53 protein-coding genes, 1 tRNA gene and 1 pseudogene (3 of these 55 cut by a window edge) are annotated in these 57,671 nt (G+C 52.1%); 37 read left to right on the top strand and 18 right to left on the bottom strand.

Annotated elements, in window-relative coordinates; genetic code table 11:
* Positions 1-822 carry the 5' portion of a helicase HerA-like C-terminal domain-containing protein gene (locus HYQ67_RS03450; RefSeq protein WP_202301490.1) on the bottom strand. It extends 681 nt beyond the left edge of the window, so only the first 822 of its 1,503 coding nucleotides appear in the window; the start codon lies at positions 820-822; the stop codon falls past the left edge of the window.
* A gap of 134 nt (positions 823-956) precedes the next feature.
* On the opposite strand from HYQ67_RS03450, the gene HYQ67_RS03445 reads away from it, so the two are divergent.
* Entirely contained in the window at positions 957-2,591 is a 1,635-nt protein-coding gene (locus HYQ67_RS03445) for a dihydroxyacetone kinase subunit DhaK (RefSeq protein ID WP_202301488.1), read from the top strand.
* 228 nt (positions 2,592-2,819) lie between these two features.
* On the opposite strand, the gene ahr is transcribed toward HYQ67_RS03445, so the two are convergent.
* The 3 genes and pseudogenes from ahr to HYQ67_RS03430 form a co-directional block, all read right to left on the bottom strand.
* On the bottom strand, positions 2,820-3,839 hold the full coding sequence (ahr, locus tag HYQ67_RS03440; protein ID WP_202301487.1) for an NADPH-dependent aldehyde reductase Ahr: 1,020 nt from the start codon (positions 3,837-3,839) through the stop codon (positions 2,820-2,822).
* A gap of 214 nt (positions 3,840-4,053) precedes the next feature.
* The gene (locus HYQ67_RS03435) at positions 4,054-4,641 is read right to left on the bottom strand and encodes a class I SAM-dependent methyltransferase (RefSeq protein ID WP_202301486.1); all 588 of its coding nucleotides are present in this window, start codon (positions 4,639-4,641) and stop codon (positions 4,054-4,056) included.
* Positions 4,641-5,663: pseudogene (locus tag HYQ67_RS03430) on the bottom strand (HNH endonuclease family protein). Before HYQ67_RS03430 ends, HYQ67_RS03435 begins: the two are co-directional and overlap by 1 nt.
* A 272-nt stretch (positions 5,664-5,935) precedes the next feature.
* Between HYQ67_RS03430 and HYQ67_RS03425 the strand changes: the two are divergent.
* Positions 5,936-6,020, top strand: a tRNA-Leu gene (locus tag HYQ67_RS03425).
* Positions 6,021-6,175: 155 nt separating this feature from the next.
* On the top strand, positions 6,176-6,445 hold the full coding sequence (locus HYQ67_RS24175) for an integrase arm-type DNA-binding domain-containing protein (protein WP_202301524.1): 270 nt from the start codon (positions 6,176-6,178) through the stop codon (positions 6,443-6,445).
* Positions 6,446-6,548: 103 nt separating this feature from the next.
* Here HYQ67_RS24175 and HYQ67_RS03415 read toward each other — a convergent pair whose 3' ends face one another.
* From HYQ67_RS03415 to HYQ67_RS03405, 3 genes are read right to left on the bottom strand one after another with little or no spacing between them, the layout of a single operon-like run.
* Positions 6,549-8,582, bottom strand: coding sequence for a hypothetical protein (locus HYQ67_RS03415; protein WP_202301485.1), 2,034 nt, complete (start codon positions 8,580-8,582; stop codon positions 6,549-6,551).
* Positions 8,579-9,043, bottom strand: a complete 465-nt coding sequence (locus HYQ67_RS03410) for a hypothetical protein (protein ID WP_202301484.1) — start codon at positions 9,041-9,043, stop codon at positions 8,579-8,581. The genes HYQ67_RS03415 and HYQ67_RS03410 overlap by 4 nt, the downstream gene beginning before the upstream one ends.
* Positions 9,044-9,045: 2 nt before the next feature.
* A complete protein-coding gene (locus HYQ67_RS03405) occupies positions 9,046-9,948 on the bottom strand; it encodes a hypothetical protein (RefSeq protein ID WP_202301483.1) in 903 nt (300 codons plus the stop codon).
* A 285-nt stretch (positions 9,949-10,233) separates the two neighbouring features.
* Here HYQ67_RS03405 and HYQ67_RS03400 point away from each other — a divergent pair, with 285 nt between their 5' ends.
* Positions 10,234-10,752 carry a hypothetical protein gene (locus HYQ67_RS03400; RefSeq protein WP_202301482.1) on the top strand — a complete coding sequence of 173 codons (519 nt, stop codon included), beginning with the start codon at positions 10,234-10,236 and terminating at the stop codon, positions 10,750-10,752.
* Between the two features lie 539 nt (positions 10,753-11,291).
* Here HYQ67_RS03400 and HYQ67_RS03395 read toward each other — a convergent pair.
* Entirely contained in the window at positions 11,292-12,170 is an 879-nt protein-coding gene (locus HYQ67_RS03395) for a DUF2971 domain-containing protein (protein ID WP_202301481.1), read from the bottom strand.
* Positions 12,171-12,428: 258 nt separating this feature from the next.
* On the opposite strand from HYQ67_RS03395, the gene HYQ67_RS03390 reads away from it, so the two are divergent.
* Together HYQ67_RS03390 and HYQ67_RS03385 are read left to right on the top strand one after the other, a co-directional pair.
* A complete protein-coding gene (locus HYQ67_RS03390; RefSeq protein WP_431355426.1) occupies positions 12,429-12,563 on the top strand; it encodes an AlpA family phage regulatory protein in 135 nt (44 codons plus the stop codon).
* 99 nt (positions 12,564-12,662) lie between these two features.
* The gene (locus HYQ67_RS03385) at positions 12,663-14,099 is read left to right on the top strand and encodes a DNA cytosine methyltransferase (RefSeq protein WP_202301479.1); all 1,437 of its coding nucleotides are present in this window, start codon (positions 12,663-12,665) and stop codon (positions 14,097-14,099) included.
* Between the two features lie 78 nt (positions 14,100-14,177).
* Here HYQ67_RS03385 and HYQ67_RS03380 read toward each other — a convergent pair whose 3' ends face one another.
* Positions 14,178-14,567: a type II restriction endonuclease gene (locus tag HYQ67_RS03380; RefSeq protein WP_202301477.1), complete on the bottom strand. Its 390-nt coding sequence runs from the start codon at positions 14,565-14,567 to the stop codon at positions 14,178-14,180.
* 781 nt (positions 14,568-15,348) lie between these two features.
* Here HYQ67_RS03380 and HYQ67_RS03375 point away from each other — a divergent pair.
* Positions 15,349-18,864 (top strand): AAA domain-containing protein, encoded by a 3,516-nt coding sequence (locus HYQ67_RS03375; protein ID WP_202301475.1) that lies wholly within the window; start codon positions 15,349-15,351, stop codon positions 18,862-18,864.
* A gap of 91 nt (positions 18,865-18,955) precedes the next feature.
* Here the strand turns inward: HYQ67_RS03375 and HYQ67_RS03370 are convergent, their stop codons facing one another.
* Entirely contained in the window at positions 18,956-19,225 is a 270-nt protein-coding gene (locus HYQ67_RS03370) for a helix-turn-helix domain-containing protein (RefSeq protein WP_202301473.1), read from the bottom strand.
* Positions 19,226-19,435: 210 nt separating this feature from the next.
* Here HYQ67_RS03370 and HYQ67_RS03365 point away from each other — a divergent pair, with 210 nt between their 5' ends.
* From HYQ67_RS03365 to HYQ67_RS03345, 5 genes are all read left to right on the top strand, one after another.
* Positions 19,436-19,759 (top strand): helix-turn-helix domain-containing protein, encoded by a 324-nt coding sequence (locus tag HYQ67_RS03365; RefSeq protein WP_202301471.1) that lies wholly within the window; start codon positions 19,436-19,438, stop codon positions 19,757-19,759.
* A gap of 236 nt (positions 19,760-19,995) precedes the next feature.
* The gene (locus HYQ67_RS03360; protein WP_202301469.1) at positions 19,996-20,319 is read left to right on the top strand and encodes a DUF1493 family protein; all 324 of its coding nucleotides are present in this window, start codon (positions 19,996-19,998) and stop codon (positions 20,317-20,319) included.
* Between the two features lie 139 nt (positions 20,320-20,458).
* Positions 20,459-20,917 (top strand): STM2901 family protein, encoded by a 459-nt coding sequence (locus HYQ67_RS03355; RefSeq protein WP_202301467.1) that lies wholly within the window; start codon positions 20,459-20,461, stop codon positions 20,915-20,917.
* Positions 20,911-21,246, top strand: coding sequence for a DUF1493 family protein (locus tag HYQ67_RS03350; RefSeq protein WP_202301465.1), 336 nt, complete (start codon positions 20,911-20,913; stop codon positions 21,244-21,246). Before HYQ67_RS03355 ends, HYQ67_RS03350 begins: the two co-directional genes overlap by 7 nt.
* A gap of 22 nt (positions 21,247-21,268) precedes the next feature.
* Positions 21,269-21,760, top strand: a complete 492-nt coding sequence (locus tag HYQ67_RS03345) for an Hcp family type VI secretion system effector (protein WP_202301463.1) — start codon at positions 21,269-21,271, stop codon at positions 21,758-21,760.
* Positions 21,761-21,859: 99 nt separating this feature from the next.
* Here HYQ67_RS03345 and HYQ67_RS03340 read toward each other — a convergent pair whose 3' ends face one another.
* Positions 21,860-23,038: an oligogalacturonate lyase family protein gene (locus HYQ67_RS03340; protein WP_202301461.1), complete on the bottom strand. Its 1,179-nt coding sequence runs from the start codon at positions 23,036-23,038 to the stop codon at positions 21,860-21,862.
* Positions 23,039-23,280: 242 nt separating this feature from the next.
* Here HYQ67_RS03340 and HYQ67_RS03335 point away from each other — a divergent pair, with 242 nt between their 5' ends.
* The 10 genes from HYQ67_RS03335 (at position 23,281) to tauD (ending at position 33,392) form a co-directional block, all read left to right on the top strand.
* Entirely contained in the window at positions 23,281-24,840 is a 1,560-nt protein-coding gene (locus HYQ67_RS03335) for an MFS transporter (protein ID WP_202301459.1), read from the top strand.
* A 172-nt stretch (positions 24,841-25,012) separates the two neighbouring features.
* Entirely contained in the window at positions 25,013-25,216 is a 204-nt protein-coding gene (gene glgS, locus HYQ67_RS03330; protein ID WP_202301458.1) for a cell surface composition regulator GlgS, read from the top strand.
* A gap of 456 nt (positions 25,217-25,672) precedes the next feature.
* Positions 25,673-26,581: an N-acetylmuramic acid 6-phosphate etherase gene (gene murQ / locus HYQ67_RS03325; protein ID WP_202301457.1), complete on the top strand. Its 909-nt coding sequence runs from the start codon at positions 25,673-25,675 to the stop codon at positions 26,579-26,581.
* Between the two features lies 1 nt (position 26,582).
* Entirely contained in the window at positions 26,583-28,028 is a 1,446-nt protein-coding gene (gene murP / locus HYQ67_RS03320; RefSeq protein ID WP_202301456.1) for a PTS N-acetylmuramic acid transporter subunit IIBC, read from the top strand.
* A 181-nt stretch (positions 28,029-28,209) separates the two neighbouring features.
* On the top strand, positions 28,210-28,503 hold the full coding sequence (locus tag HYQ67_RS03315) for a helix-turn-helix domain-containing protein (protein ID WP_202301455.1): 294 nt from the start codon (positions 28,210-28,212) through the stop codon (positions 28,501-28,503).
* Positions 28,504-28,507: 4 nt separating this feature from the next.
* Positions 28,508-29,833, top strand: coding sequence for a type II toxin-antitoxin system HipA family toxin (locus HYQ67_RS03310; RefSeq protein WP_202301454.1), 1,326 nt, complete (start codon positions 28,508-28,510; stop codon positions 29,831-29,833).
* A gap of 138 nt (positions 29,834-29,971) precedes the next feature.
* The gene (tauA, locus tag HYQ67_RS03305; protein ID WP_202301453.1) at positions 29,972-30,946 is read left to right on the top strand and encodes a taurine ABC transporter substrate-binding protein; all 975 of its coding nucleotides are present in this window, start codon (positions 29,972-29,974) and stop codon (positions 30,944-30,946) included.
* 9 nt (positions 30,947-30,955) lie between these two features.
* Positions 30,956-31,723: a taurine ABC transporter ATP-binding subunit gene (tauB, locus tag HYQ67_RS03300; RefSeq protein WP_202301452.1), complete on the top strand. Its 768-nt coding sequence runs from the start codon at positions 30,956-30,958 to the stop codon at positions 31,721-31,723.
* The gene (tauC, locus tag HYQ67_RS03295) at positions 31,720-32,547 is read left to right on the top strand and encodes a taurine ABC transporter permease TauC (protein WP_202301451.1); all 828 of its coding nucleotides are present in this window, start codon (positions 31,720-31,722) and stop codon (positions 32,545-32,547) included. The genes tauB and tauC overlap by 4 nt, the downstream gene beginning before the upstream one ends.
* On the top strand, positions 32,544-33,392 hold the full coding sequence (gene tauD / locus HYQ67_RS03290; RefSeq protein ID WP_202301449.1) for a taurine dioxygenase: 849 nt from the start codon (positions 32,544-32,546) through the stop codon (positions 33,390-33,392). The genes tauC and tauD overlap by 4 nt, the downstream gene beginning before the upstream one ends.
* A gap of 95 nt (positions 33,393-33,487) precedes the next feature.
* Here tauD and nepI read toward each other — a convergent pair whose 3' ends face one another.
* Positions 33,488-34,672: a purine ribonucleoside efflux pump NepI gene (gene nepI / locus HYQ67_RS03285; protein WP_202301447.1), complete on the bottom strand. Its 1,185-nt coding sequence runs from the start codon at positions 34,670-34,672 to the stop codon at positions 33,488-33,490.
* Positions 34,673-35,060: 388 nt separating this feature from the next.
* Between nepI and fimA the strand changes: the two genes are divergently transcribed.
* The 6 genes from fimA (at position 35,061) to sfmF (ending at position 41,115) form a co-directional block, all read left to right on the top strand.
* Positions 35,061-35,624, top strand: a complete 564-nt coding sequence (gene fimA / locus HYQ67_RS03280) for a type 1 fimbrial major subunit FimA (protein ID WP_202301445.1) — start codon at positions 35,061-35,063, stop codon at positions 35,622-35,624.
* Positions 35,625-35,689: 65 nt separating this feature from the next.
* A complete protein-coding gene (gene fimI / locus HYQ67_RS03275; RefSeq protein ID WP_202301444.1) occupies positions 35,690-36,235 on the top strand; it encodes a type 1 fimbrial protein subunit FimI in 546 nt (181 codons plus the stop codon).
* Between the two features lie 39 nt (positions 36,236-36,274).
* A complete protein-coding gene (gene fimC, locus HYQ67_RS03270) occupies positions 36,275-36,970 on the top strand; it encodes a type 1 fimbria chaperone FimC (RefSeq protein WP_202301443.1) in 696 nt (231 codons plus the stop codon).
* A 30-nt stretch (positions 36,971-37,000) separates the two neighbouring features.
* Positions 37,001-39,571: a fimbrial biogenesis usher protein gene (locus tag HYQ67_RS03265; protein ID WP_202301442.1), complete on the top strand. Its 2,571-nt coding sequence runs from the start codon at positions 37,001-37,003 to the stop codon at positions 39,569-39,571.
* Between the two features lie 19 nt (positions 39,572-39,590).
* Entirely contained in the window at positions 39,591-40,595 is a 1,005-nt protein-coding gene (gene fimH, locus HYQ67_RS03260; protein ID WP_202301441.1) for a type 1 fimbria D-mannose specific adhesin FimH, read from the top strand.
* Positions 40,588-41,115, top strand: coding sequence for a fimbria assembly protein (gene sfmF, locus HYQ67_RS03255; RefSeq protein ID WP_202301440.1), 528 nt, complete (start codon positions 40,588-40,590; stop codon positions 41,113-41,115). The genes fimH and sfmF overlap by 8 nt, the downstream gene beginning before the upstream one ends.
* 75 nt (positions 41,116-41,190) lie before the next feature.
* Here the strand turns inward: sfmF and fimZ are convergent, their stop codons facing one another.
* From fimZ to HYQ67_RS03235, 4 genes are all read right to left on the bottom strand, one after another.
* Positions 41,191-41,823, bottom strand: coding sequence for a fimbria biosynthesis transcriptional regulator FimZ (fimZ, locus tag HYQ67_RS03250; RefSeq protein ID WP_202301439.1), 633 nt, complete (start codon positions 41,821-41,823; stop codon positions 41,191-41,193).
* Between the two features lie 592 nt (positions 41,824-42,415).
* On the bottom strand, positions 42,416-43,177 hold the full coding sequence (locus tag HYQ67_RS24285) for a LuxR C-terminal-related transcriptional regulator (RefSeq protein ID WP_202301438.1): 762 nt from the start codon (positions 43,175-43,177) through the stop codon (positions 42,416-42,418).
* Positions 43,178-43,491: 314 nt separating this feature from the next.
* Complete coding sequence (locus tag HYQ67_RS03240) at positions 43,492-44,094, bottom strand: fimbriae biosynthesis transcriptional regulator FimW (protein ID WP_202301437.1); 603 nt, start codon at positions 44,092-44,094, stop codon at positions 43,492-43,494.
* A gap of 153 nt (positions 44,095-44,247) precedes the next feature.
* Positions 44,248-45,183 carry a LysR family transcriptional regulator gene (locus HYQ67_RS03235; protein ID WP_202301435.1) on the bottom strand — a complete coding sequence of 312 codons (936 nt, stop codon included), beginning with the start codon at positions 45,181-45,183 and terminating at the stop codon, positions 44,248-44,250.
* 169 nt (positions 45,184-45,352) lie between these two features.
* On the opposite strand from HYQ67_RS03235, the gene HYQ67_RS03230 reads away from it, so the two are divergent.
* Positions 45,353-46,705: an MFS transporter gene (locus HYQ67_RS03230; RefSeq protein ID WP_202301433.1), complete on the top strand. Its 1,353-nt coding sequence runs from the start codon at positions 45,353-45,355 to the stop codon at positions 46,703-46,705.
* Positions 46,699-47,865 carry a M20 aminoacylase family protein gene (locus tag HYQ67_RS03225; RefSeq protein WP_202301431.1) on the top strand — a complete coding sequence of 389 codons (1,167 nt, stop codon included), beginning with the start codon at positions 46,699-46,701 and terminating at the stop codon, positions 47,863-47,865. Before HYQ67_RS03230 ends, HYQ67_RS03225 begins: the two co-directional genes overlap by 7 nt.
* Before the next feature lie 87 nt (positions 47,866-47,952).
* Here the strand turns inward: HYQ67_RS03225 and HYQ67_RS03220 are convergent, their stop codons facing one another.
* Both HYQ67_RS03220 and HYQ67_RS03215 read right to left on the bottom strand, forming a co-directional pair.
* Entirely contained in the window at positions 47,953-49,296 is a 1,344-nt protein-coding gene (locus HYQ67_RS03220) for an NCS2 family permease (RefSeq protein ID WP_202301429.1), read from the bottom strand.
* Positions 49,297-49,331: 35 nt separating this feature from the next.
* Positions 49,332-51,113 (bottom strand): adenine deaminase, encoded by a 1,782-nt coding sequence (locus HYQ67_RS03215; RefSeq protein ID WP_202301522.1) that lies wholly within the window; start codon positions 51,111-51,113, stop codon positions 49,332-49,334.
* A 132-nt stretch (positions 51,114-51,245) separates the two neighbouring features.
* On the opposite strand from HYQ67_RS03215, the gene HYQ67_RS03210 reads away from it, so the two are divergent.
* A complete protein-coding gene (locus HYQ67_RS03210) occupies positions 51,246-52,178 on the top strand; it encodes a LysR family transcriptional regulator (RefSeq protein ID WP_348519206.1) in 933 nt (310 codons plus the stop codon).
* 35 nt (positions 52,179-52,213) lie between these two features.
* Entirely contained in the window at positions 52,214-52,966 is a 753-nt protein-coding gene (locus HYQ67_RS03205; RefSeq protein ID WP_202301425.1) for a CDP-diacylglycerol diphosphatase, read from the top strand.
* Positions 52,967-53,097: 131 nt separating this feature from the next.
* Positions 53,098-55,872: a sigma-54-dependent transcriptional regulator gene (locus HYQ67_RS03200; protein WP_202301423.1), complete on the top strand. Its 2,775-nt coding sequence runs from the start codon at positions 53,098-53,100 to the stop codon at positions 55,870-55,872.
* A gap of 105 nt (positions 55,873-55,977) precedes the next feature.
* Complete coding sequence (locus HYQ67_RS03195) at positions 55,978-56,400, top strand: PTS sugar transporter subunit IIA (protein WP_202301421.1); 423 nt, start codon at positions 55,978-55,980, stop codon at positions 56,398-56,400.
* A gap of 15 nt (positions 56,401-56,415) precedes the next feature.
* Positions 56,416-56,889 (top strand): PTS sugar transporter subunit IIB, encoded by a 474-nt coding sequence (locus HYQ67_RS03190; protein ID WP_202301419.1) that lies wholly within the window; start codon positions 56,416-56,418, stop codon positions 56,887-56,889.
* Between the two features lie 13 nt (positions 56,890-56,902).
* Positions 56,903-57,671, top strand: partial view of a PTS mannose/fructose/sorbose/N-acetylgalactosamine transporter subunit IIC gene (locus HYQ67_RS03185; RefSeq protein ID WP_202301417.1) — the 5' portion only. Its footprint extends 11 nt past the window's final position; 769 of the gene's 780 nt are visible here — the first part of the coding sequence; it begins with the start codon at positions 56,903-56,905; the stop codon falls past the right edge of the window.
* Positions 57,660-57,671 carry the 5' portion of a PTS system mannose/fructose/sorbose family transporter subunit IID gene (locus tag HYQ67_RS03180; RefSeq protein ID WP_202301415.1) on the top strand. Its footprint extends 837 nt past the window's final position, so only the first 12 of its 849 coding nucleotides appear in the window; its start codon is at positions 57,660-57,662; its stop codon lies off the right edge, out of view. The genes HYQ67_RS03185 and HYQ67_RS03180 overlap by 23 nt, the downstream gene beginning before the upstream one ends.

The following is a 57,671-nucleotide window of genomic DNA, read 5'->3' as shown; positions in this document are numbered from 1 at the left end:
ATCGTTAAACAGCAGGTGGGCCTCATCAAAGAAGAACACCAGCTTAGGTTTGTCCTGGTCGCCCGCTTCCGGCAGCTGTTCGTAAACCTCCGAAAGCATCCACAGCAGGCTTGCGGCATAGAGCTTCGGCATCTGGTAAAGCTTCTCCGCCGAAAGGATATTAATGATGCCTTTGCCGCTGGCATCGGTGCGCATCCAGTCTTTAATATCCAGCATCGGCTCGCCGAAGAAGTATTCCGCCCCCTGCTGTTCAAGCTGGAGCAGCCCGCGCTGGATGGCCCCCACGGAGGCGCTGCTGATGTTGCCGTACTGGTTCTGGAAGGATTTCGCGTTGTCGCCGATGTACTGCGTGGCGGCGCGCAGATCTTTGAAGTCCAGCAGCAGCAGGCCCTGGTCGTCCGCGATGCGGAAGATGATTTGCAGTACGCCGGACTGCACGTCGTTCAGATTAAGCAGGCGGGAAAGCAACAGCGGCCCGAGGTCCGACACCGTTGCACGCACGGGGTGGCCTTTCTCGCCGAAGATGTCCCACAGCACCACCGGGTTGCCGTGCGGCGACCAGCCTGTAGCACCAATTTTATTGAGCCTGGCGAGCAGCTTTTCTGACTCCGCGCCCTCTTCGGCAACGCCGGTCAGATCGCCTTTTACGTCCGCCATGAATACCGGCACGCCGATTTCAGAGAAGGATTCTGCCAGCTTTTGCAGCGTAACGGTCTTACCCGTGCCGGTTGCGCCGGTGATAAGCCCATGGCGGTTGGCCATATTCGGCAGCAGGTTAAGTTCAGTTTCTGTGGTGCGGGCAATCAGCAGTGGCGCGGTCATTTGTCGTTTCCCTCAGGTATTTTCCATAAGCATAGCAAGCAGATAAATTACGTCATCAGCATATTCCCATGTTTGCGGCAGCCCTCGAAGGAAGAACTATGCTTTGCATACGTTTTTCAGATTCTAAGGAACCTATGTCCAGATTCTTCTTTAATGACCGCAAACAGCTGGTCAACGACGCCATTGAAGGCGTTATCATCAGTTCCCGATTCCGCAATCTGACGCGCCTGGATATCGACCCGGCCATCCGCGTGGTCGTCCGCAACGACTGGGACAAAAGCAAAGTGGCGATTATTTCCGGCGGCGGCTCCGGACATGAACCGGCGCACGTGGGCTTTGTAGGCAAAGGGATGCTGACCGCTGCGGTATGCGGCGACCTGTTCGCCTCGCCGAGCGTGGACGCGGTGCTGAATGCGATTGTGGCGGTAACCGGCGACCGGGGCTGCCTGCTGATCGTCAAAAACTACACCGGCGACCGCCTGAACTTCGGCCTCGCGGCGGAGAAGGCGAAAAAGCACGGCCTGAAGGTCGAGATGGTGATTGTCGGCGACGATATCTCGCTGCCGGATAACAAGCAGCCGCGCGGCATCGCCGGAACGGCGCTGGTGCATAAAATTGCGGGCTACGCCGCAGAAAAGGGCAGGTCCCTCAGCGACGTCAAAGCCATTGCGCAGGAAGCCTGCGACAGCATCGCCAGCATCGGCGTGGCCATGCAGACCTGCAACCTGCCGGGCAGCGACGAGGAAGAAGGGCGTATTAAAGGCGGCCACGTTGAGCTGGGGCTGGGCATCCACGGGGAGCCGGGGGCCAGCACGGTCGACACGCAGAACAGCAAAGAGATTATCACCGCGCTGGTGAAGCCGCTGCGTAAAAAAACGGGCAAAGAGGCGAAGCTGGCGGTGCTGGTCAACAACCTGGGCGGCGTGTCGTCGCTGGAGATGGCGCTGCTGACCAAAGAGCTGGCGCACTCGGCGCTGAAAGATCAGCTGGAGTACCTGATTGGCCCCGCGCCGCTGGTGAGCGCGCTGGACATGAAAGGCTTCTCTCTTTCGGCCATCGTGCTGAACGACAAATTTATCAAAGCATTGCAGGCGGACGTGGAGACGGCGGGCTGGCAGCCGCTGGTTAAACTCCAGGGCATGCCGCTGCAAAAGCATAAGGTGCTCAGCAAAAGCGGGCAGCCTAAAGCCTCTGAAAATGAAGCCGTTAAGGCGCTGGTGGCGAGCGTAACCAAAACGCTCATCGACCAGGAGAGCCATCTGAACGCGCTGGATGCGAAGGTGGGCGACGGCGACACGGGTTCGACGTTTGCGGAAGGGGCGCGCGATATCGCGCAGCTCAACGACAAGGGCAAGCTGCCGCTGAACGACACGGCGGCGCTGCTGGAGCTGGTGGGTGAACGGCTGGCAACGGTGATGGGCGGCTCGAGCGGCGTGCTGATGTCCATCTTCTTCACCGCCGCCGGGCAGAAGGTGAGCGAGAAAAAACCGCTGCCGGAGTCCCTGCTGTTCGGGCTGGAGCAGATGAAGCGCTACGGCGGGGCGGACCTGGGCGACAGAACGTTAATCGACGCGCTGCAGCCCGCGCTGGAAGCGTTGCAGAGTAAAGACCTGAAGGCCGCCGCCAAGGCCGCAGCAAAAGGCGCGGACGACACCGCGAAGATGCAGAAAGCGAACGCGGGCCGCTCGTCGTACGTAAACAGCGACAGCCTGGACGGAGTGAAAGATCCTGGCGCAGTAGCCGTGGCTGAAGTTTTCAAAAACTTGTAGGCCGGATAAGCGCAGCGCCATCCGGCGAATAGCTCAATACAAAAGGCCCCTTACGGGGCCTTAGATTGCTGACAAAGAAGGAAAAAGCGTGGTTTTTCGTTCTTTGTGGTTAGCAGCCGAAAATCAATGAATTGATTTTCCTTGTTATTTATTCGGTGAGATCTTTTCGAATTCCTTGAGGTTTAGGTTTGTCATCAGTCTGAGGCCCCTTCACGGGGCCTCATCACATCAAAAATCCGCTTTTAACACCACGCGGTAACGGGCCTTGCCGTCACGCACGTGCTGAATCGCCTCTTTGATTTTCGACATCGGGAACAGCTCAATCTGCGGCTGCACCTTCGCGCGGCCCGCCAGCTTCATCAGCGAGCGCAGCTCGTGCGGGGAGCCGGTTGCCGAGCCGGAGACGCTGCGGTCGCCGGAGATCAGCGTAAAGGCAGGCACCTGGAACGGCTTCATCACCGCGCCAACGCTGTGGAAGTTGCCGCCGTAGGCCAGCGCCTGGAAGTACGGCATCCAGTCTAAATCGACGTTAACGGTGTTGATGATCAGGTCGAACTGGCCCGCCAGCGCGTTTAACGCTTCCGGATCGCGGCTGTTCACCACTTTATCCGCGCCCATCTTCAGCACTTCTTCTTTCTTGGACGGGTTAGAGCTGAACGCCGTCACCTCGCAGCCCATGGCGTGCAGCAGCTTGATGGCGATGTGCCCCAGGCCGCCGATACCGATCACGCCCACGCGGCTGGTGGCCGTCACGTGGTGCATCAGCAGCGGTTTGAATACGGTAATGCCGCCGCACAGCAGCGGACCGGCGGACTCGATATCAATGGATTCCGGCAGCGGAATGGCCCACTGCCAGTTGGCGCGGATTTTATCGGCGAAGCCACCGCGATTCATGATTGTCGGCACGCTGCCTTCCTGGCAGTTAATCTGGTTTCCGCTGATACAGGCATCGCAGTGCCCGCAGCTGCGCGCCGTCCAGCCAATGCCCACGCGCTGCCCGACCTTCAGACCTTTGTCCTGAGCGGCGCTGCCCAGCGCATGCACGCGGCCAATCACCTCGTGGCCCGGCACCAGCGGATACTGGGAGAAGCCCCATTCGTTATCGATCATCGACAGGTCGGAATGGCAGACACCGCAGTACTCCACCTTGACTTCAACGTCCTCTGGCAGCAGCTCACCCGCGTCGAACTCGTGAAGCTCCAGTTCGGCACCGGCCTGGGCTGCCGCGTAACTTTTGATAATGGACATGTGGTTTCCTTAAGCGAAGGTTCAGTCTGGAAGTGTAGAACATGGGGAGCGCGGAGGGTGATCACGTAATGTGCTGTCTGGAGGATTCGGAATTTGTTGGGGGCAGTGGGGATAACACCACGACGCCTTTGTAGGGTGGAAAAGCGTAAGCGTTATCCTCCGAAATCAGTTCAGCAGTTGTAGGGTGGAAAAGCGTAAGCGTCTTCCACCGGGATCAGGTAAGGCCAGGCTTCTGCAAAATGGCGTTCAGCCACACTTCATCCCTGTCCGGGCGCTTGTCCTGGGTGGTCCAAAGTTCGACAACCTGTATCTCCGGAATGCCGTTCAACACCTCGCCCAGGCCTGCCTCATTCATATCGGTGAACCGCCGCCCGTCTTTTTCGCGCTCGCTATCCCCGTATTTGAATGACACATACCACACGCCGCCTGGCTTAAGCGCATCCGCCAGCTTCTGCATCACGGCGGGCAGCCCGGCGGCAGGAACGTGCAGCAGGGAAGCACAGCACCAGATGCCGTCGTAAATATTGCAGGCGCTTACCTCCCCGAACGACATCAGCTCAACGGGCAGACCCGTATGCTGGCGCGCCAGCGCAACCATCCCGGAAGACGCGTCAAAAGCATCCGCCTGATAACCCATTTCATGAAATGCCTTCGCATCGCGCCCGGAACCACAGCCCGCATCCAGCACCCGGCTGCCCGGCGGCAGGTAGCGCGTGAAGGAGTCATACAGGGATGCCATATCGACATTCACCGTGCCGTCGAAAAAGGTCTGAGCGTGGGTCTGGTAGTAGTTAATGGTCATCAGAGAATAATGTTTCCGTTAGCGGCTGGCTTCCAGGGCTGGCTGGTGCCGATTTTCGCTTCGTTCCAGCGGGCGTTCAGAAAGCCTTTGCGCAGGGCCTCGTTTCTGCCCGTCTGGTTTTCAATCGCTTCATGCAGCGGCAGCCTGCTGTTAATGAAGTATTCGTTACGGGTATGCAGCCGTTCAAGCAGTTCCAGATTAGGGATTTGCGCGTGCTTGCCGTTCGGGCCGCGATTGCACTCCCGACAGGCCAGTACCAGGTTCCAGACGCCGTTAAGGTTAATGCCCGGCAGCGCTTTCTGCGTCATCAGCGGGATAAAGTGGTCCACCTCCGCCAACTGGGCATCTCCGGAATGCAGGCTGACAGGCGCGCTACAGTAAAAACAGTAGCCCTTCTGATAGCCGTTAAGGCTGTTGCGGCAGCTGGTGAGGGTAATCCTGTCGTTCCTGAGCTTCGTGAACAGCACTTCCTGCTGTGCGTCGTAGTGCACATCCAGCAGCTTAGGCGGCAGCGCCATCTCCCAGGCCTTCTCTACCAGGCGCCAGCGCGCATCGGTTTCCTGCACCAGATTCTGAAACTGCGCGGATTCAGCCAGCTGATAAAACTCGTCCGTCAGCAAAATGCCCTTCTGCGCGCCGCCCTGCTTCAGGTAAAAGCGCTTCTCAATAGCGCCGCCTTTCACGTTGTGAAACTTATCCAGCACCACAGAGAAGCCGTAGCGCACGGTCATCTGCCGAAGCTCCTCTGGCGAGATCTCGCCGTTGTTGAACTGCATGCAGGCGCTTAAAAACTTGCCGGGATTCTTCTCGTTGAGGATCTGCTTCGGTGCCTACTTGAGGTGTTCGCAGATATGCCTGCTGAACGGCACGGCCAGATCTTCGAGCAGGACAAGCGTGCTGTGCCGTTCCACATCGTAAAGCGCATGCGCGAGAGCGAATTTGTAAGTTGCGAAGTTGCTTCCAAAAAGGATGACACCGCGCCAGTAGCTTTCAAGCGTGGGGTCGGCCTGATAAAAACGCATACACCTGTCCTGGTTGTCCGGCAAAGCAGAGGGGGAGTGGGTTACTGAAACCCGTAACGGGATCACATAACAAATGAAAGGTGATGTAAACCGAACAACGATAGATTTAGTGAATTTGTGATGCTGAACGGCGAGGGGCAGATGTGCAGGGCCAGACAAAGGATTGAACCGCCGCTGTTTTTTTCAGCACTCAGCGAGGGAAGGGAAGAGCGGCGCTTGCAAGGTAGCCAGCGACAGGTATAATCCACAACGTTTTCCGCATACCTCTTCGTGCCGAAGTGGCGAAATCGGTAGACGCAGTTGATTCAAAATCAACCGCCGCAAGGCGTGCCGGTTCGATTCCGGCCTTCGGCACCAAAATGTAGTCTGAGAATGTCCGTAATTTATTAAAATTAAAGCCGAAAGGCTTTTTTTTTGGTCCCAATTCGTCCGAGGGCATCCGTTGACATCTAGTACTAATGGGAGTCAGAGTGGTGATCAGCTCGGTTCGATAAAGGATTGACCCCCAATTTATAGCTATCACAGACGTAGCAACCCGCACAGCAAAGCCCCGCGAAAAAGAATACAAACTCACAGACTCCCACGGCTTATATCTCTTAGTTAAACCAACTGGTTCAAAGCGCTGGTATCTGAAGTACCGCTTTGAAGGTAAAGAAAGCCGGGTTGCTTTGGGGGCTTATCTGTCCGAGAGCGTCAAGCATCGTTACTACCAGTGCGTAAACGTCCTTTGCTCGGCGACGTTCCGGTCGATGGAGGCCGTTGACACGATTTTTCACACATAGATACCCCAGAGCTGGCGCGACTCCGGGGCGTTGTTGCACCTGCATTAAAACCTACCCATGAAGCGGGCAGGCGTGGCGGGGATAGCATTGCGCGCAGGGCGTTTTATTTTTTTATTCGCCTTATAATACTCTCGTCGAAGTGCATCAGATTAACTTTTAAATTTTTCAACATTCGAGTTAAATCTTCATATTTTTCACTTGTTCCGATAATAACTTGTTTGTCTTTATTAAATGTTTCGGATGATTTTTTTATAAACATCTGGAAACTGATGTCTTTTGTTTCTTGTTGGCGAGGTTCATCAAGAATAAGCAGACCTAAATGATTTGTCGAAATATTCTCGTCGCAGGTATCAAGCATGAGCAATGAATAAAGATATGACCATATAACTCTTATATTATCACTTGCAGATGCCTCAGAACCGATATCAACACCATCTAATGATGGTTTATATGTGTTTGTCGATAACTCAAAAAGATCAATGGGAGTACTTCTATACCCAAAATCTGAAAGATTGGATTTGAATGAATCTCTTAATAAATTTAGTTTAGTTCTATCTTTCTGACTGAAACCATCATAAGGTAACTTGTGTAATAGAGAATCCGTAAATTGCCAATCAACAACTATTGCATTTAATACAGTTTTCTTATTTTTTTCTACATCGGAAAGGGTAAGAAGATTATCAATGTCTTTTTCAAGTTCAACTTCCTTTCTTATGATTTCTCGAATATTAGAATCCATTGGGGATAAAAGGCTTCTTTGTAATGCTTTTATTTCGGAGCGTAGTTCCCTCAATTTATTATTAGCGATGCTTACTGTTTTTTCTTTACGCTCTATTTTAACGCGCTCGCCTTTTAACAAACTATCAAAAACAGACTGTGTTTTTTCAAGATATTTGATATTGTCTTCAATTGATAACGTCTGGTTCTCTACGGTACTAGGTAGCAGATTGTTGTTAATTGGCTGATCACATGTTGGGCAAATATTCTCTATGAATTTGAATTTTTCAATAGAGCCTAACTCTTGTAATTTTTCAATATCTCTATATTTGCGAAGGCTTTCTTTTGTATTGTTGATGCTTTTTGTTATAGATTCGATATATTGTTGATTGATATCTAAATCGGTTATTAAACTAGCTACAGTGTTCTCATGGCTTATTAGTAACTTATTTAACTGCTCGATCCTTTCATCTATATCAGTATTGTCATTGTTATTTTTATAATTATCAACCAATGAGGATAATTGCAATTGTAAGGATTTTATTTTTTGTGGTAAAGAGACTTCATTCTCTTTACCATCAAACGTATATAGATCACTATCATCATAAACTTGGGTTTTTGTTCCTAGCTTTTCCGGTATTCTCGTTGACACAAAGAATCCATAGGATTTAGAACGCGTTTCCAAATCAGAAAGTGTATTTTGCCACTTTATTTCAAGGTTCTTTTTGGTTTCAAGATGCACTTCACGCTTTCGTCTAATTTCTCGAATATCTAAATCAAGAGTATATTCAATAATGTTTTGTGATAAATCCTTTATACCAAGATAGGTTGGGGTGACATTAAGGATTCCACCCCACCCACGGGTTTGCTCAACATAATTAACACAAAAGATCGATTCGAGATATAGTTTGGTTTTTGTGCCGTCATATTTAATTACTTCTGGTTGTGTGATACTTAGGAAGTTATTAAGGAAATAATGGAAACCTCTTTCGCGCTGTGCAGAACCAGGGTCTTTTAGAAAATAATCTGTATGTTTTTCAACATTTATTGTTTCAAGCGCACCTTCAAACACCGAGACAATCCGCGAGGCATCATCATCGCTTTTTCTGAGGATTGTGATTGTTCTGCCAGCAGAATTACTTATTTCCAGATAAATTTTAGTAAGAATTACGGGAATTTCATTTTCATTTTCATCACGTAATTTTGTCGTGAGAGCTGATTTTAAAGGATTATTACGGGAAGGACCTAATGTACCTTCCAGACCCAAAGCATAGATAATCGACTGAATACAAGTAGATTTTCCAAAGGAGTTTTCTGCACTGATTATGTTTAAACCAGATGTAAACGTCAGGTCAGCACCAAATATGCCATCAGTTGTTTTTGTGCGAATGACTAATCTATTAATTTTTAACTTGCTCATATAATTCCCTTATATAGAAGTTTATCAATGTTTTTGTCAGTAAACTCAGATTTAGTATATGACTCAATAAACTCTTTTTCTAATTCAAAAATGTTTTTATTAGCATAAATTTTTTCTGAAAATTGATTGCCTTTTCGAGTTAGCCGAATGCTTTTTGCTTCATCCAGCTCAAGTAGCCCTTCTCCAAGGCCAATCGATATTGCTCTATCTAATAACGGGTCGAAACGTATGTTTAACTCAGCGTTTATACCATGCTTTGAATAAGCATCTCTTTTGTCACTAGAGGATAATATAGAATAAAGAACTTGTATTTTCTTTAGGCTTGCGGATGATCCTCGGCAAAGTTTTTTGAGGATTATAATTATAAGAGATATTCTCCAAACCGGCCTTAATTCAGGTTCTACAGGAGACCCTGAAGAGATAAATGTCATCTTTTCGGGAGTTTCGTTTAAGATATCCATTTTTAAAAGTCCAAATTACAGCGCATTAACCAGTCGCCAACTACACCTGTTGAGATACATTTTAAATTATCTTTGTGTAATTTGCTAAGTTCTGCAAGCTGTGTGTTTAACAATTTAACTTGTTTGGCGGGAGGTAAAATATCTGAGTCCAAGCAATCAAGTTTTAAATCACTTTCACGGTCTAATACTCCGTTTGTTATTTCTTCATGTAATGACGGGTAGTTATCTTTCAAATCACTCATAATATTTTTATACATCACAATATTTTGAAGTAGATGATTTGTCGCAATCGCCACCTGCTCTTCATCACCTTTTAACTTTTTTAACTTCCGTGAGATGTTTTTAACAAATTCACTTTCACTATCTTTTATTTCGTCAAGTTGGGACTCATCTATATCAGGCATATCTACCTTCAATACTCTCAGTCCTTTACTAATTAGTTCACTTTCTTCTCGCTTTAATGTCTCACGATCCCATATTAATATTTTGAACGCTTCATTATCAACATAAGGGATGTTGGCTTTTACCACTTCTGTTTCTTTATTTGATGCATGTATGACTAAGTGTTTTGATATATGACGAGGCACTACTAATATCCATCTTTTTATTTTAGTGTTTTGCAAAATTTGTGTTAAATAATTGTCTTTATCTTTGATGAATTTCGCAATGTCGGTCGTCATTTTGTCACGCTGTTTTTCATACAGTTCTTTTACGGGGCAGGCTTCATCTGGACAATACGATTGAAAAGCGCTACCTTCCGTACAGTAGCCCTCGATGCCTGCATCTCCGTTATGCCCATCTGGAATTGGTATATAATTTGAGTCACCGAATTTGATTCGAAGTAAATCGTTGACATGGTGCTCCCATTCTTTGCTCTCCCATACTTTATTTCTTGAAATGTCCATATATACGCCGCTATGTGTTTAATGGAGAAAATAAAAGATGCTATGTTCAAAAGTAACTCTCTAAAATGTATTCATTATCATTAAGTTAGAAGAAAATCAAGGTTGTTGAAAGGGCATGACATTTTATGTCTCTAGGACAAAAAATTCTCACGGGGTCATTTTGGTGGTCAAATCTCTTAAGTATGTTATATTTTTTCATATAAATTAGTTAGTTATTGGTTTTTCACTAGTCCGGCCTTCGCATCAACGATATGCAAATTCAGTCGCTCACGAGCGGCTTTTTTTGTGCCTGAAATCCAGCAGTTACGCTGTTTTCACCCTGTTCTATATCTCTTGACGTCCCCTCACATCTATCCATATATACCAAAAAATGATGGTATAACTGGTGGAATCTTCGGTTTGATTGATTTTGATACCAATATTTACCTAAAATCTTTAATTTGTGTTTTGCACCGAAATTTTAAAATCCCATTCAGTAGTGGTGGTACAGTTGAAAAAGCAAAGGTTAAAGTGTTAGGAAAGGATTGCGAATTAGAAAGTACTCATGACATCAGATTATTAACTATATATTTAATCGGTCAGGACAATAAGTTAATATCTTGTTTTTTTCACTTAGGAATAGGTATAATTGAAAAGGATATTTTAGATAAGATCAATAAGATAAACACCATTGATTCTAAGAGGACTTCTTTTCGTTATCCTAAAACGGGAGATCATATACAGGATGTGAGAAAGTCATCTGTAAGGCAAAAAAGTACGGAAGATCTTATAAACTCGATGAACAAGAAAAATGGAAGTATGTGAAGGCTTTGCTATTAGTTAATGACGAGGACAACATAGTTGACTCATTTGAAATTGATGTAGATGTATTTCCAGATTTAAATAAAAACCTCATATATCTATGTGATTATTTTCATGATCTTCATGCGGCATACAGGTTGGGTATATATGATGGCAGGTGACTATATTTCCATAGATAAATTTGTATACAAATGATTTCCTTTCAATCGTGGAGCATAAAAGCAAGGCTACTTAGAGAATCTGAGCTTAGTTGAGTTAGCCTTGTTTAGTTCAAATCAGAGTTATCTTTTGGTTAAGTATCTTATAGTCGTTAAGATTCAAAAAAATACTACTATAATAAGTTGTTAGTATTTATAAGGTATCAACAGGATAATACGCAAATTATCCTTTTCATTATTTGTGCAGGGAAAAGCATCTCAAAATATTTTTATCCTGTAACTCCAGTATCATTTCTTAGAGATGCTTATGCAAAGAAACTACTCCTCTGTTCATTCAACCACAATACCAAACTGGAGGCTGATATCTGTTCGATTATTATAATGTCAGTTAAAATCTTCATCACGAACAGATAACAGATAATTCCCTTTTGTTATTACAGCTCTCTTCAGTTTAATGCCCCCCTCATGTTTTTTTATTGCAGAAACTATAAGACTTTTATCATGTTCAGTTGTTCTTTCACCTAAAATAACACTTTTAATGCATCCTTCAGGTAGAGATATGTTTATGCCAGATTTATCATTTTTCGCTAATTGCTCATCTTTAGGGAATGATAAAAGATATATTAGCCGTTTTTCTTGTTCATAAGACCATTCTTGAGACTTAGTTGCTAGCATTCCATTATAAATCTCCCATAGTACACTCCTCCCCTCCTCAAATGCTTGTTCATATAGAGGTTCGTATCCATCTGTATAACCTTTGAAAAGTGCATCATTATTATATTCGACCTGATCAGCTATTAATGTTAGCACTGCTGTATCAACAGTAGAAGGACGATCCATATATTTAACATTAAAGACGTAAGCATCTTCTAATTCTTTGATTTTATCCTCATCAAATTCTATACATATCCCTGTCCTGCCGCGTGCATAATGCGCCCACATAGTAGGATTTAATGCCGTATTTGTGAAACAGGATATCCGTGCAGAGTCCAGCAATTCGGGAACACTGGGTTCTATCTCTCTCATTGAACCGATATATTCGTTATATTCATATTCAGAAGGTAACCAACCGGATTCTCCATACCATGTTTTTAATATCAAATCATATCTTTCAGTTTTTTGATTGTAATCAGGGAAGCCACTTATTACATTACAAAAACCCTCAGCACTGTCATTCATCATATCAAGATGGTTAAGATATATTGTATTTTCCACTAGAGATTTAATTGAGTATTCACTGATGGGGCAATATTTGAATAACATATCTTTCTTCATTCCATGTGTGATTAAGATGGATAAGGATGTTTAATATAAATTATTCTTTCCCAGTTTTACTCCAACCTATCATATTTTATTAAGTATTGGCAAGAAGGTATAGGTAACACACTGGACTTTGTAATCTCTTTGATTACTAGCTCGTATTGTTGATGTTGGCGAAAAACAGGAGAACAAAATGAATACATAGCCTACTCGTTTAATTCGCTTACCTGTTGTCATTGAACACACTGGGTATGGCAAATATTGGATTTACCATCTTATCAGCTAGGGCTGTTTCCTACTCTTGTCAAAATCAGCGCATGTGCTGTTGCCTTTGTGGAACGCGAGATTGAAGAATGGATTCTGCTAACTAATAGCAACCCTCGTAAGAGAAGATAACTAGTGTTCTAACACCTGTCCCAAAGTTTATGCAATACTTTGTATTATCTGGGTTAAATGAGTGATATAATATCACTATTATGACCCATAGGAGGCGTTATGTCTGAATCAGTAATTGCGCATGATCTCTTTCAGAAATCGGCGGGTGAAACCAAAAACAAGAAAAACAGAGATCGGCAACTGGTTGAAAAAATTCTGGAGGTTTATAGTCAAAAGCATGTTGCTGAATCACTTAGGAAAGTTGGTGATAATGATTGGAGTAGAGAAACACTTAATCGCTGGATTAATGACAAATGTGAAGCGAAGCTATTAACGGCGGGTGAAGTTTTTTTACTCACAAAGATGCTTCCGGAACCGCCAGAAAACCATCCTAATTATGCTTTCCGGTTCATTGATCTCTTTGCAGGAATTGGGGGGATTCGTAAAGGTTTTGAGGCTATTGGAGGGCAGTGCGTATTTACAAGCGAGTGGAATAAAGAAGCTGTGCGCACATATAAAGCTAACTGGTTTAACGATGAAAAATCACATCAGTTTAACTCCGATATTCGTGAAATTACATTGAGTAATAGGGATGACATTTCAGAAAGTGAAGCTTATGAATATATAAATGAAAAAATCCCTAATCATGATGTGCTTTTGGCTGGTTTCCCTTGTCAGCCTTTCAGTCTTGCGGGTGTGAGTAAAAAGAACTCATTAGGAAGAGCTCACGGATTTGAATGTGATGCCCAGGGAACTCTATTTTTTGATGTTGCACGAATTATAAAGTCAAAAAAACCATCAATTTTTGTTCTTGAAAATGTAAAAAATCTTAAGAGTCATGATAAAGGGAAAACTTTCCGAGTAATCATGAATACCCTTGACGAGCTTGGGTATGAAGTTGCTGATTCTGCGATTTCTGGTTCTTCAGATCCTAAGATTATTGATGGTAAAAATTTCCTTCCTCAACATAGAGAACGAATTGTATTAGTCGGATTTCGCCGTGATTTAAAAATAGATAAAGGATTTACATTACGAAATATAAGTAATTTCTTCCCGTCAAAAAGGCCTTCTTTTAAAGAACTTCTTGATCACGATAACGATGTTGATAGTAAATACATCCTTTCTCCTAGACTGTGGGATTATCTTTATAAATATGCTAAAAAGCATGCGGCGAAAGGTAATGGTTTTGGCTTCGGCATGGTGAAACCTAATAACGTTGATACAGTCACTCGTACATTATCTGCGAGATATTATAAAGATGGTTCTGAGATCTTGATCGACCGTGGATGGGATCATGAATTAGGTGAGATAGATTTCTATAATGCGGAAAACATGTCAAATCGGCCAAGAAGGTTAACTCCGCATGAGTGTGCCCGCCTAATGGGATTTGAGAAACCTGATGGCAAGCCCTTCAACATTCCGGTTTCAGATATGCAGTCTTACAAGCAGTTTGGAAATTCAGTGATTGTTCCTGTATTTGAAGCGGTTGCAAAATTGCTTGAACCCTATATTCATAAAGCTGTATCTTTAAAAAAACGTAACGCCATACAAGAATAAATATCACCCCAGCCATACTTGCTGGGGTGTGTCTTATTTAGCTTCATTTGTATTTTTTTAATTTATATTAAATAAGAATTAACGCCAGTTAGGTATATTACCCTCAAAGTCGGAGTTGCTTTGTTTGATTAAAATAATATGAACTTTATCATTTTTATCAATGCCGACAATTATATTGTCACCTTCCTCCGCTCGTTCCATGACATAGTTGTCTCGGAAATAAAGGCGAAACTCGCTTCTATCAGGTGAATTCTCTCTGGCATCATACCAAGTAATCGCATCCTCACATAATACATCCATTCCTCTAATAGAAAATACTACATCTTTAGTAACTCTGGTGTTACCAAAGATCTGTTTTAGCTGAGTAACACCGTTAAACTCGTGTTGATTTGAGGCATCTCTATTGGCTTCAACTGCGGTTAAAGTTTTAATACAGGATTGCTTAAGGTAAATCGGGGATGTAGCCATTATCAACCTCTTATTAATAAAAAAATAACTTGGCGAAAATTAGGATATATAAACATCCTTTAAAAGCTGTGAGTAAAATAATAAGAAAGCTATTATATACTAAACAACTGGAGAGTTCAGTCAAGTCAGCAATGATCTATTTTTCAATATGTTATTTAACTTGATGATAATATTGACTTTTATTTCTGGTGTGGTCGGCGGGTGCTAGACGCGGTGAATTATGATTTGGATCAACAATTGCTTTGTTTTTAATCCAACTTATAAATAAAATAAATAGTCTGAGACATCAATAATTGATGTTCTTTTTCAATAGTAGAACAGAAAAAGCAAGGCAACTCAAGGAAGCGGAGCTTCTCTGAGTTAGCCCTTGCTTTGATTGAATGGCCTGTATTTAGAGATTAATTATTTTATTAGTTACTAGTAGGATTGTCTCTAGAGTCAATTGCTACCCCAAGTCTTTCCAAAAAAGACATTTTGCTCTCTGTCATATAAGGTATTTTTGGGTAACATGATTTGCATTTTTATAGTTCCACTTTTTTTAATTCTATGCACCAGTAATTCTTAAAATTCTACTGCCCTTTAAACTGGTCCAATACTACCTCGACCAAATCATCTTCAACGCTATTACGGTACCAATGTGCTCTGCCCTATAGGACCATATAATCATTCCTTCTGTACAAACAAATCATTGCGCTCTTACTCGCTTAGTGCACAATGTTTAACCATGAACTATGTCAATATCAACGAAATAAATAATTTCATTTAAGTTACGGGATAGGGAATGGACAACAACACTCAAGGATTCACTTCATACTGGCGTAATACCTTAGCTGATGCCGAGTCTGGAAAAGGGGCATTTGAGCGCAAAGATGAAGATTCATTCACGCTATGGATGGATGTCGATCAGGGAAGGCTGGGTGAGGAGATCGTGCAATCGTTCTTCGAGGGCGAAGACGAGCAGGTTAAAACTGTTAAGGTGCTACTACGGCCACAAGTATGGATCCGCCTGTTAAAGCATGGCAAGGAACGTACGGCAGGCGCACCGGGTATAGTTACGCCTCTGGTGACTTCCGCACTGTTGAACCGCGAAGGCTTTTTATTCCCTATATCTCCTGCCACCATTCCCCGTGACCTGCTCGAACCTCTCCCAAAAGGTACCTATTCTATTGGTCAGATGGCGGAATATGATAAGTATAAAACCACACATGATTTAGTCACTTTTGGTCCTGGTGATGAGGATACACAGCGCGGGGAAACAGACGAACAGCGGGCGGAGCGACAGGCTCGGTATAAGCAGTCGTGGCAAAAGTACCTTAAAGAGACAAATGAACTTTTAAAAAGTGTGGCTGGAAAATGGCTCGATGCGCCAGAGCAATATGAACCGGCTGGATATGGCTATGTTATTAAAGCCAACCAACCTGGCGTTGCCAGCATTCATATCCTGCCTATGTACGATCATCTGCTGTCGTGCAAAAAAGAGGTGCCATTACTGGCCCGCTTTGCCGCGAAAGAGAAGTCTCCTGTTGAGCCGCTCCTTGCCAGTAATGCCATGTTCAGTGAGCGTTTGGGGCATTCCGGTGATAAATTTCCGCTGGCAGTGGCGCAGCGCGATGCCCTTAGCCATTATCTCACCCAACAGCCGGGCGATATTCTTGCCGTCAACGGTCCTCCGGGAACAGGAAAAACTACCTTGGTACTCTCCATCATTGCTACGGAGTGGGCAAGAGCGGCTTTAAACAAAACTGAACCGCCAGTTGTGATTGCGACATCAACCAACAATCAGGCCGTTACCAACATTATAGAGGCCTTCGGTAAAGATTTTTCTATCGGCAATGGTCCGATGGCTGGGCGTTGGCTACCTGATATAAAAAGCTTTGGCGCTTATTTCCCATCTTCAAGCCGTAAGGCGGATGCAGTAAAAAAATACCAGACGGAAGTCTTTTTTGATCGTGCCGAATCCCTTGAATATGTAGAAGATGCCCAATTCTTCTTCCTTGAAAAGGCAAGGGCAGCTTTTCCGACGAAGGAATGTCATTCACCTGAACACGTTGTGGATCTCTTGCATCAGCGTTTAGTTGAACTCTCTGCAGAGCTTGAACAAATCGAACCTGCGTGGGCCGACCTGATAGCAATCCGTCAGGAGCGGCGCGCCATCGGCGAAGATCTCGAACAGTATATTCAGGAAAAGAGAACGCTACTGCTTAATAGCACAAATGAAATCTCGCTATTAACGCATAGCAAAAAACAGTGGGAGCAATATCGAGCAGGTGAGTCGATCATATTAGCTCTCTTCTCCTGGTTTCCCGCCATTCGTATTAAGCGTCACTATCAAATGAAACTGTTTTTGGAGGCTACGTTTGGCGAAAGAATGACAGCATTCCAGGGCCCTCTGCCTGATGGAATTGATGCCTTTATCGATGGATTGATTGAACAAGCTCATAAAGAACAGGCCGGGTATCAACAGCAAATTGATCTTGCTGAGGACACTTCCCGACGTGAAAGCGAAGCAGCTATACGCTGGCACGATATTACTCACTCACTGGGAAATCCGGGCGAAACAGAGTTGAGTCTACGCGAAGCCGATGAGCTTGCCGATACACAGCTCCGTTTCCCAGCATTTTTGCTGGCGACACATTACTGGGAAGGTCGGTGGCTGATGGATATGGCTGCTATTGATAATCTTCAAAAAGAAAAAGGTCTCAGAGGGGCGAAGGCAATTAAAGCCCGCTGGTTGCGTAGAATGAAGCTCACCCCTTGCGTCGTGATGACCTGCTTTATGCTTCCTCACCATATGCTCATCAGGGAACATGTTGGCGGCAAGAAGTTTGATGATGGCTATTTATATAATTTCGCCGATTTACTGATCGTCGATGAAGCGGGGCAGGTGTTGCCTGAGGTTGCGGCAGCCTCTTTCACACTGGCGAAGAAAGCCCTGGTTATTGGTGACACAGAACAGATTGCGCCTATCTGGAATAGCTTGCCCGGTATTGATATCGGCAACATGGTTGAGGAAAACATACTTCCAGGTGGTACTCAAGAAGAACTTACCGAATCTTATGCCCTGGTGTGTGACTCAGGAAAGAGTGCTGCATCTGGCAGTGTCATGAAGGTCGCTCAGTTTAATTCACGCTATCAATATGATCCGGACTTTGCGAGGGGGATGTATCTGTACGAACACCGTCGTTGCTTCGATAACATCATTGGCTACTGTAATACCCTCTGTTATCACGGTAAGTTGCAGCCCAAACGAGGTGAAGTAAAAGAGTCCATATTCCCTACAATGGGCTATCTACATATAGATGGTAAAGGTATGCAGGCCAATGGAGGAAGCCGTTATAACGCCTTTGAAGCTGAGACGATAGCTGCGTGGCTTGCGGCGCACAAAGAGGAAATCGAGCGTCATTATGGCGAACCTCTACATAAAGTAGTGGGGGTTGTTACCCCATTTTCGGCACAAGTCAGTACGATTAAATCGTCATTACGTAAGCTGGATATTAATTGTAATAGTGATGAAAGCTCGCTGACCGTAGGCACAGTCCACTCATTACAGGGAGCGGAACGGGCAATTGTGCTGTTCTCCCCTGTGTATTCGAAACATGAAGATGGCGGATTTATAGACAGCGACAGCAGCATGCTGAACGTTGCCGTTTCACGTGCGAAAGATAGCTTCCTGGTCTTTGGCGATATGGACCTGTTTGAGATCCAACCCGGATCGTCACCTCGGGGATTGCTGGCGAAATATCTGTTTGCTTCCACTGATAATGCATTGCAGTTTGAGTTTCAGGAGCGCCAGGATTTAAGTACCTCGCAAACACAGATTTCAACACTGCACGGGGTGGAGCAACATGATGCGTTTCTGAACCAGACTTTTGATGCCATTAATCAGAGTATTACTATCGTTTCTCCGTGGCTCACCTGGCAAAAACTGGAACAGACAGGTTTTCTGGCGTCGATGTTACAGGCGCGAGCCCGTGGTATTGATATCACTGTAGTAACGGATAAAACGTTTAATACAGAGCATGCAGATTTTGAAAAGCGCAAAGAGAAACATCAGCGCCTAAATGAAGCAGTGGAAAGGTTGAATGAAATGGGCATCACGACGAAGCTGGTCAACCGTGTTCACAGTAAGATTGTGATTGGTGACGAGGGGGTGCTCTGCGTCGGTTCCTTTAACTGGTTTAGCGCTACGCGCGATGAGAAATATCAACGATACGATACATCAATGGTATACCGTGGCGAAAGCATAAAAGCTGAAATTAGAACGATTTATTCCAGCCTGGAGCAGCGTAAAATATAAAATTGAAATTACATGATTCAAATATTACGTCACCGTTTTCGTTCGTAGCATATACCGGTACTTTTTAGTGCCGGTATTTTCGTGCTCGGTGTTAAATGTTTTTGTCAGACGTTACTTTTCTAATTAATCTTTTACGGTCAGTTAGTAGACCATCCTCCCCAAAATACCGCTCAGGCCAAATCTCAGAAGGATGCACGCCTAAAGCCTCGGCAATCAAAAATTCCCCCTTAGGCCATGGGCGTACAAGGGCATTTGCCAGCGTTGCGGAGCTCAACCCTACGGAACGCGATAGCGCTGCCAGTGATGTGCCTTTCTTGCGTAGCCCTGCGATGATGTCTGCTTTGTGCCAGCCTTCAGTCATGATTCCCTCCTGACTCGTCTGTGTAAAAGGATCTGCTACAAAGCCAATGCTACGTTATTCGTAGTTTTGCGGGAAGAACAAAAATTACGAATTTCGTAGTTATGCGAAGGCGAGCAAATTACGATGAAATTTTATGCAAAATGGTAATTTATTACTAAGCTACGTTATCCGTAGTATCTGTAATCCAGTGAAGCTACGACTATCGTAGCCATGAAAACTTCTATCAACTACCCGGATATCTTCTGCCAGCGTTTGAAGGCAGCGCGCCTGGCAAAGGGACTTTCTCAGAAAAGCCTCGGCATCCTTGCCGGTATCGATGAGTTCGTGGCGAGCACGCGCATAAATCGCTATGAGAAAGGCGTTCATCAGGCAAATATTGAGATTGCCCAACAGCTGGCTGCCGCGCTGGATGTTCCTCTCGCCTATTTCTACATGGTTGATGATCAACTAGCCGAGCTGACTTTAAGTTGGGTGAAATTATCTGATCAGGAGAAGTCTCAGCTTGTTGCATTAGCTAAAGATAAAATTTTCTGACCGATTTCATTATTTTTTAGGGCTGTTTATCGGCCCTAATTACCCAATCCGCCTGTATTTATCACCCAATATCCCCCTTCTATTACCCCAACCAATTACATGTTCAAGTGATTGATATTAAATGTTTTTACGGTTATAACGAAATCGCTAGCAAAAAGGATCTGGTTAACACCCACCTCAAAACAAGCACACGGATTTACGTCTAAGTTAAGGAATGACGAAATGGATACAGGAAAGTGACTGATATCGAAGTGTTGGAGTTTTTTCGGGGTGAACTATCGCTTCATGTCACGTTCACTTTCAAGCCTATCCCCGTTGAGCTTGATACACCGCTCCAGGATTACGCTGAATGGGATGAGCTACCTTATGCAATTGAGGATTTCGGTGAGAAATTCAACGTTGATGTTTCGGTAATTGACTTCGATTTTTATTACCCGTGGGAAATAGAAACTTTCTGGCGTAAGTGGTTCAACAAAGAACCGATAGTACAAGTTTCAAAGCCCTTAACTATTCGTATGTTCGCAGAATCAGCTAAGGCTGGTTACTGGTTATACGACTGATGAAAAAGGAGTTTCAAAAGGGCCATACCTGTTCATTTATTCTTAACTGGAGCTGATGGTGGTGGCGATTCACTTCAGGTTAAAGGGTTAAGTAGCCGGTATGACTGGATTAGGTATATGAATCATAAAGGATTATGAAATGGATACGGTAGAGGAACGTAACGGAACATACTTTTATGCAGGGCGATCTAACCTTACCGCCTCAGAGCTGTTTTTCATGGTGTTTGTAATGAACACGGCGGATCACTTCGGGGTTAAAGACATTGCGGCCATTGCCGCTCTGTACAGCGGCGTAAATAATCGAACCACACGGGGTAAGCCCATCAATGCAATCCCTGGGACCTCAAGGATCTCTAAAGGGGTGAGAGGGCTACTCAAAACTACGATGTTCCCCTTTGGTATAAAATTACCAACCTGGATAGGGGGATACACGCCCTGGACCGTAGAGCGGAAAATGGTCAGAAAGGTAAGTACGTTCATTGGTCGAACCATACCGCTTATCGGTGAAGTGATTCTCCTTGTTGATGTATCGCAAATCACTTACTGCTCTGTACGCGACTACAACACAATAGCGCGGGGAAACGATAAAATATGGTAAATGACGACGACATTGCTCAGCGCGTAATAAAGATGATCACTAAGCGAAGTGGGGTTTATATGTTCAGAAAAAAGAAATACAACACCTACACGGCTGCTTCAAATATTTATTTCGACGTCAGGCTAGATCAGGATGATGTGGAAGAACTCGTTGAGGAGTATTCCAGAGAATTCAATGTGGATATGTCAAATTTTCATCTTGAAACCTATTATCCGGAAGTTAACTTTTCATGGAACCCGTTTAAGAAGCCTGAGCCTGTGGATGTTCCAGAGTTCACAGTTGATATGTTTATTCAGTCAGCAAAAGCCGGGAAATGGTTATACGACTAATCACAAGCAAGGAGCGATAAAAATGGCTGTACCCGTACACTTATTTTTAACTGATGACGGCGGCGCGGTGATTCGTGGTTCTTGCGACGTTATGGACAGGGAAGGGAGTATTGAATTACGTGGTTTGCACCATTGTCTGACCATCCCTACGGACCCCATGACCGGGAAAGTGACTGGCACGCGTCAGCACTCACCGTTTCAGTTTACAAAAGAGCTTGATAGCGCTTCGCCGTATCTCTTCAAGGCCGCTGCAACAGGCCAGACGCTTAAATCTGCTGAGTTCCGCTTCTACAACATTAATTACGCGGGACAAGAGGTGGAGTATTACCGCATCACGCTGGAGAGTGCGAAAGTGATTTCAGTCAGCCCTGTTATGCACGATACGCGAGGCTGTCCGGGAACGGGCCACATGGAAGAGGTGGCGCTGAATTACGAGAAGATCACTCATCTTTATAAAGACGGAAATTTGTTGGCCCATGATGCCTGGAACGAACGCCCGACAGTAGCGGCGTAAGAAATAGGCCGCCAATATTTAGTTGGGTGGAAAAGCGTTAGCGTCTTCCACCGTTCGTGATTTTCCGGCGGATGGCGCTGCGCTTCTCCGCCCTACGAACTAGGAATTTAAAGATCCAAGCACCTCTTCCGAAACCTCAGCCAGATATAAAGCAGGAAGCCCCTCGAAGTCCGACGTGAATAACACGTGGCGGTTGTCCGGTGTGAAGGACGGATGCGGGTGCGTCACCTGGCGGTCGCCGTCCAGCACTTTCCACGAGCTGTTGTGCGCGGCCAGCGGGGTGTATTTGCTGGTTTTCGCGTCGAAGATGTAGAGCCACGGATCGTTTTCTATGGTGTGGCTGGCGGTGTCATTGACGTCTACCGGCGTGCCGGAGCCGTCGCCGACCAGCAGCGTGCCGTCTTCGTTGCTCATCAGGTGCGAGCAGTTGGGCATGGTCATCATCGCGCTGTCTTCGCCCGTCTGCGGGTCAAAGCGGCGGATGCAGCGGTCGCTGCGGCCTTTCTGGTACGAGACGTAAATCAGCGCCGAGCCGTCCGGCACCCAGAATTCGTGCGTGCAGCTTTCTCCTTCCGCGTGCTCTTTCACCTTGCGCACGTTGCTGCCGTCTTCGTTCACCAGCCACATGCGGGCGTCAACCAGGTCGTGCGGGCCTTCGTGGCAGAAGGCGACGGTGCCGTCGTCGAACGGGCGATAAATCGGGTGGCCAAGCCAGCCGTTCTCTTCATGAATAACGCGGGATTTGCCGCTGTGCAGGTCAACGCGCAGCAGGCGGCAGTGCGGCCTGCGGTGATAGAACTCCTGGAAGATTTTCCAGTCCGAGAGCGGCGTCCAGTCTTCGCGGGCGATCTCGATGCCGACCAGGCTGGTGCATTCGCTGTTGGCGACCCAGGTGCCGTAGCCGACCCACTCTTCGGGGACCCGGTAAACCGTCTGTTCGCTGAAATCCGCCAGCGAAACGCGCTGGAGGCTGCGTTCGTTTTTAACGTAATAAAGATGCTGGTCGTCCGGCGAGAGGAAGCCGCCAAAGGTGTTATCGCCCGGCCCCTCCGTCAGCTGCACCGCCTTTTGTGTGGTTAAATCCAGCAGGTAATAGTTGCGGCTGCCGTCGAACTCCCCGGCAAACAGCAGGCGGCTGCCGTCGCGGGTGAAGCATTTCTGGTAGAAGTAGTTGCGGTGGCACAGCACGTCCGCTGGCGTCAGGCGTGTAACCATCGCGCCGGTCCGCGCATCTTTCACGCTATGGAAGTTAAACTGGATCTCAGAACCCTTTGCCATTGCCCCTCCGTCATTCATTAACTGAAATATCATTTCATTTATATAAAAACACGCTACCACCAAAAAATAATCCCGTCCTTCTCCCGGCGATTAATCTGTTACCCGCGTTGCAAAAACGGATGAAAAACCATCGCCAGCTGGTTTAACTGTGAGCAAATTCACAACAATGCCGGTCATTGCATCCTATAAAACGCAGGGTCTACAAAAATAAAACAATGGTTTAATTTATCTCAGGGGTAACGATGACAGCGGAAAAACCCATTTTATTCAGGCATCAGCTGGCCTACGGCGGGGGCAACCTGCTGGGGAGCGGCGCGTTAGCCATCGCCGGTATCTGGCTGCTCTATTTTTACACGACCTTCTGCGGCCTGACGCTGCTGGAGGCGTCGGCCATCTTCTCCGTCGCCAGCATCATCGACGCCATCAGCAATCCGCTGATGGGCTATCTGTCGGATAACTTTGGCAAAACCCGCCTCGGTAAACGCTTTGGCCGCCGCCGCTTCTTTATCCTGCTCGGCATTCCGCTGATGCTGGTTTACCCGCTGCTGTGGGTCGAGGGCTTCGGCTTCTGGTACTACCTTTCCACCTACGTGCTGTTCGAGCTGATTTACACGTCGGTGATGGTGCCGTACGAAACGCTCGCCACGGAAATGACCACCGACTTCTCGGCGCGCTCAAAGCTCACCGGCTATAAGGCGATCTTCGGTAAAATCGCCAACTTCCTCGCCGCGATCATTCCCGGCCAGTTCATTCTTCTTTATGGCAAAGACTCCGCGCAGCCCTTCTTCTATACGGCGCTCACCTACGGCGCGATCCTGTTCGTGGCGATAGGCATGCTTTACCTCTCTTCATGGGAGCGACCGGTGGAAGAGACGACGCCTGTGGACGAGAAGAAAATGACGCTCGGCAAAACCATGCTGACGCTGCTGCGCGACATGAAATCGACCTTCCACCTGCGCGTGTTCCGCAAGCATCTGGGCATGTACCTGTGCGGCTTCGGGGCGGAGTGGCTGTTCGCGTCGATCTTTACCTATTTCATTATCTTCGTGCTGCAGTACGACCCGGCGATGGTGGCGGGGCTGAGCAGCCTGAACTCGATCCTGCAGCTTTGCTCCACGGCGATCTTTATCGGCATCTGCGTGAAGCACGGCTTCAGCAAGCCGTATATCCTGGCGCTGGGGATCGTGGTGTTCACGGTGATCTGCTACAGCCTGCTGCACTTCCTGCATCTGCCGCAGCAGTACGCCACGGCGGCGATGCTGACCATTACGGTGGTGTTCGGCATCGGCACCGGCGGCGTGTATTACATCCCGTGGACGGTCTACACCTTCCTGGCGGATATTGACGAGGCCTTTACGGGCCGCCGCCGCGAGGGAATTTACGCGGGGGCGATGACCTTCTCCGGCAAGCTGATGCGCTCGGTTATCGTCTTCGTGATGGGGGCCATCCTCAGCTTCTACGGCTTCCAGTCCAAATCCCACACCCAGCCGGAAAGTGCCGTCACCGCCATTGCCGTGGTGTTCTGCGCGGGCGTGGTGGCGCTGGCGTTAATGGCGATGGTGTTCAGCGCGCAGATGAAGCTGAACCGCAAAACGCACCTGGTGGTGCTGGGCGAAGTCGCCAGAATCAAGGCGGGCGGGCAGATAGCCGATATCGAACCGGACGTTCGCGCGGTGATGGAAGAGCTGATCGGCTATCCGTATGAAGAGTGCTGGGGCAACAGCAAGGTATGCCGAAAAATCTTCGATACGCCAGCCGTGGAGGTAGCAGCGCCTGCTCCGGTGAGCCTGACGCGGCCTTAATAACCTGTGAGAAACCTTGTGTTTTGTGAGGCCGATCAAAGCCTCACCTTTCCCCTGCGGATTATCCGCAAAACCCGCATCAATCGTTCAAAAAATAATCCGCAACAGGCGAATACTGAAGCCAGATAAGCATATGACCTGAAAAGAAAATAACTCACCGGAGGGATATGCGATGAACCACAATAACCTACAGGCAGTGAAGAACTTTGATTTTCTGGCCCGCAGCTTTGCGCGCATGCACGCGTTAGGGCAGCCCGTCGATATCCAGGCCGTTACCGGCAATATGAGCACCGAGCAAAAGATCTGGTTTCGCGAGCGATACGAACAATATTGCCTCCAGGCAACCCGCGCAATTGAGCTTGAGCTGGAACATTAATCACTTCACCCAACGGGCCTCCGGGCCCGTTTTTCATTCTCTGTAATCTGGTTTTGTAGGAGGATAAGCGTCAGCGCCATCCACCACGTGCGCCCGTGGTGTCGGGAGACGCTGCGCTTTCCCGACCTACGTTGGATATTCCGGTTAATTTGTCACTGGTTTTGTAGGGGGGATAAGCGACAGCGTCATCCACCGCGTGCGCCCGTGGTGTCGGGAGACGCTGCGCTTTCCCAACCTACAAGATTGACGCACCTACCGTTACGGCTGGTAATAAATTATTCCAGTAATTCCCTCAGGGCGGCCCGGCCATAGTTTGTTTTTTTTCCATTTGCCTCTCGTTTACAGCATCTCCCTCAATAAGTTACCGCTTTACGCCGCGTTCCGCGTGACAAGTATCACTGCAATAGAATAATTTATTCCATATTATGCCCCTAACCCAAATCAACGGACGCCCAAATGAAGATCAACTTAAACAAACTGGTTACCGAAAGCCGCAACCCGGCAAGCGCAGAAATCGACACCCTGCCGACTCTCGACATGCTCGCCGTCATCAACCAGCAGGACAAGCTTGTGCCGGTTGCCGTAGAGGCAACGCTGCCGCAGATCGCGCAGGTGGTTGATAAGGTTGTTGAGGCGTTCGGCCGCGGCGGCAGGCTAATCTATTGCGGCGCGGGTACGTCCGGGCGTCTGGGGATTCTGGATGCGAGCGAGTGCCCGCCAACTTACGGCACGCCGCGCGAGCAGGTGGTTGGGCTGATTGCGGGCGGGCATCCCGCTATTTTACAGGCGGTAGAAAACGCCGAAGACAGCCGCGAAATGGGCGAGCAGGATCTGCGGGATCTTAATTTTAACGATCGGGATGTGCTGGTCGGGATCGCCGCCAGCGGGCGCACGCCGTACGTGCTGGGCGCGATGGCCTATGCAAAAAGCGCTGGCGCAACCGTTGCGGCCATCTCCTGTAACCCCGGCAGCGAAATGAGCCAGGCGGCGGATATCGCCATCGAGCCGGTTGTTGGCGCGGAAGTGGTGACCGGCTCCTCGCGCATGAAGGCGGGCACGGCGCAGAAGCTGATCCTGAACATGATCACCACCGGGGCGATGATCCGCAGCGGCAAGGTTTACGGCAACCTGATGGTGGACGTGGAGGCGACCAACGCCAAGCTCCTCCAGCGCCAGGTCAACATCGTGGTGGAAGCGACCGACTGCACGCCGGAAGAGGCCCAGAAGGCGCTCGGCGAATGCAATCGACACTGTAAAACCGCCATTCTGATGATGCTGAGCGGCCTGTCGGCTACCGATGCGGGGGCGCTGTTAGCCAAACATCAGGGCTTCATCCGTAAAGCGCTGCAGGGGATCACAACATAACATGGCAAAAATCACCGGCCCGATGATTGACGAGATCCTGCGCCTGACGGGCGGCGGCGAAAATATTCTGATCTGCGGCAACTGCATGACTCGCCTGCGCTTAACGCTTAAGGATCGTCAGCTTATCCGGATGGACGAGCTGAAGAAGATCCCCGGCGTGATGGGCGTGGTCAACGGCGACGACCAGCTGCAAATCATTCTTGGCCCTGGCAAGGCGCAAACGGCCAGCGAGATGATGACCGCGAAGCTTGCCGACGGCACCCGGCCTTCAGGGGAAGAGAACGCCGATCTCCAGGCGACGGCGCGCCAGAACAAGCAGCAGATGAAGGCGAAGCAGAACAGCGCGGTGCATAACTTTTTGACGAAGTTTGCCACCATCTTTACGCCGCTCATTCCGGGATTTATCGCCGCGGGCCTGCTGCTGGGCATCGCCACGCTGCTGCAACAAACGCTGGTGGTGGACGGCGTGACGAACGCCGCCTGGCTGACGCAGATGATTGCCTACATGAAGGTGTTCAGCATCGGCCTGTTTACATTCCTGAGCATCCTGATCGGCTACAACACCCAGAAAGCCTTCGGCGGCACGGGGGTGAACGGCGCGATTATCGCCTCGCTGTTTATACTGCGCTACGTGCCGGAAGGGACGGTCGGCTACTACGCGGGGATGGATAACTTCTTCGGCATGGCCATCGACCCGCGCGGCAATATTATCGGCGTGCTGCTCGCCTGTATTCTGGGCGCGTGGATTGAACGCCAGGTGCGTCGGGCGATCCCGGATAATCTGGACATGATCCTTACTTCGACCATCACGCTGCTGATCACCGGCGCAATCACCTTCGTGGCGATTATGCCGATAGGCGGGGAGCTGTTTAAGGGCATGTCCTGGCTGTTCCTGCATCTGAACGGCAACCCGTTCGGCACCGCGCTGCTGGCCGGGCTGTTCCTGATAGCCGTGGTGTTCGGCATCCACCAGGGCTTTGTCCCGGTCTACTTCGCGCTGATGGACGTGCAGGGCTTTAACTCCCTGTTCCCGATTCTGGCAATGGCCGGAGCAGGGCAGGTGGGGGCCGCGCTCGCGCTGTTCGCCCGCTCGCCAAAAGGCTCCACGCTGCGCACGCAGATCAAAGGAGCGATTTTCCCTGGCCTGCTGGGCATTGGCGAACCGCTGATCTACGGCGTCACGCTGCCGCGCCTGAAACCGTTTATCACCGCCTGCATCGGCGGCGGCGTGGGCGGCTTCTTTATCGGCCTGGTCGCCTGGCTGGGCCTGCCGGTGGGTCTGAATACCGTGTTCGGCCCGTCCGGGCTGGTCTCCATCCCGCTGATGACCTCGGGCCAGGGCATATTCGCGGGCATGGCGGTCTACGTTGCGGGTATTTTGATTTCTTACTTCGCGGGCTTCGTGCTCACCTGGTTCTTCGGTAGCAAGAATGTTGATTTGAGTTGATGCAGGTATTTCTTCGTCAAATTTTATACAGACGAAGGGTTTTATAATTGCATAGAAAACAGCCTGCGGGCTGTTTTCTGTTTTTACAGCTTCTGAGTTGTTTTTAGCGATCACAGTCTATAAGCTGTAAACTCGAAATACAGCCTATAATGTGTATGTGAAGACTTTATACGAGCCGCTAATGAACCCAAACTTTCCAGTTAAAACTCTAAATCAATTGCGCCCGCTGCTGGTGGGATTCCGCAAAGCCAGAGGCATGACGCAAAAAGAAGTGTCGGAAAAACTTGGCGTCACGCAGCAGACCTATGCCCGACTTGAAGCTAATCCCTCTGCGTCCAGCATAGAAAGATTGTTTCGGGTCTTTAACGTCTTAGGCATTGAAATGGTACTTGTTGATGAGTCGGGTTCGGCTGGCTTCGCGAAGGAAGAGCGGCAGGATTACTCAGACTCACCTGCCCGGCGAGAGGAGTGGTAAGGCTATGCGGCGGATACAGCATCGTTTAGCTATCTGGATGAACGGCATCCAGGTTGGCTTCTGGGAAAGGCAAAAAGGCGAAGAGCGGTTAGCGTATCTTCCCGCGTGGGCTGCGGATGAGCAGGGAAGAGCACTGTCACTTTCTTTACCCTTTCTTCCGGGGAATGAATCTCATCGAGGCGAAGTCGTCCGCAACTATTTTGATAACTTACTGCCTGACAGCGAAGGTATTCGCCGACGTCTGGCAATACGTTATCAGGCCAAAAGTACTGAACCATTTGACCTGTTAACCGAGGCAGGTCGGGATTGTGCCGGAGCCATTCAGTTACTTAAAGAAGGTGAATGGCCGCAGAATGTTTTTTCAATTCATCAACGTCCGCTCTGCGAAGCTGAAATAGCAGCCATGCTGCGCAATACAGGAGCAGTAGCGTTTTCAGGCGAAAGTGCTGAAGACGCTGACCTGCGCTTATCGATAGCAGGGGCGCAGGAAAAAACAGCGTTATTGTGGCACAACGCTCAGTGGTGTTTGCCTGCGGGAAATACACCAACAACGCATATTTTTAAATTGCCGATGGGTTTAGTGGGCAATATGCGGGCTGACATGAGTACTTCTATAGAGAATGAATGGCTGTGTTCTCTTATCGTCGCAGAGTACGGATTATCCGTAGCCAAAACTGAAATTGCTCGATTTGAAGACCAAAAAGCGCTCATCGTTGAGCGATTCGATCGTCGTTTGTCCTCAGACGGTAAATGGTGGGTTCGGCTTCCTCAGGAAGATATATGTCAGGCTATGGGCGTTTCTCCGTTACGTAAATACCAGGCGGATGGTGGCCCTGGAATTACCGACGTAATGACGATATTGAGCCGATCCGAACATGCTTCTAAAGATCGGTACGATTTCTTCAAAGCTCAGATCGTATTCTGGATACTGGCCGCAACTGACGGACATGCAAAGAATTTCAGCCTTGCCCACCTTCCGCAAAATCGTTATCACCTGACGCCGCTCTACGATATTTTATCCGCGTGGCCGGTAATCGGCCGGGGTAACAATCAGGTATCCTGGCAAAAATGTAAGCTAGCGATGGCTGTCCGTGGCAGCGGCAATTATTACCTTATTCATAAGATTCAGCGCAGGCACTGGATTAAACAGGGCGAATTAACCGGTTTGAGCCACGAGGAAGTAAATCAAATAATTGATGAGGTCATTACCGCTACGCCAAAAGTTATCGACAGGGTAGCGAACGCAATAGCGTCACCCTTTCCTCAACAAGCCGCAGAATCAATATTTAATGGCATGATGGAACAGTGTGGACGTTTAACGAAAGGCTAGAGCTTATTCCCATCTCCCGACTATCCTTCCCCGAATTTCATCTAAGGACATAAAAGCATTAGCGATAATTTTTAATTCTTTTATGTCCGGACGCTTGCCAGGAATACTGCGATCTCACCTTTGAGCGGAGCAGAGATCATGGCAGGAACGAAACGTACTTTTTGGCTGGCAGCGCTGGCCCTTATCGCCGCCCCGGCGTTCGCGGTGGACGTCACCGTGGCTTATCAGACTTCTGCCGAACCCGCCAAAGTTGCGCAGGCCGATAACGCCTTTGCCAAAGACAGCGGCGCGAAGGTCGAATGGCGCAAGTTCGACAGCGGCGCTTCCGTGGTGCGTGCCCTGGCCTCCGGCGACGTGCAGATTGGCAATATCGGCTCCAGCCCGCTCGCCGTCGCCGCCAGCCAGAAGGTGCCGATTGAGGTGTTCCTGCTGGCGTCTCAGCTCGGTAATTCCGAAGCGCTGGTAGTGAAGAAAGGCATCTCCGGCCCGCAGGATCTGATCGGCAAGCGCATCGCCGTGCCCTTTATCTCGACCACCCATTACAGCCTGCTGGCGGCCCTGAAACACTGGGGCATCAAGCCGGGCCAGGTGCAAATCCTCAACTTGCAGCCCCCGGCAATTATTGCCGCCTGGCAGCGCGGGGATATCGACGGCGCTTACGTCTGGGCGCCTGCCGTTAACGAGCTGGAAAAAGACGGTAAGGTGCTGACGGACTCCGCGCAGGTCGGCAAATGGGGCGCGCCTACGCTTGACGTCTGGGTGGTTCGTAAAGACTTCGCCCAGCAGCATCCTGAAGTGGTGGCAGCCTTTGCCAAAAGCGCGCTCGCGGCCCAGAAGGGCTACATTGATAACCCGGACGCATGGCTTAAGCAGCCGGATAACCTGAGCAAACTTTCCCGCCTGAGCGGCGTACCGGAAAGCGACGTGCCGGGCCTGGTGAAGGGCAATACCTACCTCACCGCGAGCCAGCAAACCGAGCAGCTTACCGGCCCGGTGAACAAGGCGATAGTGGACACCGCGCAGTTCCTGAAGGCGCAGGGCAAAGTCCCGGCGGTGGCAACGGACTACAGCCAGTTCGTCACCGATCGCTTCGTGAAACCGCTGGCGCAGTAAGGGGGATTTATGTTGCAGGTATCAGGGCTTAGCGCGGATTACGGCGGCAAAACCGTCCTTAACAACATTAATCTGACGGTGGATGAAGGCGAACTGCTGGTGGTGCTCGGCCCGTCTGGCTGCGGCAAAACTACCCTGCTGAACCTGATTGCCGGCTTTGTTCCTTACGATACCGGCAGCATCACCCTGCAAGGTAAGCAAGTGACGGGGCCTGGTGCCGAGCGCGGCGTGGTCTTTCAGAATGAAGGGCTGCTGCCGTGGCGGACGGTGCTGGATAACGTGGCCTTCGGGCTGCAGCTGGCCGGGCAGCCGAAAGAGCAGCGGGATGAAATCGCCCTCGACATGCTGCGCAAGGTTGGCCTGGAGGATAAAGCGAAGCGCGCCATCTGGCAGCTTTCCGGCGGGCAGCGGCAGCGGGTGGGTATCGCCCGCGCGCTGGCAACAAAACCGCAGCTTTTGCTGCTCGATGAGCCTTTTGGCGCGCTGGACGCGTTCACCCGCGAACAGATGCAGACCCTGCTGCTGAAGCTGTGGCACGAGAGCCGCCGTCAGGTTCTGCTTATCACCCACGATATCGAAGAGGCCGTGTTCCTCGCCACCGAGCTGGTGCTGCTTTCTCCTGGGCCTGGGCGCGTGCTGGAGCGCCTGCCGCTTGATTTTGGCCGCCGCTTTGCCGCGGGCGAACCTTGCCGCAGCATCAAGTCCGACCCGGAATTTATCGCTAAGCGCGAATACGTGCTTAGCCGTGTATTTGAACAGCGCGAGGGCTTTCTATGAGCATCGTCATCGCGGATAAAACGCAGCGCCGCCGCCTGGCCTGGCGCTGGCCCTTCTCGCGCCACGTTACGCTAAGCCTGACTACGCTCACCGCCATCGTGCTGCTGTGGTGGTGGGTTGCCGCCGAACAGTGGGTCAGCCCGCTGTTTCTGCCGCCGCCGGGGCAGGTGCTGAGCAAGCTGATTAGCATCGCCGGGCCGCAGGGCTTTATGGACGCCACGCTGTGGCAGCATCTGGCCGCCAGCCTGCTGCGTATTCTGACCGCGCTCGCTGCCGCCGTGCTGATCGGTATTCCCGTCGGGATTGCGATGGGGCTTAGCCCGACCGTGCGTGGCATTCTCGACCCGCTGATCGAACTGTATCGCCCGGTGCCGCCGCTGGCCTATCTGCCGCTGATGGTGATCTGGTTTGGCATCGGCGAAACCTCGAAAATCCTGCTGATTTATCTGGCGATTTTTGCCCCTGTCGCCATGTCGACGATGGCTGGCGTGCGAAGCGCCTCGCAGGTTCGCATTCGGGCGGCGCGGGCGCTGGGCGCAACGCGTTCGCAGGTTGTCTGGCATGTAATTTTACCCGGCGCACTGCCGGAAATTCTTACCGGGTTCCGCATCGGGCTGGGCGTGGGCTGGTCAACGCTGGTTGCGGCGGAGCTTATCGCGGCAACCCGCGGGCTGGGCTTTATGGTGCAGTCCGCAGGTGAATTCCTGGCAACGGACGTGGTGCTTGCGGGCATCGGCGTGATTGCCGTTATCGCATTTTATTTAGAGCTGGGTTTACGCGCGCTGCAGCGTCGGTTAACCCCATGGCATGGAGAAGGACAATGAGTGAAAAAGTGAATATTGTGCCGCTGGGGCCGTACATCGGCGGGCTGGTGAGCGGGGTGGATTTAACGCGCAGCCTGAGCGATAACCAGTTCGAGCAGCTCTATCACGCGCTGATCCGCCATCAGGTGTTGTTCTTCCGCGACCAGGCGATTACGCCGCAGCAGCAGCGGGCGCTGGCGATGCGCTTCGGGGATTTGCACATCCACCCGGTTTATCCGCACGCGGAGGGCGTGGAGGAGATAATCGTGCTGGATACCCACGACGATAACCCGCCGGATAACGACAACTGGCACACCGACGTCACGTTCATCGAGACGCCGCCTGCCGGGGCGATTCTGGCGGCGAAAACGCTGCCGGAAACGGGAGGCGATACGCTGTGGACCAGCGGCATCGCGGCTTACGAGGCGCTGTCCGAACCGTTCAAACGCCTGCTGTCCGGGCTGGAGGCGGAGCACGATTTCAGGAAGTCATTCCCGGAATATAAACATACCGGCAGCGAAGCAGAGCACCAGCGCTGGCGCGAGGCCGTGATTAAAAACCCTCCGCTTAATCACCCGGTGGTGCGCACTCATCCGGTGAGCGGCAGGCAGGCGCTGTTTGTGAACGAAGGGTTTACCACGCGGATTGTCGATCTAACGCAGAAAGAGAGCGACGCGCTGCTGGCGTTCCTGTTCGCCCACGTCACCAAACCGGAGTTCCAGGTCCGCTGGCGCTGGCAGGAAAACGATATCGCCATCTGGGATAACCGCGTCACCCAGCATTACGCCAACACAGATTACCTGCCCGCCCGACGGATCATGCATCGTGCAACAATACTGGGGGATAAGCCTTTCTGGCGGGGGTGAATGAAACCCCGGTGGATGACGCTGGCGCTTATCCCCCCTACGAAACAGCCAGGTCGGATAAGCGCCAGCGTCATCCGACAATTGTTCGATAAAACCTACTTTACCCGCACCTTAACCGCGACCAGGGCCGCCGTGAGCAGCATCAGGCTGCCGGAGAGGATCAGCGGGGAGAGCAGGCCGAGGTTATCCAGCGCGTAGCCGCCGACGGCTGCGCCGCAGGTATTGGCCAGCTGAATGACGGCGACCTGGATGGAGCCTGCTTTTTCTGCCTGATCGGCCAGCGAGCGGGTGATCCACGTTGACCAGCCTACCGGGATTAAGGCAAACGCAAAGCCCCAGATGATGGCGATGGCGGAGGCGACAATCTTATCCGTTCCCCACAGCACCAGCGTTAATGCGCTCAGGGCCAGTATCAATGGGGAAAGCGTCAGCGCCATTTTCAGCGAGCGCTTGAGGAACACCGCGGAAAGCGAAGTGCCCACGAAGCTTGCGATGCCGAAGCTCAGCAGCACCAGCGTCAGGCCGTCCACGTCGAAGCCGGCCAGCGTCATATAGACCGGGCGAATATAGGTGAAGAAGGCGAACTGGCCGGCGAAGGCCAGGAAGATGGCCGCCATGCCCGCCAGCACGCCCGGACGTTTCAGCAGGCCAAACATATTCTGTTTCAGGTGTGCCGCTTCTCCCGGCAGGGACGGCAGCGCCTTCCAGACCCACAGAATACAGCCCACCCCCATCAGCGCCGCGCCGTTAAAGACGTTGCGCCAGCCGATTATCCCACCCAGGAAGCTCCCCAGCGGCGCGGCGATAACCAGCGCGATAGAAACCGCACCAAAAATCACCGACAGCGCCTTTGGCACCGTGCGGGCAGGCACCAGCCGCATGGTCAGCGAGGCGGACATCGCCCAGAAGCCGCCCAGCGCCAGCCCCAGACAGGCGCGGCCCAGCAGCAAGAGCGTGAAGTTTTGTGCAAACGACACCATCAGGCAGGAGGCGGTCAGCAGTACCGAAAACAGCAGCACGACGTGGCGGCGGTCGGCTTTGCCGATAAGGGTCGTCACAAACAGGCTGGCGAACATGGCGACAAACGCCGTCACGGTCACCGACTGCCCGGCCACGCCTTCTGAAATCCCCAGGTCCTGCGCCATCGGCGTCAGCAGGCTGACGGGTAAAAACTCAACGGTAATCAGGCACGCTACGCAAAACGCCACGGCAAAGACGGCGGACCAGTTAGGCCGGACAACCGGCTCCGGTTTCGCTGTCTGTTGGATATGTTCACTCATTTCTTCACCTGGCGTGCTAGCAATAAAGCGCGCTAGTTTAGCACCATAAATGTGACGAATTTAACGTTTTGACAACTTTTAACGCACTCTGCACGAACGGCGGATGGAGGTGAAGGACCACAACATTGTCAGGGTCATTTCTTAGGTCTTATTAAGCCAATGCTTAGAGGACATAAGGATTCATCGCGTATTAATTGCCTCGCGTATTCTTTAAATTAAGCCCTCCAGAAAAGCGATAAAGAAATAATGATTATCGGGCATGGACAAAATTAAATATCTCCTCAAGGAATGAGAAGTGTCCTCAGGGGCTTTTATAGCCGTTATCGAATCAAGCGAAATAAACACGGATGCCTTGTTTCGTTGTGCATTTATATTTTAAGGAATCTCCATGAAATTCAGCAAAATTGCTTCTTCTCTGGTTGCCGGTATTGTTCTGATGAGCGGCGCTGCTTATGCAGAAGATCCTGCGACGCCAGTGACCGTCAATGGCGGAAGCGTTCACTTTGAAGGTGAGTTAGTCAACGCTGCTTGTGCGGTCAGCACCGAGTCTGCGGATAAGACCGTGCACATGGGGCAATACCGCACTGCGTCCTTCGCTAAAGTGGGTGACACCTCTGCTCAGGTGCCCTTCACTATCGTCCTGACCGATTGCGACAGCACCGTGGCGGCTACCGCTTCTGCTGCTTTCACCGGTCAGACTGATGCGACAGACCCGACTCTGCTGGCGCTCAACTCCGGCGGCAACGCGACGACCGCTTCCGGCGTGGGTATCCAGATCCTTGACCGCACCTCGAAAGTGCTTTCACCGGACGGGACCTCTTTCTCTACCGCCCAGACGCTGAATGACGGTGCTAACACACTGCCATTCACCGCGCGTTATAAAGCAACCGCTGCCACCGCAACTGCGGGCCAGGCCAACGCTGACGCTACTTTCGTTATGAAATACGAGTAACACCCTCCACAAGGATGAGGCTTGCCTCACGGACGAGGCAGTTTTCACGTTAATCGAAGGCGCGCATGAAAAGGATAATTCTGTTCCTCCTGCTTACCGTTGCGGGAAGCCCGGCGCTGGCAAAGCGGGTGGTGGTGATTGATGGCGGCAAGGTGCATATGCGGGGCTCGCTGGTTAACGGCGCCTGCACCGTCGCAACGGAAAGTCAGGAAATGACCGTGCAGATGGGGCAATACCGCAGCTCTTTGTTTCCGGCCGTCGGCAGCTATGCGCCGGTCAGCGTGCCGTTTGCCATTCGTCTTACCGACTGCCTCGCCGAGGTGTCCGAGCTGGTTGGCATTGCCTTTCAGGGGGTGACGCCCGCAGAAGATCCGCAGGTGTTTCTTGCCGCCACCAGCGCCAGCGGTAACGACGCAAGTTCGGGGGTGGGGCTGGCGTTATTTGACAGCCAGCAGCAGCTCATTATTCCAAATACAGCACCGGACTATTTTGCCGCGATAAATAGCCGTGAAATGATTTTTCATTTTACCGCCCGCTATCGCTCGGTTTCAGAAAACGTCAAGCCAGGCAAACTTCACTCTGACGTCTGGTTTACGCTGGTGTATCCCTGACCCGCCGTTTAACAAAAGTAATTGATGGTATCTGTTGTGATGAATAATTTAATTAAATCAGGCGCAATCGTATTATTAGGTTGGTTTATTTCCTCGTTTACCGTTCAGGCCGCCGGGGGAATTGGGCTGGGAGCCACGCGAGTTATCTATCCTGCCGACGCAAAGCAAACCTCCCTTTCTATTACCAATAGCGACAAAACTGAACGATATCTTGTGAACTCGTGGGTCGAAAATAATCTCGGCGCAAAAGATAAAAGTTTCATCGTGACGCCGCCGCTGTTCGTCAGCGAGCCGAAAAGCGAAAACACCCTGCGCATTATTTATGTCGGCCAGCCGCTGCCGACGGACCGTGAGTCCATTTTCTGGATGAATGTTAAAGCCATTCCTTCGGTGGATAAAAACAGCGTCGAGAACCGCAACGTCCTTCAGCTGGCAATCATGTCGCGCATCAAGCTGTTTGTGCGGCCTAAGAATCTGCCAATGCAGCCAGAAGACGCGGTGAAACAGCTGCGTTTTGCCCGTAGCGGCGGGCATCTGAGCATTCATAACTCTTCTCCGTATTACGTTTCCACGGTCAACCTGAAGATAGGGAACGATAAGCTGCCCAATACGATGGTTGCGCCGAAAAGCGTGGCGCAGGTGGCCGTTGCGGCCGGCATGCAGGGAAAGATCACCTTTCAGACTGTGAACGATTACGGTGCGGTGACGCCGGTGCAAGCAGGTCAGATGCAGTGATGCTGGCGGGCCGTAAGGGATATTCGGAACATGATTAATAAGCCGCTCGCGCCGCTGATGGTGGCGATCCTCACCGCGCTCTGCCCAGGGGCAGGCCACGCCGAAAGTTATTTTAACCCCCGCTTTTTGTCTGACGATGATGGCGCGGTGGCGGATTTGTCGCGCTTTGAGAAAGGCAGCCATCAGGCACCGGGTAGCTATCGGGTGGATATCTGGCGCAACGATGAGTTTATCGCCACCGAGGATCTGGGTTTTGTCGATGCGGGTAAGCAGTCTGAGGACCAGGCGACTAACGGCGGCCTTGCGCCGTGCCTTGACGGCGACTGGCTGAAACGGCTCGGGCTGAATATGCAGGCGTATCCGCAGTTGGCTAAGGCTCAGCCGGGGGAGTGTATCTCACTGCCCGAGGCTATTCCTGGCGCGACGACCGCATTTGATTTTAACAAGCTGCGGCTGGATATCAGCCTGCCGCAGGCGTCGCTGAACAACAGCGCTCGCGGCTATATTCCGCCGGACCAGTGGGATGAAGGCATCCCCGCGGCGTTAGTGAATTACACTTTCACCGGCAACCGCAGCAGCGATGACGACAGCTACTATCTCAGCCTGCAAAGCGGGCTGAACTGGGGAGCCTGGCGGCTGCGTAACAGCGGAGCATGGAGTTATAACAGCGGGGACGGCTACCACAGCAATACGTGGAAGAACATCAGCACTTACGTGCAGCGCACGGTCATCCCGCTTAAAGGTGAGCTGGTGATGGGCGACAGCAACACCGGCAGCGATGTGTTCGACAGCGTCGGTTTTCGCGGCGCGCGCCTTTACTCTTCAGACAGTATGTATCCCGACAGCCTGCAAGGCTATGCGCCAACGGTGCGCGGTATTGCGCGTACCAATGCCAAAATCACCGTTCGTCAGAACGGCTATGTGATTTATCAAAGCTATGTCTCCCCGGGGGCTTTCGCCATCAGCGATCTGAACCCGACCTCCTCCAGCGGCGATCTGGATGTCACCATCGAAGAGAAAGATGGTAGCCAGCAAAACTACACGGTTCCTTACTCCACCGTGCCGCTGCTCCAGCGCGAAGGGCGCTTTAAGTACGATTTGGTTGCCGGGGATTTCCGCAGCGGAAACGATCAGCAGGACACGCCATTTTTTGCTCAGGGCACGCTGATTGCTGGTCTGCCGAATGGCTATACCGCCTATGGCGGGACGCAGCTCGCGGCGCGTTATACCGCGGCGGTACTCGGTCTGGGAAAAAACCTGGGAGACTGGGGTGCCGTCTCCATGGACATCACCCATGCCCGCAGCACCCTGGCAGACGACAGCGATCATCAGGGACAGTCGCTGCGCTTTCTGTATGCCAAATCGCTGAGCGGCTACGGCACAAACTTCCAGCTGCTGGGCTATCGCTACTCAACGAAAGGGTTTTATACCCTTGATGAAGTGGCCTACAAAAATATTGAGGGCTACGAATACGAGCTGGAGGACGACGGCAGCCACAACAAGGTGCCGGTCGCCCAGAGCTACCACAACCTGCGCTACAGCAAGCGCGGGCGTTTTCAGGTGAATATCTCCCAGGCGATGGGAGATTACGGCTCGCTGTATGTCTCCGGCAGCCAGCAAACCTACTGGGGAACGGACGACGATAACACCTGGTATCAGGCGGGCTACGCCAGCGGCTGGAAAGGGATCAGCTATTCCGTTTCCACCTCCTGGAGTAAATCCATTGGCCTTGAGGGCACGGATCGCATTGTGGCGTTTAACCTCTCGGTGCCGTTCAGCGCCTTGCTGGGGAACGGTTATTCACGGGATCGGGCCATTGACCGTGCCTATGCCACCTTCGCGACCAGCCGTAATTCTGACGGGCAGAGCACCGTGCAGGCGGGCGTCGGCGGCACGCTGCTGGAGGACCGTAACCTGAGCTACAACGTGACCCAGGGCCACAGCGATTCAAGTGGCTACAGCGGAAGCGCCACGGCAACCTGGCAGGCGACTTACGGCACGCTGGGTGTGGGCTACAACTACGATCGCGATCAGCGCGAGTTCAACTGGCAGGCGGCCGGTGGCGTGGTGGGACATGCCGATGGCATTACCTTTAGCCAGCCGCTCGGCGATACCAACGTTCTGATTAAAGCGCCAGGTGCCGCGGGAGTGAGTGTGGAAAACCAGACCGGCGTGAAAACGGACTGGCGAGGCTACGCCGTGATGCCCTACGCCACGGTGTACCGCTACAACCGCATCGCGCTGGATACCAACTCCATGGATAACCACACGGATATCGACAACAACGTCAGCAGCGTTGTGCCTACCGAAGGCGCGCTGGTTCGGGCTGCTTTCAATGCGCGTATCGGCGTGCGGGCAATTATTACCGTGAAGCGCGGCGATCGCCCGGTGCCGTTTGGCTCTGTGGTGCGCGAAGAAACCAGTGGGGCAACCAGCATGGTGGGGGATGACGGGCAAATTTACCTGAGTGGCCTGCCGCTGGAAGGGAAGCTGCTTATTCAGTGGGGCGAAGGCAACGGTTCGCGTTGCCTTGCTCATTACGCGTTGCCGAAGGAGAGCCTTAAACAGGCTGTCGTGGTTGCGACGGCAACCTGTTCTTAGCGTGGTGAAGAAATTAAACATGAAACGAAAGACTTCCCTTGCAGTCCTGGCGCTGGTGGCCTGTTCGCCAGCGGCCTGGGCTACGGTTTGCCATAACTCAGACGGCGTGCCTAAAGACGTCAGCTACGATCTCTCCGAGACGTTTAATAGTTCCAATAATAATGTCGGCCAGATTGTCACGCTCTCGCAAAAATCTGGCCAGGTCGGCGTAAACGCCACCTGTCCCGCCGGAACGAGCGGTAAAACCACCAGGCGTAGCTACGTAACCGATCTACCCATTCAGGAAACGCTGGACGGCTATAAGTATCTGAAGATCAATGATTACCTGAACGGTGGCATGCGGATCACCGACAGCTACGCCGGGGTTTTCTATCCGCCGCTGAACTATATCCAGATGGGATCGCACCCGAATGTGCCAAAGCAAAAGCCTTTTCCGGTTACCGACTCCAACCTGATTTTCCGCCTTAAGGTGACGCGCAAATTCATCAATATGGTGCCGATCCCCAAACAGACGATGTTCCGTGTTTATGTGACCACCACCAATGCCGATCCTTTGACCACGGTGGTTTACACCATCAGCTACAGTGGAAAAGTCGAGGTGCCGCAGACCTGCGAGATCAACGCCGGGCAGATTATTGAATTCGATTTTGGCGATATTGGCGCGGCGCTGTTCAGCCAGGCCGGGGCTGGAAATCGCCCGCAGGGGGTTACGCCGCAGAGTAAAACGATCGGCATCAAGTGCACTAACGTTGACGCGCAGTCTTATCTGACGCTGCGCCTGGAGGCGGAAAAGCAGTCCGGCAATATGATGGTTTCTGATAACAGCGATCTGGGCTTTATCGTTGCCGACAGCAGCGGCGTGCCGCTGACGCCGAACAATCTGGGCAGCAAAATTAATTTTCGCCTGGATGATGCGGCCATGGCGCGGGTCGGCGTTCGCGCCTGGCCGGTAAGCGTGACGGGAAATAAACCTGCCGAAGGGCCCTTTACCTCGCGGGGGTATCTGCGGGTGGACTATGACTGATATACGAATCGCGTGCCTGCTGGTACTGGCGACGGGCGGGGCTTCCCTGAACGCCGGGGCGGACTCCTCGCTGGGTGAAATTAATATCGAGCTTCGCGGCAACGTGGTGGACTACAGCTGTTATGTGGAAACCGGGAGCGACAGTAAGACCGTGCAGCTGGGAACCTGGCCTACCAAACAGTTAAGTACGGTGGGCAGCACAACCCAAAGTATGCCCTTTACGTTGAAGCTTAACGGTTGTCCGCCAGGCTCAGCATCGATTACTTTTTCGGGAAAAACTGCCAGCGGTAACCCGGGGCTGCTGGCGCTAAATGGCACAAGTAGCGCGAAGAATGTTGCGGTTCAGCTGCGTGATAAAGATAAAACCCAGCTACCGCTGGAGCAGGCCAGCCAGGATGTGGCGGTGGATGCCCAGGGGAACGCGACGCTAACGTTTTACGCCAATTACATCGCGCTGACGGACAATCCTCAGCCGGGTAAAGCGGACGCGGACGCGACCTTTATGATTAATTATTATTAAGTATTAAGGCAGCATTTTGCCGCAATGAAAAAGTCCGGGGATAAATATTCCCGGCTTTTTCATAACTTACACTTTTTATAATAGTTCTTTCACGCGGGCGTAATCGATAAGTTCTACTATAGAACTGACGCGCAGCTTAGAGAATATATTTGCTTTGTGTGCACTTATCGTTTTGTTGCTTAACAACAATTGTTCGGCAATCTCCTTATTGGACAGACCATTTGCCAGGTAACGTAATACGGTCACTTCGCGATTGGAAAGCGGCATATCATCAACCGATCCATGCTGTGATTTGGCGTTGCTGATAAAATGCAGCGTGTCTGACGGAAAAAATGAGTAGCCAGAGAGCAGCATTTCTACAGCATTATAGATGTCGTCCTGCTCTTTTCTTTTGCTGACAAAACCATTGGCTCCGGCCTGAATGGCACGCCCGGCATAAAAGCGTTCAGACTTGGAGGAGAGGAATAGTATTTTTGTATCTTCTTGTATTCCTTTAATTCTTTTCAGCAGAGAGAAGCCATCCACGCCGGGAAGTTCGACATCAAGGATCACCAGATCGACAGGATGATTGCGCATATAGTCAATGACCTCGCGGCCATTGTCCGTTTTTAGCACGACACTAATATCTTTATTTTTCTGTAACAGCACTTCTATCGACATGCGGACAATAGGGTGCTCGTCCATAATGATTACGGATGCAGGTTTCATTTTTTTGCCTCGGATTGTTTGAGGTAAACATCGCGTTGACGTCTGGTCAATGGCAGCGAAAGTGACGAAGAGTTAATTATAGTTTTGTGAATATATTTCTGGTGTACTCCCTTTTAAAATGACTATTCCGTACAGTTATATATATTGTTTTGAAGTGCGATGAGGGTCATGAAAAACATGCTGAAACAATCACGCAGAGTGTTTATTCATGGGGATAAAATAGATGCGCTGATTATACAGCCATAATATTTGAGAGAAAGTCTGCTGTTTCCGTGCTCATGCGGACGCGTTATTAAGTTCTAAATGGCAGGTCGTTATTTCTACAATTTAGTTTAACGAACCATATGTCAGTTCGGCGTTGGTGATAAAGTTTGTTTTAATTGCAAAAAATAGTAGTAAATACCTATTGTTCTATTTTTGTTAACAAATAAGGGAAGGGAACGATCGCATTCTTCGCTAAGCCTCACTTTTATCGGCCTTGCCCGTTTCCAGGAATTTCTACAATTGTTAATGATATGATCTAATTTAACAATATATAAACATTGAAAATAAGTAGTTTCTTAACTTTCACCGGTAAGTCAGCAAGTTACGGTCACACCCTTCGTTCTGTGGGTGGGATTGATAATTCATTAAGTAAATGAATTAACGACTTCCTACTTGTAAGGCCAATGCGTTTGGCCAGTCTGCCCAGGATATAGATAACGGAGTGATAAGGTTTATTGAGCGATACGGCAACGGATTTCAGCGAATCGCCCTTTGCCAGCGACATCAACAGCAGCCACTCTCTCTTCGTGAGCGCATCATGTTCCCGCGTATAGTTCGCCTGCACGGAAGGCAGGGAACAAGGCTGCTGCATTAATAGCCAGGACAAGATACCTGGCGGGAGACGACGTTCAATCACGCAGCAATTGGCAGCGGCCACAATCAGGCAGGCCGCCGCTGGGTTACGGCCCGCCGTAAGCAAAATGACGATGATGCCGGGGTAAGCTTCGTGCCACTGGCGCAGGGTGTTGAGCACGTTGATGGCCGGGGTCGCGATACCGTCTAAATCAATCACAATACGCGGGATGGGTTTTTGCTCGAAAAACCAGCTTACCTCTTCAAGCGTCGAGCAGAGGTGCGTTCGGGCCTGTCTGAAAATATAATTGGTGAGCGCCAGAGAAAGGTAGGCATCATGGCTTACCAGCAGCACGTCGGCAGCCGGTTGCTGGCTTCCCATTCGGAGCTGTTGCTGTAAATACTCCAGCCGGTCGAAAATCAGCGGCTTGTTCAGGCTTGACGGATTAACGTGACCATCGATGTTGATGCGTCGATATTTTCTTTTACGGGCGGCTAATTGCAAATGCTCACTCACTGGCTGACCGATCGGGTATCTTTTCCGGGATAACACCCGACGGCTGGATACTTCTGAATGCCTAAGAATAATGTTGAAACGTCGGGCGCATCATAGTCGTTTGTGCCTTAAAAAATATTGTTCGTTAATTTCACTTAGGGAGCGTGACGGGTAATCAGAAACTGCAGCAGTTTCTGATTTTTTGAGCTTGAGCGTATTCTGTCAGCAGAAAAAAATGACTGATATTAGGCGCAGCTTAAAGCGCTAATCGAAAAGTCTTAATGCTGGCACTGATTTGGAGAATATTCAGGGGTAAAAATGCAGCATCTTGATTATCAGGTTATTAAAAAGTGCAGGTTGACTCTGATAAACCTGACTAAGCCCTGATAATTATTAATGCTGAGCTTCTTCATGATCGTCTTGCGGTGTTGCAGAGCCTGCGCTTCGTCTATTTTCATCAGTAAGGCGACGTCAGAGAGCGAATGCCCGCAGGCCATATATTTCAGCAGCTCACGTTCGGTAACTGAGAAATGGCGGGTGGTGCAGAACTTGCAGACGCTGGCAGGAACGGGAAGCGTGCGCTTTCCTCGTCGGGATATCTCGGTCCAGTGGGCGACTTTCAGGGTAATATCTTCAATTTCTTCTTCGCGAAAAATAACCGGCAGCATATAAAGACAGGGGCGGAACATCAGCTTTTCGTGCTCCTGCCGGCGACAAATAAGCACCACGCGCTGCGTTGTGGTGATCTGGGGAATTTTATAGCAGTCGGCGACTATCCAGCTGTCGTCGAGGGAAATAAAAACAATATCGGCAGCATCATGATGTTCGGCAGAAAGGAACTGATAAGGCTCGTAACGGCGGCTGCATATTTTTTCGATAATAATTTTTATACCGTGGGCGAAAGCGCTGTTTTTTTCCCGAAGGGCAATGGTGAGCATAAGAATCCTTTTTTCTAACCAGGCAGGAAAAGGATCATAGTGAAATTTAAGAGCGTTAAGAACAACTTGCGACTTAATTCTCTGAGCGTGCGGGATGAGTTATTGCCAGGTTATTTCCTGGCAGTGAAGGCAGCATTAATCCCCCCTGGTTTGCTACACGCGCACCACCATATCTGCAGCGTCGCTTTGCTGGAGCCAGTCTCGGGCGTTGAGCCTCAGCATTTCCATAAAAGTATGGCCTGCCGTGGAGAGGCGGCCAATATTCGGGCACAGCACGCCAATGCTGGTGGCCGGCAGCACTTCCCGTAGGGCAAGCGCCCGCAGATTAACGTTGTAGCCCGGAAAACGCAGTCGGACCGACGTCCACATGCTGACCATATCTGCCTGCTCCATCATGCGCGCCATGACCCACGGCGACGAACAATGTACGATATTCTGCGGCTGCGGCAGGTTATAGCGGCGAAATACCTGTGCCAGAATGGAGTGCTCGCCCGGCTCGTCCCAGTCGAGCCAGGGATAATTCATCAGGCTTTTAAGGGAGGTGGTATGGGTAATGGGGTGCTGCTCGCCTGCAAGAATCGTATTGCTGAGCGCGTAAAGGGGTTCGTAATACATGCCTGACTGCACGAGGCTGGTGGCAGCGGTGAGCACAGCAAGATCCAGCCGTTGATTTTGCAGGGCGTCGTGAATCTGATGCGGGCGACCTTCCATCGCCACAAGCTTAACGCCCGGAAAACGAGCCTGATACTGGATCAGCGTATTGGTGAAGGGGCCGTAGGAGGCGGCGGAGGTAAAACCAACCCGCAGCTGGCGCATGGCCTTTCCAAGCAGATGGTCGATTTCATCCCGCGCCTGGTGCAGCGAACGATCGATATCGCGGGCGTGGCGCAGCAAAACCTGGCCGTACTCATTTAGGGTCACGCCGCGTGACGAGCGTTGCAGAATCGGCAAGCCGATTTCTGCCTCCAGCTCATGAATCGTTTTCGAAATGGCAGGTTGCGTCAGATTTAACGCCTTTGCTGCTTTGCCAATGCTGCCCTGTGCAGCAACTTCCAACAGAATATCTAATTGATTTAGCTTGATTTTCATTGGGTGCCTTCGCTTGTGCTGCTGTGCTGGTGCAAATTTTGCTCGATCACCATACAAATAATATAACCAAAGGCATAACGAATTTTTATGATTGCGATGTTCTTTTTTTATGCAGATAGTGCAAATGGCGCCCATTTTTCACATATTCGCAACAAAAAAGGAAATGAGCATGAAAGAGTCAGTCAGCTATGCCCCGAGCCGGGCCGACTTAACGGGCTCGCCTGCATTTGCCGCGTCGTCAGCGTCCGATAAGACCAGTATAAAATCGCTGGTTGCCGTGACGCTGGGTAATGGCCTCGAGATTTATGATTTTGCTGTTTACAGCTTTTTTTCGGTGATTATTGGTCACCTCTTTTTCCCCGCCAGCAACGATTACGTGTCGCTTTTACTCGCTGTCGCCACCTTCGGCGTGGGCTTTGTGATGCGCCCGCTGGGTAGCATGGTGCTGGGCAACTACGCCGACAGGCACGGACGTAAGGCGGCAATGACGCTAATTATGGGTCTGATGTCGCTGGGCGTGATGTTAGTGGCCTTTGCGCCGACGTACAGCCAGGCCGGAATACTGGCACCGATAATCCTGATTGCCGGACGACTGTTGCAGGGTTTTTCTGCGGGAGGAGAAGTGGGCGCTGCGACGACCTGGCTGATGGAAGCCGGTGGCGCTGCCCGCCGTGGCGAACGGGTAAGCTGGCAGATGACCAGCCAGGGAGGCGCGGCGTTATTGGGGGCGGCTATGGGAGCGGGGCTTAGCCATTATCTGAGCGAGGAGCAGCTGTACGACTGGGGCTGGCGAATCCCGTTTATCCTGGGCCTGGCTATTATGCCGGTCGGTTTGTATATCCGCCGCCAGCTGCCGGAAACCCACAGTACTTCCCCCACCACCGCGCTTGCTAACCCTGCGCTCACCTTATGGCGTGAGCATCGTAAGGTGCTGCTGCTGGGGATTTTTGCCGGGATCAAAGGCACAACCACCTTCTACATCATTATTTATTACATGCCCGCCTATATGGTGAACACCATGCACATGCCGGCGAGCATCTCTTACTGGATAAGCCTGACGGCAGCCCTGTTAACGCTGCTGATCCCTTTCTGGGGCGGCAGGCTGGCAGACAGATTGCCGAGGCGAAAGCCGATCCTGATCGCCTGTGCGCTTTTATCGCTTGTGCTGATCTGGCCGATCTTTGCAACAATCATGTACGGCCTTCCGCTGTGGTACACCATAGTCTTAATCGCGCTGGATCAGGTTCTGGCTAATATCAGCGCGGTGGCCATGTTCTTACTGATCCTTGAATCCTTCCCCAGGCCGGTACGCGCCTGCGGCATGGCGATGGTCTACGCCATCAGCGTGTCATTGTTTGGCGGATTCGCCCAGTTTAACGTGACATGGCTGCTGAAAGTCACTAACCAGCCTATGGCACCAGCCTGGTATTTGATGTTTTGCGCCATCGTTTCGCTGTGCGCCCTGATTGCCTGGCGCGAGCGTAACGCCTTACCTGACAAAGAAAAGGAAACCCTATGCTAATCAAAGAAATTCTCGAACATGAAGCAGAGATGATCGCCATTCGCCGTGATTTCCACCAGCACCCGGAGCTGGGATTTGAAGAGTTTCGCACCAGCGATCGTATTGCGGAACTGCTGAACACCTGGGGCTATGAGGTGCATCGAGGGTTGGGCGGAACTGGAGTGGTCGGCACGCTGAAAGTGGGCAACGGCGGCAGGCGCCTCGGCATCCGCGCCGATATGGACGCGCTGCCGATGCAGGAACAAACCGGGCTGCCGTGGGCAAGCGCGGTGGAAGGCAAGATGCACGCCTGCGGTCACGATGGACACTGTGCCATTCTGCTGTCTGCGGCGCGTTATCTGGCCGAACATCGCCCGTTTAACGGTACGCTGCATCTCATTTTCCAGCCGTCGGAAGAGTCCGTCGGCGGCGCAAAACGCATGATCGACGATGGCCTGTTTAAGCTTTTCCCCTGCGATGCGATCTTTGGTTTGCACAACTTCCCGCTGATCCCTGCCGGACAGATCATGACTAAGCCGGGGGCGCTGATGGCCTCGTCTGACAGCATGACCGTCAAACTGGAAGGCAAAGGGGGGCACGGATCGATGCCGGAAAACAGTATCGATCCTACCGTGGCCGGTGCTGCAATCGTCATGGCATTGCAGACCATTGTTTCACGCAATGTCGATCCTCAGGACGCGGCGGTGGTCACCGTGGGCAGCCTGCAAAGCGGCACGACCCATAACATTATCCCGCACAATGCGGTGCTCAAGCTGAATATGCGTACCTTAAAAGCTGAGGTGCGGGATGCGGTGAAAGAGCGTATCAACGCCATTGTGCAGGGGCAGGCGGAAAGTTTTGGTGTTAAAGCGGTTATCGAACCGGACTTTGGGTATCCGGTGACGATGAACGATCCGGCGCAAACCGAGTTTGCACTACAGGTGGCTCGCGACGCCTTTGGGGCCGAGTGGGTTGCCGATCCGCAAGAAGTTAAAACCGCCATGGGCAGCGAAGATTTCGCCTTTATGCTCGAAGAGGTGCCGGGCTGCTATGTCTGGCTGGGAACCGGGAAAGGCAAAGATGACTATTCCGTGCATCACCCGCTCTATCAGTTTAACGACGAGTGCATCTCCGTTGGCGCGACATACTGGGTGAAGCTCACCGAGGCTTATTTACGCTAACTTTTAACGGCGGATGACGCTGCGCTTATCCGCCCTGCGCGTGCTTTGGTAAGATTCGCGCCTCCGAAACCGAAGGCGCGAAGCGGATCAGTGATGGACCAGCGTGGCGAAGTAATAGATCAGCGGGATCGCCAGCAGATACAGCCCCACGGGGATCTCACGCCACTTCCCGGCAATCACTTTGATGATCACATAAAACAGCAGGCCGCCCGCGATGCCGGTGCCGAAGCTGTTGGCGATCAGCGTGATCATCACCATCATCAGCACCGGCAGCCCGTCGGTGAAGTTCGCTAAATCCACCTTGCGCAGGCCGCTGAACATATTCAGCCCGATGAGGATCAGCGCCGGTGCCGTCGCCTCTTTCGGGATCATCAGCGCCACCGGCGTGAACAGCAGCATCAGCAGGAACATCACGGCTGCCGTCAGCGCGGTCAGGCCCGTTTTGCCACCGGCCTCCGCCGCTGCGGAAGATTCAATTAATGCCGTTGCCGCAGGGATACCGACCCACGGACCAAGCGCGGCGGCAATGGAATCGACCATAAACGGACGGTTGATGTGCGGCATATTGCCTTTCTCATCCAGCAGGCCCGCTTCGCCGCCGACGGCAAGCGTGGTGCCCATGGTGGAGAAGAACTCCGAGGCAAAAAAGACGAACAGATAGGGCAGGAAGGCGATATTCAGCGCGCCCAGCATATCCACATGGCCCAGCACGGGCGCGATGGAGTGCGGCAGGGCGATAAAGCTTTGCGGCAGATGGGTGACGCCAAAGGGAATGCCGACGAGGGTCGCAAACAGAATCGCCCAGAGAATGGCACCGGGAATGCGGCGGGCCTGCAATGCTATGGCAAGGAACAGCCCGCACAGCGCAACAACAGCGCCCGGCGAGGTGAAATCCCCCAGCATCAGCGCGTTGCTTTTTACGTTCGCCAGCACCAGCCCCGCGTTACGGAAGCCGAGCACGGCGACGAACAGCCCGATCGATGCCGTCAGCCCTAGCTTGATGGACTGCGGCACGGAGCGGGTGACGATCTCCCGCAGGCCGAGACGGGTCAGGGCGAAGAAGAGAATGCCCGACCAGCAGGCAATGCCCAGGCCAATCTGCCAGCTAATCCCCTCGCTCCCGGCAAGCGTTACGCCCACCAGCACGGAACCCCCAATGCCCGGCCCGACGATAAACGGCAGGTTGCCGTAAAACGCCATCAGCAGGGTGCCCGCCACAAACACCAGAATGGTGCCCGTGGTCACCGCGCCTTTGTCCATGCCGCCGACGGCCAGCAGGCCGGGGATCACCACCAGCAGATAGGCAGCGGCCAGGAAGCCCGTGACGCCCGCGAGACATTCGGTTTTGACTTTGCTTTGCCGGGCCTGCAGCTGGAAACGCCTTTCCAGCCAGCTGCCGGACGCGGCGGGGGTAACTGTGTTTTCGGCCATTATGCGGCTCTCCGTTGCTATCTGATTGTTGTGTGTTATTTCGCTGCCGTTTCGTGACGGGCAATAAGCGGGTCGACAATCTGGCGCGTGCTGCCGTCCGTTAAGCCGAGATCGGTCAGGTGCGGCCCGGCGTTACAGGCAAGGCAGGTGCCTTCAATGGCTTTAAAGACCCGGTAAGGCGGCTCCCAGTCGGCGACTTTGTTGCTCAGCTCGCGCAGCTGGTGGAACTGCCGCGCCAGCTCGTCCGCGGGCAGGTCGGAAAGCATACCGGCAATGGGCATCGCCACATGCGCGAGAATATCTCCGTTCTGGCTCAGCGCCATGCCGCCGCCGCTGGCAATCAGCGTGTTGGCCGCCAGCATCATATCCTGCGGATCCCGCCCCAGAACCACCAGGTTGTGGGAGTCGTGGGAGTAGGTCGTGGCAATCGCGCCGCGCAGTTCTCCCCAGCCTTCCAGCAGCGCCAGCTGCGGCTTCGCTTCGTGGCGGCCGTGACGGTGCTGCACCCAGATCAGGCTGAATCCTTCAGGGATTTGCACTTTTCCATCGCGCACTTCCACCGTCGTTTCGTTCCACTGGGTAAAGCGTGCGCCTTTGATATGGCGCAGCGTGGCGGTGCCGTGCGTCATCGGGACGGTAAGATTGAAAGCTTCCGCAGTTAGCGGCTGAAGGCGGACGGTATCGCGCGGCGGCAGAACTTCCGGCGCTTTCACCGGTTCAGTCAGTTTGCCGTTTTGCGCCAGGCGCTGTCCTGCGACATACACCGCTTTCGCCTGGAGCTTCTCCAGCGAATCGAAGACCACAAGATCCGCCGTGCGTCCGGCAGCAATCAGCCCCAGATCGTTACGCTGCAGGCGGATCGCGGCGTTGAGGGTTGCCAGACGAAGCGCGTCTGTCGCCTTCATGCCGTGTTCGATCAGCAGGTTGAGCAGGGCGACGATCCCGCCTTTTTCCAGCAGGATATCCGGCGGCACGTCATCGGTGCAGACCGTGACCTGGGAAGAGAGGTGCGGAAGGGCGTTCAGCGCTTCGACAATTTCCGGCAGCAGGTAAGGGTGCGAGCCGCGAATTTCGATGGTCAGCCCGGCGCGGAGCTTTTCCAGCGCGTCAGCAGCCGAGGTCAGTTCGTGATCCGAAGTAACGCCAGCGGCAAGATAGGCCTGTAGCTGCGCGCCGCTAAGGCCACGGGCGTGGCCCTCAATGAGCTTGCCGCTGTTCAGCCCGGCGTTGAGGATTTCCAGCATGCGCTCGCTGCCGTTCAGCACGCCGTGCATGTCCATCACTTCCGCCACGCCCGCCACTTCCGGCCAGGCGAGCATGGTTTCCATCTCTTTGCCTGCAAAATCAGCGCCGGACATTTCCAGTCCAGGCGTTGAAGGGACGCTGGACGGCGCGGCGCAGATCACCCGTAGCGGCAGGTCGCGGCTGGCTTCGACAGCATAACGCACGCCTTCCACACCCAGCACGTTAGCCAGCTCGTGCGGGTCCCAGAAGATGGTGGTGGTGCCCTGCGCCACAACGATTTCAGCGTAGCGGGCCGGAGGTAAATGCGAGCTTTCAACGTGTACGTGGGTGTCCATCAGCCCCGGGCTGAGATACGCTCCTGCCAGGTCGTGGGTTTGCGCGGCGTCGGCCCAGGTTCCACAGGGGTGAACGCTGGCGATAAGCGAGCCGACCAGCCCCACGTCCACCAGGCGAACCTCGCCGGTTGCCATATCTATCAGGTTGGCGTTGCTCAGCAGCAGGTCAAAAGGCTGTTCGCCCAGCGCGGCTTTTACCGCCCGGCGGCGCAGGTCCGCGTGCACATATGAAGTCATCATTTCCGTCCGCAAATCGCAAGATAGCGCTACTCTAGGCAGCGGGCGGAGATTTGCCCAGATGATTTAATTTATCAGCCGATAAGAAACGTTTATCCTGTCGCAAACGATTACCTCCGGAACCCGGACACGATAATGGCTGAACCCTGGCGCCGCCTGCCCGCCCTCTCTTTAAAACAGATCCAGTATTTTGTGACGCTGGCCCGGTTAAGGCATTTCACCGATACCGCAAACCGTCTTGCTATCAGCCAGCCGGCGCTGAGCAGCGCGCTGCGGCAGATTGAGCTGGTGCTGGGCGGCAAGCTGGTGAACCGCACGGCGTCGGCGGTGACGCTCACGGAGCTGGGCATGGCGATCCTGCCCCATGCCGAACGCGTGCTGTACGTGGCGCAGCGCTCGTTCGATGATATGCAGCGCATTGTGGAAAACGGCGGGGCGGGGACATTGTGCATCGGGCTGGTGCCTTCGGTCAGCAGCCTTTTATTCCCGGATATTCCGCAGCTGCTGGCGGAGCATTACCCTCGTCTGCGCGTTGAGTTTCACGATCAAACCAATGATTCCCTGATTAGCCAGCTGGAAAACGGCCAGCTGGACTTTGGCATCGGCGCGCTGGACAGCTCGGTGCCCGAGACGCTGGAGATCCACCCGCTGCAGGACGATCCGTTTGTCGCCGTGATGCACCGGGACGATCCGCTGGCTGCCTCCAGCCAAATCCCGTGGCGGCACCTCTCCCGCCGCGATATCGGCGTATTTTCAAAAGGGAATATCAGCCGCCTGGTGGCCGCTATGGCAGAAAGCCAGCGGCTTAATCTCACCGCTCGCTATCAGGTGGATTTTATCGAAACCCTGTACGGGCTGGTGCGCTCCCGCCTGGCTATCGCGATCCTGCCGGAGCTTTACACCACGCATTTACAGGACAAAGAGCTGGTGGTTGTGCATCTTCAGCAGCCCTCTCTAAGCCGGACGGTGGCGCTGATGCGCAGCACGCAGCAGGCGTTCCCACCCGTCATCGACGACTGTTTCCAGCTGATTGCTAAAGCATTTCAGCAAAGGAAGCTAAACTGACCGCATAATTTCAAACACAAGGACGATCGCTTTTCATGAAGAAGACCCTCCGCGCCGTTTTAATCCTGATGCTTTTCGTGCTGCTGGCCGCTGCCGGATGGCTGCTGCATATCCACGCCAACAGCGACGCGCTGTGGAAGATTGTCAGCCAGCAGTGCGTGCCCGGCCAGCAGCAGCGGCACGATCCGACGCCTTGCCTGGATGTCGATCTCGATAAACGTTTCGTGGTCTTTAAAGACGCGAAGGGGCCGCTGCACACGCTGGTGATGCCGACCGAAGAAATTACCGGCATTGAAAGCCCGGCGCTTCAGAAGGCGGATGCGCCCAATTACTTCTATTACGCCTGGCAGGAGCGCAGTCGCTTAAAGCAGATGACGGATAAGCCCGTCGACGACCGTTATCTGGCGCTGGCGATCAACTCCTGGTACGGCCGCTCCCAGAACCAGCTGCATATCCATCTTGCCTGCCTGCGCCCGGAGGTTTATCGGCAGCTTAGCCAGCAGGAAGGGTTTATCAGCACCAGCTGGCAGCCGCTGGGGATCGGGCTGAAGGGCCATGATTATCTGGCGATGAAAATCCCGGCCGACACGTTTGCGCAGCAAAGCCCCTTTGCGCTGCTGAACCGCTACGTTCAGGCGCACGGCGACGACATCGCGAAATATGGCCTGGCGGTAACCGTCAACGAGCGGGGCGAGTTTGTGCTGCTGGCAAATCGGCTGAAGGTGACGGATTTGAACCTGGGCACGGCGGGAGAGCTTCTCGACTACGGCTGCGCGCTGCAAAACTAGCGTGAACTATGGGGCGGCGGCTTTTGTGCTGCCGTCCACAAAATCGAAAATCCCCGGCTGGCTTTTGGTCACGGCGCGATCTTTCACTGCATCATTGGGGCAAGCGTATACCGCAGCGTAAGGAACGCCCCATGCGTAAAGATGATTTGCTCACCTTCCTGAAAAACCAGACCGACTTTTTCGATCCCCATGACGTCAGTGACATCTTCACTGCCGGCCACCTTGCCGGGCGTTTTGCGCTACGGCGCAATACCGCCAGCCACTATCTCAACCAGCTGGTGGCGCAGGGCGTGCTGATAAAAATCAACACCCGCCCCGTTTACTTCCTGCATAAAGCGAGCTTCGAGCAGCAGTTTTACCGCCTGTCGCGCACCGAGTTTGCCAGCGTCGACGAGCTGCTGGCAGAAAGCGACGGCGGGAAACAGCAGCATGACCACTTTTCCCTGCTGATCGGCCATGAAGGCTCGCTCAGGAAGCCGATTGAGCAGCTGAAAACCGCGCTGTTTTATCCCGACGGCGGCCTGCCGCTGCTGATCACCGGCGACAGCGGCACCGGCAAAAGCTACCTCGCGCAGCTGATGCATGAATACGCCATCGCGCAGGGGCTGATTGGGGCAGATGCTCCTTTTGTCACGCTCAACTGCGCCCAGTACGCCAGCAACCCGGAGCTGCTGGCGGCAAACCTGTTCGGCTACGTCAAAGGGGCATTCACGGGGGCTACAACTGATAAAGCCGGGGCGTTCGAAGCGGCGGACGGCGGGATTTTATTTCTGGACGAGGTTCACCGGCTGCATGCCGAAGGGCAGGAAAAGCTCTTCACCTGGCTCGACCGGGGGGAGATTTACCGGCTGGGCGAGACCGCCTGCGGCCACGCCGTTTCGGTTCGGCTGATTTTCGCCACCACCGAGGACATCCACAGCACCTTCCTGACCACGTTTATCCGCCGCATACCCATTCAGGTTGTGCTGCCGGAGCTTGAAAGCCGCAGCCGCAAAGAGAAAGAGGCGCTGATCCTACAGTTCTTCTGGCTGGAGGCAAAGAAGGTGGGGAGTGGGCTGAGCCTCAGCCCGCGGCTGCTCTCCGTGCTGTCGCATTACGTTTTTCGCGGCAACGTGGGGGAGCTGAAAAACGTCATCAAATACGTGGTGGCCTCTGCGTTTGCCAAACAGGGGGCGGGGCCGACGCTGAGCGTGACGATCCACGATCTTCCGGAACCGGTAATGGCCCAGCTGCCCGCCCTCAGCGAAGCCGTGACCGACCGCCAGGACGATATCCTGCTCGATGAGAAAACGTGCCTGCCGTGGCTGCTGCAAAGCCAGGATGCGGCCCGCATGCTGATCCACGATCTCCAGCTCAGCGTGCTGGCCCTGTTTGAAAAATACCGCAGCGCTCACCACGTCTGGGATGATATCGAACTGCGTATCGGCAACGAAATTGAAGAGCTGTTTGACCGGCTGATTTTCGACAGCCGGGACAAAGCCAGTTCGCAGATGCTGCTGCTGGTGACGAGCCAGGTGCGGGAGGAGTTTTACCGGCTGGAAAAAAGCTACAGCGTCCAGTTTAACGGCAACTGTATTTACGCCATCGGCCATTACCTGGTGCATCGCTCGAACGTCGAGCCCTCGAAGCTTAACGCCGAGGTGTGCAAACAGCTCGACCGCTTTTTAGAGCAGAAGTATCCGCTGCTCTATCTGTTTTGCGACGAGGTGCTGACGTCGCTGACCCGCAGGCTGGATTTGAACATTCAGGCGATGGACCGCGTGCTGTTACTGCTCTGGCTGAATAAAACCGGCGTGCAGACCAGCCAGCTGGTGACCAAAGCGGTGATCCTGGCGCACGGTTACGCCACGGCGAGCAGCATTGCCAACGTGGCGAACCGGCTTTTGAAGCAGACGGTTTACGAGTCGTTCGATATGCCGCTGGACGTGACGCCCGAGGCCATCGCCCAGCAGGTGACGCAGTATGTCGAGCGTAACGCGCAGGCCAGCAGCCTGGTGATTCTGGTGGATATGGGCTCGCTTAACGATATCCACCAGTATTTCAGCCACCGGGTGACGATGCCGGTAGCCATCATTAATAACGTGTCCACGCGGATGGCGCTGTACGTCGGCGAGCGGATTTTGCAGGGGGACTATCTGGAAAATATCGCCAGCGACATCGCTACGGATTTGCCCGTCGAGCATAAAATCATCTGGCCCGAGCGGAATAAACCGAAGGCGATTATTACCACCTGCGCGACGGGTATCGGCGCCGCCAGCAATCTTTGCAGCCTGCTGAAAGCGAGCATTCCCCAGGAGCTGGGGATCGAGGTGGTCGCCTATGAGTACGAGACGCTGGCGGAAAACAAGCGCCGCGAGCCGATCTTTTCCCGTTTCGACGTGCTGGCGCTGGTGGGGACGCTCGATCCCAACATCCCCGATGTGCCCTATATCCCGCTGGATACGCTGATCTCCGGGCAGGGCAACGAGACGCTGCTGGGGCTGTTCGGGGCGCTGACCGGCCCGGAAGAGGTGAAGCAGATTAACGAGCGCATCGTGAAAAACTTCTCCCTGCGGCGGGTGATTGAGTCCGTCACCATTCTCGATACCGGCAAGGTGATTAATCAGGTGGAGCAGTTTCTGACGCGCTATCAGCACCTGGCCGCCATCTCGGTGCCCAACGATCGCAAGGTTGCGCTCTACGTTCACGTAAGCTGCCTGATTGAGCGGCTGATCCGCCAGGCGGCGATTCAGGTCTACGGCGGGCGGCGCGCTCAGTGTCAAAGAAATCACCTCTCCGCGCTGCGGGAGGCCTTTAGTGTCATTGAGTCCAGCTACAGTGTCAAAATCCCCGAGGCCGAGCTGTTTTATATCCACGATATTCTGCATCTGGAAACTGAATTTCTTCAGTACGATCAAGAGTTTTAGGCTTTTTCTCCCGCTTCATCCCCGTCACTCTCCGCCGTGCCACTAATGCTGGCACGGCAGTTGCAATTTAAAGCTCAGACAGCGGGATTTATTTTCGAGGACAGGATGAAACGACACTATATTTTTGCCAGCCACGGCACCTTCGCTACCGGTATCCTCAACTCGGTTGAGCTGATTCTGGGCAAGCAAAATAATATCCATACGCTCTGTGCCTATATTAACGAGGGCGAGGATCTGACCGAGCAGGTGAATAACCTGATGGCTTCTTTTCCGGCTCAGGACGAGCTGGTGGTATTAACGGATATTTTTGCCGGCAGCGTAAACAATGAATTTATCCGCTTTATCCACCGCCCCGGCTTCCATCTGCTGGCCGGGCTGAATCTGCCGTTAATTATCGAAATGCTGATTTCCCCGCAGGATGAAGAGACGCAGCTGCTGATTAGCGAATCGCTGGCCAGCGCCCGCCAGAGCATCCAGTACTGCAACCAGACGCTGAATACGGCGCTGGTGACGGATAAAGACTTTTAACCGAGGATAAGAAAAATGATAACACTCCTGCGCGTTGACCACCGCCTGCTCCACGGCCAGGTTGCCTTCTCCTGGACCCAGTACATCAGCGCCGACTGTATCCTGATTGCCAACGATGCAGTGATGGAAGATGAGCTGCGTAAAACCACCATTAAACTCGCCAAACCGCCCGCGGTGAAGCTGGTAATGAAAAATATCGCCGATTCGATTGCGGCGATAAAAAGCGGCGTCACCGACAAATATAAATTATTTATCGTCGTGGAATCCGTCGAGGATGCCTGGCGGCTGGCCAGTAAAATTCCAGAAATAAAAAGCATTAACTTAGGCGGTATTAAAGCCAAAGAGGGAAGCCAGAATATTTCGAAAGCGATTAACGTCCTGCCTGAGGAAATTAATTTGCTGAACGAACTGGTTAAAGCGGGTACGGAAGTGGAAATCCGGCAGGTGCCTAACGACAGGAAATTATTATTCACCGAATGCGTTGAATAGTGAGGGAAGCATCATGGTAGAAGCATTACTGCTCGGTCTGGTGGCCTTTATTGCCCAGTCCGAATATGCATTAGGCACGTCGTTAATTTCCAGGCCGATTGTCACCGGCCTGCTCACCGGGCTGGTGTTGGGCGATGTGCAAACCGGCGTGATTATGGGCGCGACGCTGGAGCTGGCGTTCATCGGTTCGTTTTCGGTGGGGGCCTCTATTCCGCCAGACGTGGTCACCGGCGGCATTCTGGGCGTGGCTTTTGCAATTACGTCCGGGGCGGGGACGGAAACGGCTCTGCTGCTGGGCCTGCCGATAGCCACGCTGACGCTGGTGCTGAAAAACGTCTATCTCGGGCTGTTTATTCCGACCCTGAACCAGAAGGCGGACGCCTACGCGGAGCAGGCGGATACCCGGGGCATCGAGCGGATGCACCTCATCGCCGGGTTTGGCCTTTCGCTGATGCTGGCGACGGTGGTGACCGTCTCCTTTATGGTCGGCAGCGGCGCGGTGAAGAGCCTGCTGGATGCCATTCCGGAGTTCATCAAGCATGGCCTGAGCGTGGCAACGGGGATTATCCCCGCGCTGGGCTTTGCGATGCTGGCCCGCCTGCTGATTAACCGCAAGGTGGCGCCTTACTTCTTCCTCGGCTTCGTGCTGATGGCCTATCTGAAAATCCCGGTGACCGGCATTGCCATCCTCGGCGCGATCACCGCCGTGGTGATGGTGAACGTCACGCAACTTAATTCCCCGCGCCCGACGGCGGCACAAGGAGTCCAGAATGACGATGAAG

The sequence above is a fragment of the Dryocola clanedunensis subsp. sulfonylureivorans genome, assembly GCF_016756775.1.
In the GTDB taxonomy this organism is placed as follows: domain Bacteria; phylum Pseudomonadota; class Gammaproteobacteria; order Enterobacterales; family Enterobacteriaceae; genus Dryocola; species Dryocola clanedunensis.
Note: the sequence above shows the minus strand (reverse complement) of the source record. Positions and strands in the feature narration are given on the sequence as shown.

Excerpts from the sequence above, each read along its gene's own strand:
- HYQ67_RS03445 (WP_202301488.1), top strand. The coding sequence starts at position 957 with ATGTCCAGATTCTTCTTTAATGACCGCAAACAGCTGGTCAACGACGCC.
- fimC (WP_202301443.1), top strand. The coding sequence starts at position 36,275 with ATGAATAATTTAATTAAATCAGGCGCAATCGTATTATTAGGTTGGTTT.
- HYQ67_RS03355 (WP_202301467.1), top strand. The coding sequence starts at position 20,459 with ATGGATACGGTAGAGGAACGTAACGGAACATACTTTTATGCAGGGCGA.
- tauC (WP_202301451.1), top strand. The coding sequence starts at position 31,720 with ATGAGCATCGTCATCGCGGATAAAACGCAGCGCCGCCGCCTGGCCTGG.
- fimA (WP_202301445.1), top strand. The coding sequence starts at position 35,061 with ATGAAATTCAGCAAAATTGCTTCTTCTCTGGTTGCCGGTATTGTTCTG.
- tauA (WP_202301453.1), top strand. The coding sequence starts at position 29,972 with ATGGCAGGAACGAAACGTACTTTTTGGCTGGCAGCGCTGGCCCTTATC.
- HYQ67_RS03405 (WP_202301483.1), bottom strand. The coding sequence starts at position 9,948 with ATGGACATTTCAAGAAATAAAGTATGGGAGAGCAAAGAATGGGAGCAC.
- HYQ67_RS03190 (WP_202301419.1), top strand. The coding sequence starts at position 56,416 with ATGATAACACTCCTGCGCGTTGACCACCGCCTGCTCCACGGCCAGGTT.
- HYQ67_RS03415 (WP_202301485.1), bottom strand. The coding sequence starts at position 8,582 with ATGAGCAAGTTAAAAATTAATAGATTAGTCATTCGCACAAAAACAACT.
- HYQ67_RS03195 (WP_202301421.1), top strand. The coding sequence starts at position 55,978 with ATGAAACGACACTATATTTTTGCCAGCCACGGCACCTTCGCTACCGGT.
- tauD (WP_202301449.1), top strand. The coding sequence starts at position 32,544 with ATGAGTGAAAAAGTGAATATTGTGCCGCTGGGGCCGTACATCGGCGGG.
- HYQ67_RS03220 (WP_202301429.1), bottom strand. The coding sequence starts at position 49,296 with ATGGCCGAAAACACAGTTACCCCCGCCGCGTCCGGCAGCTGGCTGGAA.
- HYQ67_RS03230 (WP_202301433.1), top strand. The coding sequence starts at position 45,353 with ATGAAAGAGTCAGTCAGCTATGCCCCGAGCCGGGCCGACTTAACGGGC.
- fimZ (WP_202301439.1), bottom strand. The coding sequence starts at position 41,823 with ATGAAACCTGCATCCGTAATCATTATGGACGAGCACCCTATTGTCCGC.
- murQ (WP_202301457.1), top strand. The coding sequence starts at position 25,673 with ATGAAGATCAACTTAAACAAACTGGTTACCGAAAGCCGCAACCCGGCA.
- HYQ67_RS03385 (WP_202301479.1), top strand. The coding sequence starts at position 12,663 with ATGTCTGAATCAGTAATTGCGCATGATCTCTTTCAGAAATCGGCGGGT.
- HYQ67_RS03240 (WP_202301437.1), bottom strand. The coding sequence starts at position 44,094 with ATGCTCACCATTGCCCTTCGGGAAAAAAACAGCGCTTTCGCCCACGGT.
- HYQ67_RS03435 (WP_202301486.1), bottom strand. The coding sequence starts at position 4,641 with ATGACCATTAACTACTACCAGACCCACGCTCAGACCTTTTTCGACGGC.
- HYQ67_RS03335 (WP_202301459.1), top strand. The coding sequence starts at position 23,281 with ATGACAGCGGAAAAACCCATTTTATTCAGGCATCAGCTGGCCTACGGC.
- HYQ67_RS03365 (WP_202301471.1), top strand. The coding sequence starts at position 19,436 with ATGAAAACTTCTATCAACTACCCGGATATCTTCTGCCAGCGTTTGAAG.
- HYQ67_RS03375 (WP_202301475.1), top strand. The coding sequence starts at position 15,349 with ATGGACAACAACACTCAAGGATTCACTTCATACTGGCGTAATACCTTA.
- HYQ67_RS03345 (WP_202301463.1), top strand. The coding sequence starts at position 21,269 with ATGGCTGTACCCGTACACTTATTTTTAACTGATGACGGCGGCGCGGTG.
- HYQ67_RS03350 (WP_202301465.1), top strand. The coding sequence starts at position 20,911 with ATGGTAAATGACGACGACATTGCTCAGCGCGTAATAAAGATGATCACT.
- HYQ67_RS03200 (WP_202301423.1), top strand. The coding sequence starts at position 53,098 with ATGCGTAAAGATGATTTGCTCACCTTCCTGAAAAACCAGACCGACTTT.
- HYQ67_RS03395 (WP_202301481.1), bottom strand. The coding sequence starts at position 12,170 with ATGTTATTCAAATATTGCCCCATCAGTGAATACTCAATTAAATCTCTA.
- HYQ67_RS03315 (WP_202301455.1), top strand. The coding sequence starts at position 28,210 with ATGAACCCAAACTTTCCAGTTAAAACTCTAAATCAATTGCGCCCGCTG.
- HYQ67_RS03340 (WP_202301461.1), bottom strand. The coding sequence starts at position 23,038 with ATGGCAAAGGGTTCTGAGATCCAGTTTAACTTCCATAGCGTGAAAGAT.
- murP (WP_202301456.1), top strand. The coding sequence starts at position 26,583 with ATGGCAAAAATCACCGGCCCGATGATTGACGAGATCCTGCGCCTGACG.
- HYQ67_RS03380 (WP_202301477.1), bottom strand. The coding sequence starts at position 14,567 with ATGGCTACATCCCCGATTTACCTTAAGCAATCCTGTATTAAAACTTTA.
- HYQ67_RS03215 (WP_202301522.1), bottom strand. The coding sequence starts at position 51,113 with ATGACTTCATATGTGCACGCGGACCTGCGCCGCCGGGCGGTAAAAGCC.
- HYQ67_RS03265 (WP_202301442.1), top strand. The coding sequence starts at position 37,001 with ATGATTAATAAGCCGCTCGCGCCGCTGATGGTGGCGATCCTCACCGCG.
- tauB (WP_202301452.1), top strand. The coding sequence starts at position 30,956 with ATGTTGCAGGTATCAGGGCTTAGCGCGGATTACGGCGGCAAAACCGTC.
- fimI (WP_202301444.1), top strand. The coding sequence starts at position 35,690 with ATGAAAAGGATAATTCTGTTCCTCCTGCTTACCGTTGCGGGAAGCCCG.
- nepI (WP_202301447.1), bottom strand. The coding sequence starts at position 34,672 with ATGAGTGAACATATCCAACAGACAGCGAAACCGGAGCCGGTTGTCCGG.
- ahr (WP_202301487.1), bottom strand. The coding sequence starts at position 3,839 with ATGTCCATTATCAAAAGTTACGCGGCAGCCCAGGCCGGTGCCGAACTG.
- HYQ67_RS03310 (WP_202301454.1), top strand. The coding sequence starts at position 28,508 with ATGCGGCGGATACAGCATCGTTTAGCTATCTGGATGAACGGCATCCAG.
- sfmF (WP_202301440.1), top strand. The coding sequence starts at position 40,588 with ATGACTGATATACGAATCGCGTGCCTGCTGGTACTGGCGACGGGCGGG.
- HYQ67_RS03410 (WP_202301484.1), bottom strand. The coding sequence starts at position 9,043 with ATGGATATCTTAAACGAAACTCCCGAAAAGATGACATTTATCTCTTCA.
- HYQ67_RS03370 (WP_202301473.1), bottom strand. The coding sequence starts at position 19,225 with ATGACTGAAGGCTGGCACAAAGCAGACATCATCGCAGGGCTACGCAAG.
- fimH (WP_202301441.1), top strand. The coding sequence starts at position 39,591 with ATGAAACGAAAGACTTCCCTTGCAGTCCTGGCGCTGGTGGCCTGTTCG.
- HYQ67_RS03225 (WP_202301431.1), top strand. The coding sequence starts at position 46,699 with ATGCTAATCAAAGAAATTCTCGAACATGAAGCAGAGATGATCGCCATT.
- glgS (WP_202301458.1), top strand. The coding sequence starts at position 25,013 with ATGAACCACAATAACCTACAGGCAGTGAAGAACTTTGATTTTCTGGCC.
- HYQ67_RS03205 (WP_202301425.1), top strand. The coding sequence starts at position 52,214 with ATGAAGAAGACCCTCCGCGCCGTTTTAATCCTGATGCTTTTCGTGCTG.
- HYQ67_RS03235 (WP_202301435.1), bottom strand. The coding sequence starts at position 45,183 with ATGAAAATCAAGCTAAATCAATTAGATATTCTGTTGGAAGTTGCTGCA.